This is a genomic window from Verrucomicrobiota bacterium (genome assembly GCA_038744685.1).
Taxonomy (GTDB): domain Bacteria; phylum Verrucomicrobiota; class Verrucomicrobiia; order Opitutales; family Puniceicoccaceae; genus Puniceicoccus.
In genome coordinates this window covers 1-57671 of sequence record JBCDMB010000022.1, presented here as the reverse complement: position 1 = coordinate 57671, position 57671 = coordinate 1, and the positions used below count along the sequence as shown (strand labels likewise).

The following is a 57671-nucleotide window of genomic DNA, read 5'->3' as shown; positions in this document are numbered from 1 at the left end:
CCTCGCAATTTATAGCCTTCATACAGCAATTCCTCTCACTCATACAACTACGGTAATCGACTCGTGGAAAAACGACAGAGGTTTGTCGAAGAGGAACTGGAACATCAGAAGGAAGCCGGTGAGGAAGATGGATTCGACCTCAAGGTAAAAAAGTTGATTCAAGAACAGCGTGCGCCCAAAGAACCCTCTGATTGAAATGGTAGAAACCCCACAATCCTAATCACTGAACATCTGGATAACTTCTTCCATCGACATCAGTTTGTCATCAATGATCAACTCAATGTAGCTGATTCCCTGCATATCCTCAAATGGTAGAAATCTCACTTGAATATCCCCATCATTAGCCCTTCGGAGACCTCCAACCTTCTTTGTGATCGATTGAACACGATCCTTTCGGATGATTCTCTCAAAGGTCTCCTTTCTCTCGTTCTCGGATAGAATTCTTAAAAACCGCCCTCCTTCTACGGGCTGGATATCCGAACGTTGATCCAAAACAAAACGATAGATTGTCCCTTCCGGAAACTCACGAAAGTCCTCTTCAGCAGCGGCAGTCGAAAAAGAGGGAAATCCAACAAGAAACGCAAAAACGAGCACCCTCGATCTGTTTGCGATTGTCTTTTTAGAAGTTCGCATCACCCCAGAGCAGGAAAGCCAAATCCAAACGATAGAGCAAGAAACATCTACAATCGTAAGAACGACAAACCGTTTCGAAAGGAATTGCCCCTCAATCAACTACGTTTCTGCGTGACATCCTGAAGCACGTATCCTAACTAGTGATCATGTTATCAGTAGTTCAGTCGGGAGCGTTATCGGGTATCGATGGCCTTCCGGTGCAGATCGAGGTGAACACTGGTGAGGCGGGGGATCCACGCCTTGTTTTGGTCGGGCTTCCGGACGCTGCTGTAAAAGAGTCGCAGGATAGAGTGACTTCCGCCCTAAGCAACAGCGGGTTTGACGCGCCTCGAACAAGGACAACGATCAATCTGGCTCCGGGACACTTGAGGAAAGAAGGTCCGAGCTTTGACCTTCCCATCGCGCTGGGAATCCTCGCATCTACCAGCCAGATGAATGGAGACAGCCTCTCAGAGTATTTGATTGCGGGCGAGTTGAGCCTATCCGGTGAGACTCGTCCGATCCGGGGCGGTCTTTCCCTTGCTCTTCTGGCCCGACAGGAAGGAAAAGCAGGCATCCTTCTTCCGCGAAAGACAGCTGAGGAGGCTGCCTTGGTCGAGGGGATCCGCGTCTTCCCGATCGATTCCCTCGAACAGGCAGTTCACTTTCTCGAAGGCTCAGCGACCATTTCGCCAGCAATTGCAGCAGAGAGCCCGTTCCTCAGACGCCGTCCAGTCGAAGAGGACCTTGATTTTTCAGAAATCAAGGGGCAGCACGGCTTGCGAAGGGCGGTCGAGATCGCGGTGGCTGGATCTCATAATCTGCTCATTATTGGGCCACCAGGTTCCGGTAAATCAATGGTGGCAAAACGGATTTCCTCCATCATGCCAGAGCCAACTCTTGAGGAGTATCTTGAGATCCTTCGCATCCATTCGGTAGCCGGTATTACCCGGAACGATTCACAAAAACGTTGGTTTGAGCGTCCTTTCCGTTCTCCCCATCACACAATCAGCGACGTTGGTCTTCTTGGTGGGGGCTCTATCCCAGGTCCAGGAGAAATCTCGCTCGCGCACAATGGAGTTCTGTTTCTCGACGAGCTTCCCGAATTTCGCCGCTCAACCCTTGAAGTGTTACGACAACCTTTGGAGGACGGTGAAGTGACCATTTCACGCAGCGCAGGAAAGATTACCCTCCCCGCTTCAATCATGCTGGTTGCTGCTATGAATCCCACACCCGATGGATATACAGGCCAGGAAGGACGGGAAACCCGAAGCACGCCGGCGCAGATTCAACGGTATCGGTCTAGAATCAGCGGTCCCCTCCTCGATCGGATTGATATTCACGTGGAAGCTCCGGCACTCACCCTCGCGGAGTTGCGCGAGGAGAAGACCGGTGAGACTTCCAAGGCCATCCGCGAGCGGGTGGTTGAAGCGCGTTCAGTGCAGCAGTCCCGCTTTCATGGCACCGCGGCAACCGCAAACGCAACCATGTCGCACCGCCAGATCCGGACCCACTGTCCATTGAGCTCCGAATTGGGTGGACTCCTTCAAAACGCCATGGAGGAGCTATCCCTCTCAGCGCGCGCTTACGATCGGATCCTAAAAGTGTCGCGCACCATCGCTGATTTGGACCAGTCTTCAGATATTCAGGCGAACCACCTTCTCGAGGCAATTCAGTATCGAAGTCTCGACCGCAACCTCTTCTATTAAACCACGCAATCATGAAAAAGTTTGTCCTGCTCTCAACCTTACTTCTGGCCGCTTCAGGCTGTCAGAAGAAAAACGAATTTGAGTTACCCGGACTCACCGATGCAAATGCAACAGCGATTGCCCTTAACGATAAGGGGGACGTGATTGATTTTGTTCACGTTACGCCGGATTCGGGAATTGACTGGATCGAATTTCACGCTCCGACAGACGGAAGCGTTGTTCAGGTCTTAGCCGTAGGAAAATCGCTCCATCCGGATTTCCCTTCGGAGATGATTGTTTCATCGAAGATCGCAGAAGGATTTATGGGTAAAGTGACTGTTGAGGTCGAAGACGGCATGATCACTTCGATTGCAGGGAATTCGGTTTCATTCGGCAATCCACTTTCCATGGAAGACGCAGAAAGAATCAGAGCACAGATCAATGAGGAGAGAGAATACCTCCCCACAACGGTAATCGTCCAAGAGAACAAGTTTCTTTCTAATCTTGTTGAGGACACGGACGGAAATCTTGTGCCCGGAGATATGAGTGATGAACAAAAGGTCTTTGTGTCCCAGCTACTATCTGCTCTGGAGAAATCGGATGACGAGGAACTTTCATCCTTCGTGCACAAAGATGAAGACGATTCTTCGGGAATCGATACCATCCTGAGCTTCCTCAAGTACGTATCAAACGAAGATATTAAGAGGTATCGTTTCATGCGTTTTGATGCCGAACATCCTGACAACCAAAGTGAACTTCAGGACATGGACGGTAACTATTATCGCTACAGCCTACCCATTGATTGGGTGATGACCCTATACTTCAGTGATAGCGATTCTCCTATGCAACACAGTGCTGATTTGTTCATTGGCTCAGATAGTGGACAGTTAAAAGTACCGACGAAGTATGCAGAGTAAGATCCCAACCTCTCTGGAGTCCAAGATCACTTCGCGCACCCTACCCCATTATTGAGACACGTCTAGGCTATGGAATCAGTCGCTATTGCCTTTACAGTCATCGCTTTGGCGGCACTTGCGATCGCTCTATTCTTTATTGGTCGAAAAGTAGGACGGGAGTCCTCCTCCTTGTCCGATGAACAGCAGCAGTCGCTCGACTCGGCGGTCCGCATTCAGGTTCAACTGGAAGAGTGTCAGAAGCGGACCGATCAGCTGGCCTCCGATCTCGAAAACGAGCGCAGCCGCACCGTTGAGCTCAGTAAGCAAAACTCCTCGCTGACTGCCGATCTAGAAAACGAACGGCAAAAAATCGAGCAAATGACCGCTCAACGGGATAAAGAAGTCGAGCGCCTTACGAAGGAATTCGAAAACCTGGCAAACCGAGTACTCCACGAGAGTTCAAAGAAGGTGACGGCGATTCAGGAAGAGAAACTCGGAAGCATTCTGAAACCGGTCGGACAGAAGCTCGAAGACTTTCACAAATCGGTGATCTCCCTGAAGGAGCAAGGGATCACTCATCAAACAGAGTTTCGCGAACAGCTTAAGAACCTGAAGGAGACGAGCTCCAGTATGAACGAGGAGGCGCGCAATCTCACCCGTGCACTCGAAGGACAAAAGTCGCAGGGGATGTGGGGTGAATTTATTCTGGAAAAGGTTCTCGAAAGCTCTGGGTTGCAAAAGGGAGAGGAATACCGGGTTCAGGAAAGCCACACTGGAGACGATTCTACCCGCAAGCAACCAGACGTGATTGTCTACCTACCTGAAGACAAACACCTAATTATCGATGCCAAGGTCTCGCTTACGGCCTATCTTCGGCTGACGGAGAGCCAAAGAGCCGAGGAACGAAAGGCTGCCCTGAAGGAACATCTATTGTCCATCCGCTCACACATCGATAACCTTGCTGGCAAAGAATACGACTCTATTGAAGGTCTAAGCTCCCCCGAAATCGTCCTCCTTTTCGTTCCGATTGAACCCGCCTTTGTCGAAGCTCTCCGCAACGACGCTGCTCTCTTCGACTACGCCTTCAACAAAAAGATCGTGTTGGTAACGCCGACGACTCTACTCGCCACTCTCAAAACGGTCGCTTCGCTGTGGCGGCAGGAAAAACAAAACCGAAATGCTCTGGAAATTGCCCGGCTTGGCGGTGAACTCTACGATAAATTTGTAGGTTTTACGACAGATCTCGACGAGGTCGGAAAACGCCTTCGCCAAGCCAGTGATGCACATGAAAGCGCCAGTGCGAAGTTAAGCACGGGCCGAGGTAATGCCGTACGCACGATAGAGAGGATGAAGGATTTGGGCCTGAAGACCAAAAAGGAGTTGGACCCCGACCGAGTGGAACAAGCCCTTGAAGGGAAGTGATTTTTCCCTGGTCCCAAAAAAAAGCACCCCTTCCATTTCGGAAGGGGTGCGAGTGCACAAAACAAACTAAACTGAAACCATGAAAAACTCGGATAAAGTCGGTTTCAAAGAGTGAGACCCCTCTGCCCGCGTATTGTTCAATTTATCGAGGAAAAAGAGCCATTCAGATCCGAAACATTCCCGAATCCCTTTTATTTACAAATTATTTACAAATAATCTGCCCCGAGTTATGCTGACCCGAAAATATCGTCTCCCACAGTGTCCCTAACCACTCCTTTGTAGAATTCGCGAAGTCTGCGGAAGATCTGTCTGGGACGTCGTAGTTCCAAGACTTCGGACGCCAAATCGCGGGCATCGTTGATCGAAATATGGCGAATCATAAACTTCACCTCCGGAATTAGACTGGGAGACATACTCAGCTCGTCTGCCCCCATTCCTACAAGCAACGGAACATACAAGGGATCACTCGCCATCTCTCCACAAACGGCAACAGGCGTATCTTGCTCATGGGCTAGTTGGATTATAGTCTGGATCGTGCGCAACACCGCCGGATGACTCGGGTCATAGAGATGAGCAATGCTGTCATTTCCCCGATCAACCGCCAAGAGATACTGGATCAGATCGTTGGTCCCAATACTGAGGAAAGAACAGTGCTCCGCGATCACGTCAGCCGTATAAGCGGCACTTGGAATCTCAATCATGCTACCGACCTCTATGTCCTTTAGGTAATTGATCCCTTTGTCCCGCAACTCTTCCTTGGCCTCTTCGAGAATCTGATTTGCCTCCAATAATTCTCGGACTCCGCTAATCATTGGATACATCAGCCTCGCCTTACCGTAAGTGGCTGCCCGCAGAACTGCTTTCAGTTGCTCTTTGAAGACCTCCGGGTTTTTCAAACAGTAGCGGATTGCGCGGAACCCCATGAAAGGATTCTCCTCCTTTCCAAACAAGTTGCCCGGTAGCGCCTTATCCCCTCCCAAATCGAGGCTTCGAATCACAACCGGCAATGGAGCGAGTTGCTCCACCACCCTCCGGTATTGGTCAAATTGGAGATCCTCAGAGGCAAGCGCCTGTCTTTCCCGAAGAACGATCCCTTCCGTGCGGAAAAGACCGACACCTTCGGCCCGACTATCGACGACGGCGGAAACCTCTCCTGCCTCTTCGATGTTGGCAAATATTCTTACCTTACTACCGTCAACCGTCTCGGAGGGCAAGGCGACCTTCGACTCGTACATCTTCCGAATCGAATCCCTTTTCTTCGAAATCTGTCCGTACCGATAAAGGGTCTCCTCCGAAGGGTTAAGAATAAGAATTCCTTCATAACCATCTATGATGACCGTATCGGAAATCTCAATCACCTCGCTGGCGTCTTCGACTCCGACCACCGCTGGCACTTTCATCGAGCGGGCCATGATCACCGCATGACTCGTTCTTCCTCCGCTCTCCGAAACGAACCCAAGGATCTTTTCCCGACTTACTTGAGCCACATCGGTAACGTTGATCGAGTTCGAGATCAAAACGTGAGGTTCAGAAAGAGCATCAGCCCCCATCGAACCGAGGCTCGTCTCCCCGAGAAGATTCGACAATACCCGCTTGGAGACATCACGAATATCCGCAACTCTCTCCCTCAGATACTCATCTTCCATCGAATCGAAAAATTCGATGTAGCGATCCGCCACCAATGCGAAACAATGCTCGATATTGTTTCCGGTCTCTTCAAACGCTGTGATAGTCTCATCAATGAGAGCCTTGTCCTCCAAAACTAAAAGGTGAGCGTCGAATATCTGCGCTTCGGACTCCCCGATCTTTTCCTGAATCTCATGACGCACCCGAAGGATCTGGGATCGGGTTGCCAGCAAAGCCTCTTCAAAACGTTCTTGTTCCCGCTCCCTCCTCGACTCGGGAACCTGATAGACCGGGACATCCACTTCCTGGTGCCGGTAAACAAAAGCTGGGCCAACCACTACTCCGGGCGCGGCCGGAATACCGTTCATTACGATTTCTTTGGTTTCGTCGGACACAGGAATTGAAGTGAGGCCCCTTCTTATCGCTGGCTATCTTCGGAAGTGAGAAATTCGGTTTCAATCATAAATCCTTTTCTTCCAAACAACCGCTTCTCAAGGCCAGAAAGAGCATCAAACTCCCTTTTCTCGCGATAGAGAGCAAAGCAACCGCTCCCGCTTCCAGTAATCCCGTAGGAAGAAATTCCCAATTCTTCGAACTCATCGAAAAGAGTATTGTAGAAAAAGTACTTTGCTCGAAGCGGCCGAGAAAAACTATTAGTGAGGGGACCCGCAAGACTACCTTCCTCGAGATTCTTGATCAATGAGGAAAGATCACTTTCGGCCCTTTCTGCGGGAACATATTCTGCCTCATTCGCCAAGGACTGAAAAAGCAAAGCCGTCGAGGCATGAAATCCCGGGTCAAATAATGCGATTTTCCAGTCGGCTAGGAGGGGCCGTAAGTCAGAGCGTTCTTCTATCCGTTCTCCCCTTCCCCGCATAATCACTGGATCTCCAGAAAGAAACAGCGGACAGTCAGAGCCAATCCCAGAGGCCAGCAGGTGCATCCGGCCTTTGTCCAGCGGTCTATCCACTAGCTGGTTCATCGCCTTTATCGCAGCGACCGCATTACTACTGCCTCCTCCAAATCCACCACCCAAGGGAATCCTCTTTTCAAGGCGAAAACGAAAGTGGGCCGAAATCCCAGTCTCTACCCTGAATTCCCGTGCCGCTTGCAGAACGAGATTCGATTCATCCAAAGGGGTGTTGGGGTCCGAGCATTGAAGCTCGTCTGATTCGGAAGAGATGATCTCAACAGAGAGGTCATCCCCATGGGCCAAAGGGGCGGCGAGCGAAACCAGGTCATGAAATCCATCGTCCCGCTTTCCGGTTACCGCGAGAAAGAGATTGATTTTTGCCGGAGAAAAGACCGCTACCATGCCGCCAGAGTGGGACAGAACGGTCGTCTCTACAAACTACAAAAGGTTGGCGAACCTGCCGCCAATTCCACGGTATAACACGTGAGTTATGAGGTGAGTTCAGGTGGTATGTTGCCCTTTTTGATACCAGCATGCCGAACCTCTCTACCACTGTGGAGATAGATCACTTCCTCAGCGATGTTGGTTGCATGATCTGCAATTCTCTCGAGAGACTTTGAGATAAAGACCAACTCGAGAAGGGTCTCAGTCTTGTGGTTACCTTCTGAAAGCATATCCGTGAACGCTTGAAAGTTGCTTCGGTTCATCGAATCCACCTGCTTGTCACGCCGAATGATCGAAACGCACTTTTCAATATCTTCATCGATGAAAGCTTCAATCGACTCCCTTAGCATCTCTACAGCTAGGGATGCCGCCTGCGGAACTGCGACAAGGTTATCCGGTACTGAATTACCATTTGCAGCGGAATTCAAAATCCGGCCGATCCGTTTTGCCATACTGGAAGCTTCGTCCCCTATCCGCTCGAGATCGTGTGAACATTTGATCGCGACCGCGATCAAGCGGACATCGGCTGAGACCGGTTGAAAAAGAGTCATGTAACGAACGGCTTCTTGGTCGATTTTCAGCTCGAGCTCGTCAATCTCTCCATCAAGGTCGATGACCTCACTGGCAATAGAGGCATCTTTGCGTTCCAGTGCTTCCATCGCTCTACGGGTGCTGTGCATCGCCTTTTCGGCCATAAAAACGAGATCTTGGCGAATGGTTTCCAGTTCGGTGTGAAAATTGCGTTCCATATCAGATTAGTTGTTAAAGTGTCCGGTCGGTCCTTCCTTACCCAAAGCGCCCGGAAACGTAAGCCTCCGTCTGTTCTTCAGTGGGGTTCATAAATATTTTCTCAGTGGAATCATACTCTACCAGCTTCCCGAGGTAAAAGAAAGCGGTCCGGTCCGAAACCCGGGTCGCCTGTTGCATGTTGTGAGTAACGATAACGATCGTATATTCCTTTTTCAGCTCACTGATCAGTTCCTCCACTTTCGCAGTGGCGATCGGGTCGAGTGCGGAGCAGGGTTCATCCATCAGGAGAATATCGGGTTCAACCGCGAGGGATCGGGCAATGCAAAGACGTTGCTGCTGGCCACCGGACATTCCCAAGGCACTGTCATTTAACCGATCTTTCACCTCATCCCAAAGAGCGGCTCCTCGCAGACACTTTTCCACGACTTCATCCAGGGTGGACCTCTTGTTGATCCCCTGAATACGAAGTCCATAGGCAATATTCTCGTAAATGGACTTCGGGAAAGGATTGGACTTTTGAAACACCATCCCCACTCGTTTTCGGAGTTCAATCACATCAATATCGTCATGGTTGATGTTCACCTCCCGAATCTTGATTTTACCGGACGTGATTCGCGCAACTGCGACGAGATCGTTCATCCGGTTGATACAGCGGAGAAGTGTGCTCTTCCCGCAACCCGACGGCCCGATGAAGGCGGTCACTTCACGCTCCTTCATATCAAGGTCGATGTTGAAGAGAGCCTGTTTCTCTCCATAGGCAAAACTAAAGTCTTCAACCTCAATGATGGTCGGTGCTTCGGTCGAAATATTGGTGTCGTTCTCGCTCATTATATTCGTCGATGGAAAATCTAGGGGCCTACCACTGATACTTCTTACGGGCTCTCACCCGAAGAACAATGGACGCGAATGCGATCAGGCCGACAATAATCATAAAGATGAATGCAGTGCCGTACTGCATCTTTTCCGTGTATTCATTCTGGGGTATTTTCAGGCTTACTACGTAGATGTGGTAAGGAAGAGCCATGACTGGCTCCATAAACATATTCCAAAACCCTTTGTCCCAAGGCATTCCGGGAGCCGAGGCAAACGCGGCCGTAAACATGATTGGCGCCGTTTCACCTGCTACCCGCGTGATACCGAGGATCGATGACGTCAGAATCCCCGGCATGGCGTAGGGAATGACGTTGGTTCGGATCGACGTCCATTTCGTGGCACCCAAGGCCAAGGAACCCTCTCGAAAGCCTTTCGGGATCGCTCGAAGCGATTCTTCACTCGCCGCGATGATCACCGGTAGTACCATGAATGCGAGGGTGAAGGCTCCCGCAAGAAGCGAGACGTTCCATCCTTCAAAACTGAATGATACTGACCCTAAAGCTGTCGTAACTGGCTTCGGAATGGGCGTGCCCTCTCCAAACGGTCGCAAAGAAACGACTTCCTTTCCTGGCAAGGGAATCCCGAAGAGTTTCCACCGTTCGACGATGACCTGAAAGTCTTTTGCATCCGGGAAGCTGGAAACCTCTGCCTCAGACGTGAGATCCTCCGCTTCTGCCATCGAAACCACTTCTACCGTCTGAACGTTCTTGATCGGAGTCTTGAATGAGAAAAGCGTAGCTTCCTGAGGATCATCTGTGAAAACCGGAGCCGTAAGAACGAAAGCACCAAAACCAAAGATCCCGAAGACAATCGAGGGAACACCCGCAAGATTCAGAATCGAAAGCCGAATCGTGCTGAGAGTCCGGCCGGGCTTCGAATATTCGCTCAAGAAGACTGCTGCCAGAGTTCCGAGAATCAATGCGATGATGACGGCACCAATTGTCAGCAAGAAGGTTCCGACGATATTCGGGAGAATTCCCCCTCCCGAGTAGGCAAACACCTTCGAACCCAAGCTCTCGGTCAAAGGAATTCCCTTATCTCTTCTCCATTGATCAAAGACGGTCGAAGACTTTTCATACTCCTGGTAGGAGGTAATCTTTAAGTTGACTCCTTCGTCGCTGAGAAACTTGAAAAACCCGTCCGGATCCAAAGGAGGTTGCTCAACGAAGTTGAAAAGGAAGGTGAACTTTCCGTCATGATAGTCGATCTGCGAAATGGCACGATTCTCTGCGCGAACCATCTGGTTGAGTTGCTCACCGGAAACCTCCTGGGTTCCTTCTGCATCCTCTACCGTATACCAATCAAAGACGTAAAGGGTCTCCGGGAAGCCAGTGAAGAACTGAGTATTTATGAAAGGGAAGGAAGCCCGGAAGATCGTTTTTGAACCGTTCCAAGCGATATCGGCAAAAATATAAGTTGCGAAAAGAATGATCCCGTAGGTAATCGCCCGAAAGAACCAAAAGGACACCGCCTGAACTCTCTTTGCCCGGGTAGGCCTGCGACCAAAGGGAGACTTCTCGACCTTTTCTTTTTCTGTCATTGAATCTTCCATTGGATATCCTCAATCAGCTGAAAGCTTGAAGCGTTTCACGATTTTCTGCGCCAAAAAGTTGATGACTAGTGCAACGAAGAAGAGAACAATACCGACCATAAACAACGCTCGATAGTGTAGACTGCCGTTAACCACCTCCGGAAGTTCCTGAGCAATGATCCCCGTCATCGTATGGACCGGTTCAAAGATAATCGCTGGCCCTAAGCCAAGATCGGGAATCTTGATCCGATTTCCCGCGACCAGGAGCACGACCATGGTCTCTCCAATCACGCGGCCAAATCCGAGAAGACACGCTGAGATGATGCCAGAAAGGGCAGTCGGAACAATAACCCTGAGCGTAGTCTGCATCGAAGTCGCACCCATCGCAAAGGACGCTTCTTTAAAGGCGCGGGGAACGTTATTGATCGCGTCTTCTGTCAAAGTGAAAATCGTTGGCACTGCCATTAAGGCGAGAAGAACTCCCGCGACGAACGCATTGAGTCGTTGCTCCAGGCCCAACAGGTTCTGCAGGACCTCTCCAAAAACTACGATCCCGAAGAATCCAAGGACTACCGAGGGAAGCGCTTCAATGAACTCGATGTAGGGTTTGATAAGGTTCTGCTCCCTCCGTGTCGCAATCTGATTCACGTAGATCGCTGCGCCCACGCTGAAGGGAACCGAAATACCGATTGCGATGACCGCAATCAAAAATGACCCGGTAAAAAGAGGAATGATCCCGTAAAACTCCTGCCAAGCAGTGCCAGTCAGCCATTTTTTACCGAAAAGAAAAGCGGTGACGGACTTGTAGAGTGGAACATTCTCAAACTGCTTCCAGTTCTCCAGTTTTTCAATGTACCCTGGGAAAGTATCCAGATACTGAGGGAGAAGCTCTCGAAAGCGATCAACGTCTTTCTGGAATTTCTCAATCGTCGCATCCGGAACCTTACTTTGCAGGGCAACCAGTTCGCTTTCCAAAGCAGAAGTGACTTCAATGTACTCGTCGAAGAAAGCCTTCAGGGGGGCTACCCGATCCCGCCAATACTCTTCAGTAAAATCAATGATGGAAATGTTTGCAGCCAACTCTGGTTGACCGTTTCGAATCAAATTGTCTCTTCGCTCGATATTCGACTGATTCGCGTAGAAATTGTCTTTCGTTTCCTTGGCAACTGAGCGCATTCGGGAAAGCAACCTCTCCAAGGGCCGGCCCGCCGCGGTAAACTCTTGGCCAAACTCAAACTCGTCGGCGAGCTCCTCCTTCACCTCGGCAAACTCCATCCCCTGTTTGTAGAAGATCGCAATCTGGTCGTTGCGGATCTTGTCGTAGAACTGCTTGAGCGCGATGTAGTCGCCCGTCTGCTCTCCCACGATGTCGACATATTGCAGTCCGGCCCGCTGGTATACCGTTAGATCCTCTCGGTACTGCCCGAAGAATCCTGCCCCTTCCTTGAAAAGGAAGATGGTAATCAGAGCGAGGATCAGGAGAGCAACAAAGGCGTTACTCCCGAAGAAGTATCGAATGAAATCGCCCTTATCGAGGCCTAGAACTCGAAAGCGATCGGATTTACGAAGAGAATCGCTCGAAAAGTCGCTTTTCGTTTCGGATTTTTTCTCAGCCATTGAGATTGTGCCGTTGGAAGGGTTTGAAGAGTCTTACTCTAGAAAAGGATTCCTGATAAAGCTAGAAAACCTAAAGGTTGTTCCGATTTCGGAAAAAAAGAGGATCGCAGGGGTAGGCCTACGATCCTCCAAAAAAGCAAAACTGCCTTGATCCCTTACTTGACGGGAATGAAGTCGTTCTTCCGAACGATCTGTTGACCAGCAAGGCTGAGAGAGAAGTTCATGAACTGCGCCACATCCGTTTCGGTCGGAAAGCCGTTGGTGAGAACGAATAGTGGGCGAGCCATTGGATATTTGGGATTGTCAGGAGCAAGTCCGTCGACTGGGACAACCTTGACGCCAGGAGTGTTGATGTAGGCGAGTCCCACATAGCCAATCCCATTCGGATTGTTGGCGACTTCAGAAGCGATTTGCTCGTTACCGGCCATTTTCTGGGCGTTTGGAGCATACTCGCGACCGTCCATTCCCATTTCCTTAAACACAGCGTAGGTGCCGGAAGCGGTGTTGCGAGTGTACGTCGAGATCTGACCGGGCTTTCCAGTCATCGATGCCCAGTCAGTGGTATCCCCAGTGAAAATCTCTTCCACCTGATCCAAAGTGATGTCCGTGATCGGGTTCGACTCATTCACGATGATAGCGATTCCATCAAGACCAACCGTGGTCTTCATGATGTTTACACCATTCGCTTCTGCCTTCGCCATTTCGGAGTCCTTAACGTCACGGCTCGACATTCCGATGTCGGCAGTACCATCGATGATCGCCGCAACACCGGTCGAAGACCCTTCAGCTGCAATAGCGAAGTCGATCGTCGGGTGCTGGACCTTGAAGGCTTCTGCGATCTGAGGAATCATCTTGGCACCGAGAGTGTCGGAACCCTTGATGATGATCGTGTCAGCGACTGCGGACGAAACCGCGAATCCTGCTGCCAAACCAACAGAAGAGAGGAGTTTTAATTTCTGATTCATGCGTTCAGTTTTTTCTGATTGTGGATTTTAAGTATCAGTGATGCTGGAAACAGCCAGCCCCTCATTGATTGATGACGCCCGCATGCGGAACAAGGCCAAAGCCCGCTCCATCTGTTACATTGCCGTAACAAGAAATTGCACCCCTTCCGTTCCGCGAGTTTCTACCGAACCAGCGGAAGAATTATATCGAAACACGTGCCTTCCGCCCCCGTCCAAATGAGCTCAATATTACCTCGGTGGGAACGTATGATCCTTTTAGCGATCGAAAGGCCCAAGCCGGAGCCATCTTTCCGCCCAGTAAGAAAGGATTCGAAGATCCTGTCTCCGATTTCGGGAGCAATTCCATCACCCGTATCCGCAATGGATATTCGCACTTTCCGGTCCTCTTCCGGGTCCAGGCGGACACGGATTTCGCCACCATTCGGCATCGCTTCGATGGCATTGATAATCAGGTTCAACAGAGCCTGCTGTATCTGGCCTTTGTTCACGTCCACTTCGGCATCCCTCAGATCCGGGTGACGGGTGAAACGAAGTCGAACATCCGACTGAAAGAGTTTCATTCTGACCAACTGCAAAGTCTCCCGAACGATCTCCTCCACCTTAAACCGTCCGCGCATGCCATCTCCCGACTTTCCGAAATCGAGAACGCGGCTGACGATCGTCTCTAGCTGAGAGATTTTTTCCCCGATAATACGAACGTCCTCCTTTCGGGGATCTTCTACTGAAAAGTCGAAATCAACCGACTTGAAGAGTAGCTGCATCACAGTTAGCGGGTTGCGGATCTCGTGGGCAATCTCAGCAGATAAAAGCCCTAGTGTGGTCAATTTGTCATTACGGTTTAATTTCTCCTCCGTTTCAAATATCCGGCGGTAGAGGCGTGAGTTTTCAATCGCCACCGCACCAAGACTGGCAATTCCCGAAACCACTTTCTTTTCATCGTTATTGAAGCGATGAACCTTGTCGGTGTACGCACAAAGAACTCCAACTCCCCGATCTTCATAGACCAAGGGAGTTGCCAGCATCGAAACCAGTCCAAACTTTTGAACCATCGGCACAAAGTGGTGCTCCTCTGTCCGCGCTAAATCGAGAACCTCCACCTGCCTCCGGTGCCTGATTGCAGTACCAACAGTGCTCTCATCAAGAGACAAACGCTCCCTGTAAGGATCATCCCATCCGTCACCACGTATTGAATACATCTCGAGGAACTTTCCTGCTTCATCCAGAAGGAAGATCGCAGCGAATCGGGCGTTGATTAAATCCCGGGTAGCTTTCGCTATCGCGTCGAGGATTGTGCCCAGGTCCGTCTTGGAGATGATCGAACGCCCGACCTGCAGCAAAGCATCCATCTGGCGGACAGTGGTCCGGAGCTGCCGAACCACCCAGAGTTGCTGAATTGCTCGAGTGGCCTCTCTCGTCAGCAAACGGAGAAGGAGAACATCCTTATCAGAGAAGGTATTGGGCTTGTCGCTATCAAGGTTCACGACTCCAATCACCTGGCCTTTATCCTCCATCGGAACGGCAACCTCGCTCCGGATATCCGTCCGAATTGCAACGTAGCGAGGATCTTTGTGGGTGTCAGTGACGAGAAGCGGTTCACCATGCAAAGCAACCCAACCGGTCACTCCGATCCCTAATTTGAGCGGGAAATCAATAATCTCCTGCGGCAGGCCACTGGCAGCCTCGATCCGGAGCTCGCGGCTGTCCGGGTGAATCAGAGCCACCGAGGCACTACTTGCACCGAAAACCCTGACCATCTCCTCCAAAATCACCGAGAGGGCACTTTGGGGATCATCGGTTTCCCCAACCAAACTACTGATCCGGTAGAGAGATTCGACCGTCCTGCCATCAACCTCCGAAACACTCATGAAACTACCCCATTCGTTTCTACCAGATCATCAGTCGTAAACAGCCACTCTACGAACTTAGCGACCGTAGAAAACACAGGCCACTTACTTTCTTTATGGCGGTTTGGCTCGGCGATCAAAACGCCATGGACATCTGCAGCAAGACCTGCCTCTACGTCAGATGCACGATCTCCAATCATCCAAACACGCGAGGGCTCAAGATTGTGTTTAGCGATCATTTCCAAGATGAATCGTGGTGACGGCTTCCGGTAGACCGGAGGATCTTCAGGTGTCTCAGGCGCGATACAAATTTCGTCAAAACCGCCGGTAAGCCCGAGTCTCACCTCGGTCGCACGATTACACGCCTCCGCATCTTCCATGCTGAAATACCCCCGTCCAATTCCGCTCTGGTTGGTAAATAAAAAAAGTAAAAGTCCCGCCTTTCTGCAACGCAAGAGAGCTTCTCCAGCACCCGGCAGCGGCTCCACTTTAGAAGGATCAGACAGGTAATTCTGATCGCGGATCAAAGTCCCATCCCGGTCTAAAAACAAAGCCCCCTGAGACACCGGACTCACAAAGACGACTCTGCCCCCTGAACAAAATCGCGATCAGGGTGCCGCGACAGAAAATCCAGTATCTCCTCGCTGTTGACTGTTGCTGTTCCCACCTTCGCCACGACTACACCCGCAGCGAGATTCGCCAACCGTGCCGCCGTCACGAGATCAGCCCCAGCAGATAGTGCGAGGAGCAGGGAAGCTATGACTGTATCTCCAGCCCCTGAGACATCGAACACCTGCCGGGCATAAGTGGGAATGATCTGGTCAACCCTACCTTCCGTGCTCAAGAGGATACCCTCGGCTCCAAGAGTAATGACCAGACTGCCTGGCTGATAATTTTCCCAAATTTGAGCGCAAACCTCCTCATACGGGAAGGCGCCCCGGTGCTGAGAGGAAAAACCAGCCAATTCAAGTGCTTCCGTCCGGTTCGGGGTGATCACGTCAATTCCTGAAAACCGAAGCCTCCTCCGTGGCTTTGGGTCAAGAGCGACAGGAACTCCTTGTTGCTCTGCCTTTCTCAAAACGGCCTCGACGATGCCATCGCGCACTGCTCCTTTGCCGTAATCAGACAACAAGACCGCTGCGCAATCGGATACCGCAGACTGAATAGTGTCCAGAGCTTCCTTGCCATCCAAACGATAACTTTCCGCATCTGCTTCCCGATCAATTCGGCAAAGCTGTTGATTCCTCACCATCACTCGGGTCTTCCGAATCGTGGGAAGATTTTCGGAGACAAAACCGTTGCACCTCTCGACTTTGGCAGCGGTTAAGATTTCGGACAATTTTACGCCTGCCTCATCCTTTCCGGTCCAACCGGCAAGGACTGCACTGCCACCCAGAGAGGCAATGTTCAGAGCAACGTTTGCGGCTCCTCCAGCAGCGAACGAATCCTTTGTTACATCGACCACGGGAACGGGTGCCTCCGGAGAAATTCGGGACGCATCGCCCCAGATGTAATGATCCAACATAACATCTCCGATAACGAGAACTCTCCTGCCCGTCAGTTTTTCCAACAACTCCTTCATTACGGTGATCTAAAGACCCTACGCGATCTCCCACTCTCTGGGATGAGCCGATAGCATTTCCATTCCGTTTTCCTGAACCACGACCACATCCTCAATTCGACAGCCTCCCAAGCCTGGATAATAAAGGCCCGGCTCGATCGTTGTGACCATTCCCGACTCAAGACTGAAAGGTTGTCGCGATACCCGTGGCTCTTCGTGAATCTCCAGACCGAGTCCATGTCCAGTTCCATGAAAAAATCCGAAGTAGCCTTTCTCGTTTTTACCTGTCTCGAAACCAGCTTTCTCAAATGAGTCGTTGACTGAACGGTGGATTTCAAGTCCGTCCACCCCAGAAGAAACCGTTGCCAAAGCCATCTCCTGAGCCACGCGCACCGCGTCGACCAGCTTCCGCTGTTGAGGCGAAGCTTTACCCTTTAAAAAGGTGCGAGTCATGTCACCAAAGTATCCGGTTTGCTCACTTCTGGGAAAAATATCGACGATAATCAGAGAATCCGCTGGAAGTGCCCCAGACCCGCGCTCGTGAGGATCGCACGCCTGATCTCCACCGGCAACAATGGTGCCTTCCGCCAAACATCCATGCTTGAGACAGTAAACAGCGATCATTTGACGGACATCCTCCGATCGCAAGAGGTCCCCTTCATACCAAAGACTACCGTCCTTGATTGCGGCCTCAGCCAAAACCCTGTGCACCTCATCGAACGCACCAGAGATCACGTTATTTACACTCCGGATGAATTCCTGTTCTGAAACACTCTTCCGCAACCGATCTTTGAAGACTGGTCGGCTGCTGAATTCTAGGCCGAAACTTCCTTCCTCTTTCAGGTCACAGGCGATCTTGCCCGGAAAGTCGTCCGGAACTCGGATACTGCTTACTCCATGCTCAGAAGCCAAAAAGAGAATCTGCCGAGCAATATCATTTCCCGCACCAGACTCCTTCATCAACTCCTCTAGAGGCAACACCACATCAAACTTGCCCTCTTTCTGTCCCCGCCCGAATTCAAGGGAGGAAAGGGCGGCAAAACGCTTCCCTTCTATCTCAAAAGCAAGAAAAGGATCCGGCGCACGAAATCCACCCCAGTAAAAAAGATCAGCGTCTCTTTCAGGACTGGCATAAAAGGCCAACATCTCTCGGGACGATTCATTCATTAGTAATGAAGGAGGTTGAAGACCTTACCAAGCTACGGCAATGCCGGATCACCCCTCCAAAAACCACGAGAATTCTTTTAATCTTCAACAGCAGTCTTCCTATCATTTCAGCACATGATCGAAAGAAACATGCGGTCTTCCCAACTGGTGAAACCGATTGTTCAATGATTCCACACGGGTATTTCAATAGTAATGTGGGACAAGGTCAGAATGGATGCAATTAGAGCCACGGGGTAATATGGAAACCACACCACTCTGACGGAGCGGACTAAAAGTCCGCGCTCCATTGTGGTGGTCTTGAGGAGCGCGGACTTGTAGTCCGCATCCGTGCCATTAGCCCGATACCCCGCACTTGTAATTACACCCGGTCAGGAGATCACTTCGGTATCCCAACAAAGCAATTCCTCCCTCTAAACCAGACTCTCTTCGCGATTGCCGAGTCATCTCTTATCTCTATTCTTTCAGGCTTCAAATTGTGAAATCAGAGACCAAAACCCCAGCCGCAGGAGTCCTCAGGATGACCGCTCTACCGCTTTTCCTAGTTTATTTGCTAGGTGCGGGGACCGGTTGTGATGTCGTTCCCGAGAGAGCTGGATCAGAAGACAAGTTCCTCATACCGATTGCGAGTCAGGCTGCACACCTCGAGCTCGCTTTGACTATCCCCGAAAAACAGGAGGGACTAAAAAACCGGGACAGTTTAGGCGAAGATGATGGGATGGCCTTTCTCTACCAAAGCCCCCAAAAAGCGAGTTTCTGGATGAAGGATACGTTCATTCCCCTGGACATTGGCTTCTTCACAGGAGATGGCATTCTTCGCGAAGTTCATCAAATGCACCCTCACGTTGAAGTGCCAGTCCGCTCCTTTCGTGACGACATCGTGATCGCCGTCGAAATGAACAAAGGTTGGTTTCAGGAGAAAGCGATCGGGCCTGGGGCAAGTATCGACCTTCAAGCCCTGAAAACGGGTATTCGGGAAAGAGGTGAAGACCCGGAATCGTTCGCGATCAAAGCCGACCAATGAAAGACCTAACATCAATACAGGACGAAAACGATAACACTGCTGACATCGCGTGGTATTGCCTCCGTTGCCAAACCAAAAAAGAGCATCTTGCCGGAGCCCATATTCGAAGTCGGGTGGGCATCGAGGTTTTTGCACCTCGCATCACTTTCACTAAAAATACTCGCAAGGGTAAAGCGCGCTTCACCGAGGCTCTTTTTCCCGGATATCTTTTCGCCGCTTGCACGATCGATCTGCACCTTCGGCACCTTCTCTCCATCCCCGGGGTGATTGGCATTGTCCGTTACGGAAACCATGTTCCTCCTGTTCCCGGAGAATTCATCGATGAGCTGCGGTCCCGTATACCGAACGAAACTTTCGATAGCCCGGATCCGATCATTGAGGTGGGAGCGGCGGTTACCATAACAGAGGGACCTTTCAAGGATTTGCAGGCAGTGGTTTCGGAAGTACTTCCAGCGCGGGATCGTATTCGCATCCTTCTGGAGTTTCTCGGGAGACAGACCGAGGTGGAAGTCTCGCCCGATACCGTTTTTCCCGATGAAGCTACCCCGAAACGGGGATTCTAGTCCCGCCAACCAGCCTTTTCTTCCCAGGAAGAGCCCTGCTCACGCCAAGGATACCAACCGTTTGTCAACGGCCATTTTTCTTTGCACTCAACCGCAACTCGTTCACTCTTAACCCTTATGGAATTACAAAACACAGGCCTCGGAACCCGTGCTCTTCACGCCGGCCAAAATCCTGATCCCACAAACGGCGCCCGCGCTGTACCCCTCCATCAAACGACAAGTTTCGTTTTCCGCGATACGGAACACGCGGCCAATCTTTTTGGACTCAAGGAGCTAGGGCATATTTACACCCGTCTGAATAATCCGACAAACGATGTCCTCGAACAGAGACTTGCCGCACTAGAAGGAGGAACCGGGGCACTCGCTCATTCAAGCGGTCAGGCCGCAATCACCGACACGATTCTCACCATTATGGGTGCAGGAGATCACATGGTCTCTGTTTCCCAGCTTTACGGCGGCACCTACAACCTCTTTCACTACACCCTTCCCAAGCTCGGTATCGAAGTTTCGTTCGTCGATGTCGACGATCCGGAGGCTTTTCGCAAAGCACTTAAGCCGAACACTAAACTGTTCTACGGGGAAGGTTTAGGTAACCCGCGACTCAACATTTTCCCTTTCGAAGAAGTCGCCGCGATAGCTAAAGAAGCTGGGGTGCCTCTTGTAATCGACAACACAGCGCTCAGTCCAATCCTCAACCGCCCACTCGAATGGGGCGCTAATGTCGTCGTCCATAGCACGACCAAGTTTATCGGTGGACACGGAACTTCGATTGGAGGAATCGTCGTCGATGGAGGGAACTTTGACTGGGGTTCTGGAAAATTCCCCGGATTCACCGAGCCCGATCCAAGCTACCATGGTCTGGTTTACTGGGACACCTTCCAAAATTTTCCGCCTCTCGGCGGAGCCAACGTAGCCTTCATCCTAAAAATGCGTCTCCAGCTCCTCCGTGACATCGGAGCCTGCCCCTCCCCCTTCAATTCTTGGATGAAACTACAAGGGCTTGAAACCCTTCATCTTCGCATGGAGCGTCACTGCGAGAATGCAATGAAGGTTGCTGAGTTTCTGGAAGGGCATGATCAAGTTGAGTGGGTGAATTACCCCGGTCTGTCATCGAGCCGCTACCATGAACTCGCGAAAAAATACATGGCCCCCGGCATGTACGGAGCACTTGTAGGATTTGGCGTGAAAGGAGGAATCGAAGGTGGAAAGAAGTTCATCGAGAACCTCAACCTGTTCAGCCATCTTGCCAACATCGGCGATGCAAAGTCTCTTGCAATCCACCCGGCTACTACGACCCACAGCCAGCTCACCTCGGAGGAACAGATCGATTCCGGAGTGACCGAAGACTACGTTCGTCTTTCTGTAGGGATCGAGAACTGTGAGGACATTTTGGCAGACATCCAGCAAGCCTTGGAGAGCTAAGGTGCAAGAGCCATCCGTCTCGTCACAAGCTGGCTTCGGTTCGCTCGCTCTGTGGGTTGGCATCTGGGCAATCGTCATCAGCTTGGTATGCCTTTATCTTGGTATCGATGCGCGAAACGTAGCGAAGGATTCCGAACGCCGTCTTGAGCGCACGGTGGAGCTGCTGGATGAAAGCGAGGAGAAAGTCGTCCAACTCGAGATGCAGGTGCGGGAGAGTCTTGAGTTGAGCACTCAACAACTTCAGGAAATGAGCTTTTCGGTCGAGCAGAACGCCAATCGGATTGAGACCAACACGACCCAGATCACGTCGACCCGCCGGGTCGCGTCCGAGCTGATCAACGGTCTTACCTCCCAAAAGGAAGCCATTACGGATCTTGCGATGCGAATTCCCGCCATACCTCAGGATGTGCAGATCGTTCGCGAACCGGCGCCCGAACCAGAAACAATCGACGATGGGCCGGCTTCGCCTGAACCTTCGACCGCAACAGCCGTTTCTGTCCAAGAATCAGCGCCACCCACTTATACAGTTAAATCTGGAGATACCCTGGTCGATATTGCCCGCAGGTTGAATTTTAGTGTTCCTGATCTTCTGGATGCCAATCCAACCATTGATCCCAACGTAATCCGGGTTGGACAGAAGTTGAATCTTCCGGAATAACCGGGGATTTATGCACGCAGACTGCGATCAGTACGATTCCGCTAAAATTGAGGAATTTTGGCAGCGGTATTGGGAAAAAAACGCTACCTTCCGCGCTGAGGATCCTACCAATAAACCGAAATTCTACGGTTTGGACATGTTCCCCTACCCCTCGGGTGCCGGACTGCATATCGGTCATCCCGAAGGTTACACCGCGACCGACATTGTCTGCCGCTTCAAGAAGGCTTGCGGATTCAACGTCCTTCATCCCATGGGCTGGGATGCGTTCGGCCTTCCCGCCGAGCAGTACGCCATCAAGACTGGCACCCACCCTGCTCAAACGACCGCGTCCAACGTCAAAAACTTCCGAAAGCAGATCAAACAAATCGGATTCGCCATCGACTGGAGTCGCGAAATCAACACAACCGACCCGGATTACTACAGGTGGACCCAATGGATCTTCCTTCAACTGTTTCGACTCGGACTGGTTTACGTTGATGAGCGCCCCGTCTGGTGGTGCCCGGAGCTTCGGTCGGTTCTGGCGAACGAAGAAGTGGTGCAAGGGAGATCAGAAGTAGGCAACCATCCTGTTGAACGCCGCAACCTGAGTCAGGTCGTCCTGAGAATAACCGCCTATGCGGATCGTCTACTGGACGGGTTGAAAGACCTTGATTGGCCGGACTCTACCAAACGGCAGCAGAGGGCATGGATTGGAAAGAGTGAAGGTGCGGAAGTTGAGTTCACCATCGATGTTGGCCTTCGTCCGAAGGTAACGGTATTCACAACCCGGCCGGACACTCTTTTTGGAGCCACTTACCTTGTACTTGCTCCCGAGCATCCTCTCGTCGATTCAATTACCAGCCAATCAAGAAGAGAAGAGGTAGAGGCTTACCGCGAGAGCGCACGTTCCAAAAGCGACCTTGATCGAACGGATTTGGCGAAGGAGAAAACGGGAATCTTCACCGGTGCGCACGCGATCAATCCGGTCAATGGCGGGCGGATTCCGGTCTGGGTAGCCGACTATGTACTCGCAAGTTACGGAACCGGTGCCATCATGGCCGTGCCCGCACACGACGAAAGGGATTTTGAATTTGCCAGCGAGTTCCAACTACCTGTCCAACGGGTGATTGAACCTAAAAACTCAGGGGGTAATGGTCATTCTCCTGAATTGCCGTTCACAGAGAAAGGACACCTTGTCCACTCGGGTGACTTTTCGGGACTTCCTTCGGACGAAGCGGCGGGAAAGATCACCCATTACCTCGAGTCTCAGGATTCTGGAAAAGCATCCGTAAATTATCGCTTGCGCGATTGGATTTTCTCGCGCCAACGCTACTGGGGGGAGCCGATTCCTTTGGTTTGGGTGGCCGAAGAAAGCTGGAAAAAAGCAGCTGACGATCCGGAATCGCCGGTAGGGCGTTGCTTACCGATTGAACCAGTAACCTGTCTTGTTGATGGTGCCGTCCGCTTCGCCCTTCCCGTTCCTCCCGAAAGGCTTCCACTTACGCTTCCAGAAGTAGAGAGCTTTCAACCATCAGGAACCGGTGAGAGCCCTCTCGCAGCCATACCCGATTGGCTCCATGTGTGGTTCAACGTAAAGACAGGTGAAACCCGTCCACTTTCGGAAGGAGATTGTCCGGGTGATGACTGGGTCTCTTCTCGCCGAGAGACCAATACGATGCCGCAGTGGGCGGGATCATGCTGGTATCAACTCCGCTACATGGATCCGGATAATTCCAATGCACTTGTTGATCCGGAAAAGGAGCGCTATTGGCAAAGTCCTGACTTGTATATAGGCGGCGCTGAACATGCGGTCCTTCATCTTCTTTATGCGCGGTTCTGGCACAAAGTCCTCTTCGACGTAGGCGCAGTTTCGACCGACGAGCCTTACCGCAAACTCTTTCATCAGGGAATCCTTCTGGGGGAAGACGGCGAAAAAATGTCGAAGAGTCGCGGAAACGTGATCAACCCCGAAGTCGTTATCGACGAATATGGCGCCGACTCCCTTCGTCTATTCGAGATGTTTCTCGGACCACTCGAAGACATGAAGCCTTGGAACCCTTCCGGGATCGAAGGGGTATCTCGGTTCCTCAAGAAGGTTTGGAGGTCGTTTATCGGGATGGATGGAAAAAAATCCGAACGGATTCAATCCGACGTTGATGAAACTGCCGAGAACCGCCGGATTCTCCACGAAACGATTCACAAGGTAACCGAGGATATTCGCGGCCTACGTCTGAACACCGCAATTTCACAGATGATGATCTGTATCAACCAGCTGGCCAAATCCGAGACGATCCATCTCGAGACCGCAAAGCAGTTTATTCAGCTCTTGGCTCCCTTCGCACCTCATTTGTCCGAAGAGATCTGGTCTCGCCTGGGCGGCATTCCGAGTATATCCATGCATCCGTGGCCCGAAGCTGACCTCTCCCTTCTGACCAAAGACACGGTTACCTATGTCATTCAGGTGAACGGAAAAGTGAGGGCAGAGATGGTGTTCGATAAAGAAGCCGGCAAGGACATGGTGCTAGCCGAAGCGAGAACAGCCGAAAGAGTTTCTGCGTTTCTAGAGGGGAAAGAAATCCGCAAGGAAATCTTCGTCCCAGGCAAGATCGTAAACTTCGTCGCGAACTAGAATTCTCCCGCGGGTGTTCGTCCGCGATAAATCCTCAGAACGAGAGGTGAAGAGCCCTACGCCTTCTTTTCTGATTCGGGAGTGGTGGAAACAGCTGTATCAATCGGAGGTTTCGCCTTTTTTTCGGAAGGCTCCTCGTCCATCGCTGTCCTAATCTCCTCTTCCACTTCTGTAGTCGCCTTCTTAAATTCGCGCAGGGATTTACCCATAGAGCGAGAGAGCTCGGGCAACCTTTTCGCGCCGAACAAAAGAAGAACGATGAGAAGGATCAGGAAGATTTCCATCGCCCCGAGGTTTTGAACGAATCCTAACATGTCTCAAACATGCACCAACGCTGCCGAATTGTAAAACAAAACCGTCAACCTGCGTAAAACGTAAATCGAGGGAAAATTACCCCGCCAGGTCTCTTGCTTACTGAATCGAACCAGTCCACCATTTTTCTATGATTGCTCAAAAAGACCATCCGTTTCTTTCCGAAACCCGGCCCGTGAATTGGTCCTCACTGACCGCAGAAGCACTCTTGCCGGATATCGAGGCAGCACTGGTGGCAGCCGAGGACGGTCTGAGCAAGATAGAAGGCGTTCCTTTGGAAGCAGCCACCTATGAAACCGTCATTGTTGCCATGGAGAAAGCAACGGAACCGCTTTCGGACGCGTGGAACCTTGCTGGCCACTTGAGCAGCGTTCGAATGGATGATGAGTTTCGCGAGGCCTACAACAAGGCATTGCCGAAGGTGAGTGACTTTTATGCAGGGATCTGTCTCCGAGAGGAACTCTGGGTCCGCGTGTGCAAGATAGCTGATGAAGGACCGCAGCCATCCGACCGAGCTCAGCAGCGTCATCTGGCAGAGACAAAAAGAGACTTTGAAGAAGCGGGAGCTCGACTGAGCCCTGTCGAGAAAGAACGTCTACGGACAATCGAATCCGATCTCGCTGCAACCACTCAGAAATTCACTGAGAATGTTCTCGATTCGACTGAAGCCTGGGAAAAAACCGTCGATGATCCGTCTCTTTTGGATGGGCTGCCACCAACTGTCCTTCACGCAGCCCGCGAAGACGCAAAATCCCGAGGCTTGGGAACTGAAGACAAGCCAGTCTGGCGCTTCTCCCTACAGGCACCCTCTTACATTCCGGTTCTTCAATACGCCCACTCCGAAGAACTCAGGAAAGAGATTTGGAAGGCAGCAAGCGAGATCGGTGACACCGAAAAATACAACAATCGACCACTTATTCTGGAAATTCTGAGCCTAAGAAAAGAGAAAACAGATCTTCTAGGTTTTGATACTTTTGCGGATTACACTACAGGAAGAAGAATGGTTAAAGAGGGGCGGGCTGCGCTCTTATTCGTTGAGGATATTCATAGCCGAGTTTCCAAAAAGTTTCGTGCCGAAGTAAACGAGCTCGAAGATTTCCGAGCGGCGGAAACCAACACCGCCCACCGAAAACTCGAGCCTTGGGAGGTTTCCTACTGGTCTGAAAGGTTGAGGAAAAAGCTATACGATTTCGAGGAAGAGGAGCTCCGCAAGTGGTTCCCCATTGAATCCGTGCAACGCGGTCTTTTTGAGTTAGCCGAAAGAGTATTCGGAGTGGAGATCCGACCAAAAGAAACCGATGAAGGTGCGGTTTGGGACCCCCTTGTGGAATACTACGATTTACATGATTCCAAAGGCGGACTTCTCGGAACCTTCTACGCTGACTGGTATCCCCGAAAGGGAAAACGGGACGGTGCATGGATGAATCCACTTTTCACCGGCCAACCTGTTGAACCCAGTGATTCGGAGCCGCACTACGGCGTTATTTGCGGAAACCTCACGCCACCCTCAGGAGATCAGCCGGCACTTCTCACTCACCGCGAGGTGGAGACTATCTTTCACGAATTCGGGCACCTCCTTCACCATCTGTGCAGCACGGTTTCGGTGAAAAGACTCTCTGGGACCAATGTTGCTTGGGACTTCGTCGAGTTGCCCTCGCAAATCATGGAAAACTGGTGCTGGGAACGCGAGAGCCTCGACTTGTTTGCACGGCACTACGAGACAACCGAACCCATTCCTGAAGATCTCTTTCAGAAAATGGTTCGGGCGAGAAACTTTCAAAGTGCAGTGATGACGATGCGCCAGCTGTTGTTTGCAAAGAGCGACTTGGAACTTCACTTCGGACGATCATTTTCTTCGGAAGAGGAGGTTTTCACGTTTCTGGATGAGAAGGTCAGCCAATACCGGTTCCCATTGAACACAGAGCCTCCCACCATGATGCCGCGGTTCACCCATCTCTTCGGCTCTTCTACCGGATACGCAGCAGGCTACTACAGCTACAAGTACTCAGAGATGTTGGACGCTGACGCCTTTAGCCGTTTTCTTGACGAAGGAATCCTAAACGCGAATACTGGTGGCGATTTTCGCAACAAGGTTCTTGCAAAAGGAAACAGCGAACCGCCGGAAGATTTATTTCGCGATTTTCTAGGCAGAGATCCCGACCCCGATGCCCTCCTTCGCCGGGCTGGGCTAGCCGGAACTGGATCCTAACAAAAACTTTAGGGGCTTCCCTTTTTCCTCGTGGGCACCCTTTGCTGCGGGATCACTCAATCGAACTAAACACACGCAATTCGAGCAAAATTGGGACCCAAAAGAGTCAGTTTGACTCAGTATGCGCAGCGAAAATCAGGGTCACGAATCCCTCAATCTTTAGAACCAGACGCCTAACCCTCTCATCTGCAAAGCCATACATACTCTTAGAGAATTCAGTTCGATAGATTTGAGTACGGAACTATAAATGCTCACTCTTACCTAAACACAATTTACACCATGGCACTCTACCTGATTTTGATCATCCCCACCATTATTCTCGGTCTTTGGGCGCAGCATCGTGTGGGTTCTACCTACAAAAAATTTGCCCAAGTCCGCTCTCGCAGCGGCATCACGGGTGCTGAGGCGGCAAAATACGTCATGCAGCAGGCTGGGATACGGGACGTTTCTATTCACCCTGTTCAAGGCCACCTGACTGACCACTACGATCCAAACCATAAAAGGCTGTGCTTGAGCGAAGAGAACTTCCGCGGCACTAGTCTTGCTGCTCTTGGAGTGGCAGCTCACGAAGCGGGTCACGCCATCCAGCACAAGAACAAATACTCCATGTTGCAGGCTCGCATGGCACTCATTCCGGCGACCAGTTTCGCCTCACAAATTTTACCGTTCGCCATTATCGGCGGATTCTTGTTTCACTTCACCGGTCTGATTTTGCTGGGCGTCGTTGCCTACGCGATCCTCACCGTGTTTCAACTGATCACACTTCCGGTCGAGTTTGATGCGAGCAAACGGGCCGTCGTCCAGCTTGACTCCCTCGGGATCATCGACGGCGATGAACTTCCCGGCGTGAAAAAGACTTTGAACGCCGCCGCTTGGACTTACGTTGCAGCCTTCATCAGCTCTCTTGCTTGGTTGCTCTACTTCATTCTCGCATCTCGGCGGTAGACGATTGACTGGGGGAAACCGGGACTGAGATCTGTCCCCATGCGAGTCGATGTCCTAAGTTTGCGGCCCTCTGCCTCAAGCTTGGCGCTGTTGGGACTCGTTCTGGCTGTCTTTAGTTTATCCGGAGTCAACGCACTCACGATTACAAAGGCGGAAAACCTCTCTATAAAAGAATCGGACTCTGGCTTTCTGGTTTCAATCCGTGATCCTGTTTTTCCCGAGAACTTTTCATCCTACCATCTTGTTCCCCGTTCGGAAATACCAACCGTCATCGAGCGGAGTTCCCAAAACGAAACCACCATACCGTTTCCAGCCGAACGAATCGTATCGCTATCCACAACCTACCTGGGACCCCTCAACGAATTGGACTCACTCGACCGGGTAGTAGCTGTCGACGACGCGTCCTACGCCTTTACTGAGAATTTGCGGAAAGCGGTAGGGGCTGGCGAGATCGTCGAGGTTGGAGGAACCGGTGTCACTGGGCTAGAGTCTATCATCGCGGCCAATCCTGACTTGGTTCTCCTCACCCGCATCAATCCAGAGGACAATCACCTCGAAAAGCAGCTCAAAAGCGCGGGTATCCCAGTCATCATTACCTCCGCATGGACCGAGCCTAACCCCCTTGGACGCGCAGAATGGATTAAACTCTTTGGAATTCTTACGGATCGAATTTCGCAGGCAGACCAGATCTATGCAGAGGTAAGCGAAGAATACGACGCCTTGCAGAAGCGAGTCCGCTCAGAAAATCGGGAGCGCCCAAAGGTGCTTTTATCCGCACCCTTTGGAGGAGTTTGGCATATCCCGGGAAACAAAGGTTTCACCGCGAAACTACTGGATGATGCAGGCGCAGACTACTTGGGGACAAAGGTCGACCGCACAGGCAGCATTCCAATCGGCCTGGAATCGGCACTTCAGCTCGGATTCTCCGCCGATTTTTGGTTGGATCCCGGACAATTCGAAAGCCTCGCCTCTCTTTCTCAGGCAGATCCCCGATTCCGATTGCTGCCACCCCTCGAAAGCGGAGAGGTTTACAATCGGACTAAGCGCGTGGCGGAGAACGGTGGAAACGACTTTTGGGAGTCAGGCATCATCTATCCAAACAAGGTGCTGGCCGATCTCATCCACATCTTCCATCCTGAGATCCTTCCCGATCATGAGTTTTTCTATTACGAAAAGCTAGAGTGAATGTACCCGTGATGGAGCGGCTGCTCTTGACCGGCTAAGCTCTAGCGAAGTCGGTTTAGCTGCCGCCAAGACCAGAAAAATGATCCGCGGGAGATACCAAACAACTTGCCGCCTAGCCGTTTTTTTGGTCACTTCCTACCTCGGCGACTGAAGTCGCCGCTCCGTCTTTCTAATTACCTACACCTGCCCGATTGCTTGCAGAAGTGCCTGGAACCAATCGACCTTGAAGTCGAATGGTTTACCTCCCTTGATTCGGTCGAACTCGATGGCCCGCAGGACATGGCCCTGTTCCTCATCGTGTCCGATTACGCCTCCTTCCCTCCGCAAGGCGCATTCTACCGCGAGATCCGCACAGCCTTTGATCAAACGAAGATCCTCCGCATTGGCCGCTGCGGCACGGGCGAAATAGCCACTTTTTTGCACAAGCACCTTTTCAGCACCGAGCTCTTCCGCAAACTTGTTTCCGAAATACTTTCCCGGATTGACCGCGTCCAGTTTTACATGACCAAAGGCATCCCGCGGAACTTCCTCACCATCTTTCTCCATTTGAGCGACAATGCTTTCCACTCCGGCACCCTCGCTGATAAACAGGTTGACACAGTCCTGCTCATCCATGACCCGGTGCAAACGGGCAGCCTCAGTCGAGAGGTCTAACTCCATTTCTGGAATAAAGACTCCATGCACTTCATAGCGCTCCCGCGACAAACCTAGACCAGGGACCCACTCCTTGCCGTCAAGAATCTTGCGATACTCTTTCGCGGTTGCCGCAGTCAACCAGCCGCAGTTCCGACCCATCACCTCATGAATGATCAGCATCCGCGGGTTGGCATTGTGCTCCGCGACGACGTTCTCAAAAAAACGGGCGCCGTGCTCTGCGGCTGTCCAGGCTCCCAGACTCTGCGCAATCGGGATGACGTCATTGTCGATTGTCTTGGGAAGACCGATTACCGTAAGATCGTAGTCATTGTTTTTGAGATATGCCGCCAGGTCCGCAGCCGCAGTATTGGTATCATCTCCTCCTATCGTATGGAGAACATCCACACCGTCCGCGACCAGCTGTTCAGCCGCTTTTTTCTGCGGATCCTCTCCCTCGGCTACAAGTCCCCGCTTGACGCAGTCTTTTACGTTGGTGAGCTTCACCCGACTATTACCAATCGGGCTTCCGCCAAACTGATGAAGGATTCCCGCATTGTTCCGCATTCCAGAATCCACAGTGATCGAATCGCCTAGGAGCAGGCCCTTGTATCCACTGCGATAGCAGATCAACTCAATCGAAGGATCGATTTCCGAATAACGCTCGATCAGTCCTCCGACAGCGGAAGAGAGACAAGGAGCAAGGCCACCAGCGGTTAAAAAAGCTACTTTCTTTGGCTTCATAGATGACGGGATACCTCTTACCGATTGGACTGTCGAGACTCATACCTGTTCGGGAACCACGAAGATTCAATAGGCTAGAATTGTCGCTTGCACGTAACCGGGAGCCAGGAATTCGGTGGTAAAATCCTCTGCCTCCCGATCAAAGAATCGATCCAAAAAAAACGCCACCCAAACAATGTTGGGTGACGCAGAAAAAACGAGGCGTATAACTAGCCCTTAGAAGTTCTGTTTAATCAAAACGCCCTATGCGACACTAGCCTTTGGCAGTTGTGCAGGAACATCTACCGAGTGGACATCCTTTCGCTTCACTCGGCGGAGACGGGAGCGCCGACGCAACATCCGGTCGAGCTTGTCGACCATACGATCAATCGAGTTGTACATATTGTCCGACTGCTCAGTGGTGATTAGCGGATTCCCCTCGATCTCGATATGGCCTTTTGCAATCTGCTCATTCTGACTCGTCACGTTTTTGTTGTACTCCAGTTCAACCCGCAATCGAATGATCCGTTCCTCATGCTCAAATAGCTTTTCTGCCTTCCGGTAGACCGCCTCTTTCATGGACTCGGTAAGTTCGAGATTGCGACCAGTGACGATGACATCATGTTGCTTCATGCCTTTTCCTTTATTTTTAGTTTTAGTGTTTCAAAGGGTGCCTTCCAAAGACACCTGTTAAAGTCTGCCGTATGAAAAATAGCCTTGCTGCTGCGATTAATTCTTTCGATCGAGTGATCATTTCTGGTGGTTCGTCTGGCATAGGCGCCGCTTTAATCCGGCAACTCCTGATTTTGGGGCCCGACTTAGCCTTTTGCAACCTTTCTCGGTCCTCTCCTGAAATTGAAGGGGTCGGCGACCGTTTGACTGCAATATCCTGCGATTTGGCCGATTCTTCGTCGACTGAATCAGCGGTTGAAGGCTGCAGAGAGTGGATTCGTGAAACCGACCACGGAAAACGTATCTTATTGATAAACAACAGCGGATTCGGATGTTACGGTGTTTTTCCAGCACCCAATACGGACCGGAATCTGGAGATGCTTGACGTCAATGTTCGAGGACCGGTCTGGCTCACTGGTGCCCTTGCAAATGATTTGTTAAAAACAAAAGGAGCAGTCATGAACATTGCGTCCACAGCCTCTTTTCAACCAACCCCATTTCTCTCTGCTTACGGAGCGACCAAGGCCTTTCTCCTCCATTGGAGTTTGGCACTTTCTGACGAGTGGCGGGCTGATGGCGTCCAGGTATTGTGCGTGTGTCCGGGACCCACAGAGACAGCCTTTTTCCGGGCAGCCGGTTTTGAGGAAGCACCTTTGAAAAAAGGTTCTGGTCAAACCGCTGAGGAAGTAGCTGATATTTCCCTCAGAGCTCTTGCTAAGGGAAAATCATTAGTCACCTGCGGCTTCGGCAATAAGACGATGGCCGCACTATCCAGCAAACTCCCAAAGACTTGGATCACCCGTGGCACAGGAATTCTGATGAGGAAACTGCGCCTCGAACGCCACCAAAAGCCGGTTGAGTAGATGGGCATTCCTATCCGCCTGCTTGCTGGACCTACAGCGGCTGGTAAATCAGCTATTGCGCTGGATTGGGCTCGTCAAACCGGTGGATGGATTCTCTCGTGCGACGCGCTTCTCTTTTATCGGGGAGCAGATATTGGAACTGCCAAACCAACTGCCGAAGAGCGACGCGAAATCTCCCATTTCGGAATCGATCTCTGTGAACCGGATCAGGTTTTCAACCTTTCGCTCTACATCGATTATGCCAAGTCTATCCTGGCCAGAGCCGTGGAACAAGATCGTCCGATTCTGGTCACCGGAGGAAGTGGGTTTTATCTCACCGCTTACTCGGATCCCGCTCCCGATAACGTAGACATCCCAGAATCGATTCGTCGGGAAGTGGAAACTATTGCTTCCAATGGAGGTATCGAAGGCTTGCGGAACCGATTGCTAGCCGTAGACCCAAAACCAACCATTGACCTGAATAATCCAAGACGGATAGCTCCCGCGCTTGAGCGTTGTCTAGCGACCGATCTAACGACCGCCGAGCTGAAGAAACGGCATCAGGATTCGCCCTGCGCTTTCGAGGAATTTGATCGGAGGTGGTACCTGGTCGATCCTGGTGAGGTAGAGTTGCAATCGCGGATAGAGGCCCGAACCCGACAGATGCTGGAAGCCGGTTTGATCGATGAAGTTCGGGAGTTGGTAAATCGCGGTCTGAGAAAGAATCCCACTCTCTCAAATGCAATCGGATATCGAGAGACTCTCTCCTTTCTGGAAGCTCCGACAAACCCTGCCGACCTCGGTAAAAGCATCACCGAGAATACGATTCGGCTATCGAAGAGACAACGACGCTGGATCCGCAACCGCCTTCCGGAGACGAAAGTAATCGAATCCGGAGATGAGATTCTCTGAGATCTTCGACCTTCGAAGATCGAAATTCGGCCACCAAACCTATTCTCTAGAGAACTCCACCTAGCAATGCTCCTCCACTCTCCTGACCAACGATTCATCCAGCCTGAGGCTCCGGAGATTCGGGAAGACGAGTTCAACTCGATTATCCTTTTCGAGAATGAGCGAGTGCTGGTAGTAGATAAGCCCGGCTGGCTCGTCTGCCATCCTTCCAAGACGGGGCCCGGTTCCAGTTTGGTTGGCGCAGCGAAACGATATCTGGATATTGAAAGACTCCACCTTGTCAGTCGGCTAGACCGCGAAACGAGTGGAATCGTCGTTTTTGCGAAAGACCGTGGAGCCGCCCGGTTTATCCAGATGGCAATCGAAGCGCGAAAAGTTCGAAAGTCTTACTTCGCAATCGTGGAAGGTAAAATGACTGAACCTCAATCGGTCGATGCTCGAATCGTTCCGGACAAGACCAGCGAAGTTCGTGTGAAAATGACCACGCACCCAGCCGAGAGGGACCCGTCGATCCGCACCCATTTCCAACCTCTCAAGACAGACGGACAGTTTACGCTCTGCAGAGTCCATACAGACGGTGGGCGTAAACACCAAATCCGCGTTCACGCATCTCACCTCGGCATTCCTCTCCTCGGAGACAAACTCTACGGACCCGACGAAACCTTCTATCTTGAGTTTTGTTCAGAGGGTTGGACCGATCGCCTCGCCTCAGGATTAGCCTTCCATCGCCAAGCACTTCATTGCGACTCTTGGGAACTCAGCAATGATCTCGGGTTGCCTAGCCTTGAGGCCCCTTTGCCTTCGGATCTTTCCTCCTTTTGGGAAGCCCGAGAAATGACTTGATCCTCTTAGTGGGCTTTTGCCACCCCTCGCCGAGCATCAACCATAACCGTAGTCATTCCGCAGGTCTCAGCGGCCTCTTGACCAGCCACCCCGTCTTCAAAGACCAGACAACCCTGGGGACGAACTCTCAGGCGCTCCGCCGCCAGAAGGAAACAGTCAGGCGCCGGCTTTCCCCTCGCAACGTCTTCAGCGGCGACGATGACGTCGATCAAATCGGCAATCCCGGTTACTTCCAAAGATCGAACCACAGCCTCTCGCACACTTCCTGAAGCCACCGCCACAGGGAGTCCACGTTCATGAGCATCCCGCAAATGCCCCACTACATCAGGGAAGGCCTTCAACGAGGTGATCCGGTCATGAAAAAAGCGTTCCTTGATAACACCCACGGATTCTGGGATCAGGGTTTCATCGTAAATCTCGTTCAGCTCCTCAATCACCTGGTGGAGAGACTTTCCCGCAGTTCTGTAGAAATAGTCTTCGGGAAGGTCCCACTCGGTTCCTGAAGAACGAAGACTATGATTCCATGCCTCGTGATGAAGCGGCATTGAATCGACCAAAGTACCGTCGCAGTCGAAGATGTAGGCCTCGAAATTTCCCTTGGGCAAGGTAATGCTCATCTTTCGACAACGAAGCTTTCCTTAAGAGAGGTCAAAGAGAAAGCTGATGTATCCTGATAAAAAACCTACTTGGGATACGTCTAGAAGAGGAGGATTTGTCTACGAAAGGACCGTGCTAGACATCCGGCTCGAAGGACGGGTAGAAAGCCGTTTTACCGAACGGAACCCCAGTGAGGAAGCTCTCGACGTTACTTAAAGTATCTGATGCCACTGATCCGACAACCCCGCAAGCCAGTCCTTCTACGACCAATCTAAAACCTCCTCCGCACGAGAACCAGTCTTCTTTACTGGCGCTGCTTCCTAAAGAAGTGGCTACGGGTATTTCAAAGTCATTCTGCAATCGGTTCCGAAATCACCCTTTGCTAGGCTAGAAGAAACCCACTCGATTGAGGGAATTGATCGCAACTCCTTGAGGAACAGAACGAAGCTACTGGCTTGCATCGAATACAACCGAACAGCATAAAAAGACACAGAAACGGAGTCCCCTTTCCGCCCGCCTGGCGGCATTTCAGTTCGACAGAAAAACACCTCTTCTAGGAGCCCATCTCAATTTCCCTACCACCAAAGAATGTAGAAAAATGAACAAACCATTCACCATAGACATTGACTCGTGGGGCTACGGCTCTCCCATCCCTACCCGATTCGCTTTTGGTCGGCCGGGCCAAGAGTCTCCGTTCGCCCCAAGTGACAACGTAAGTCCTGCGATCACTTGGTCGGATGCACCTGAAAACACTCAATCGTTCGCAATCATCTGTTACGATCCGGACGTGCCTTCGTCAGGAGAAGACGTGAACCAGGAAGGCAAAGTCGTGCCTGCAGATCTGCCCCGCGTGGACTTTTTTCACTGGGTTCTGGTCGATATACCCGCCGATGTCTCAGGTTTGGACGAGGGTGCCGCCAGTGTGGGTGTCACTCCAAGAGGTAAGAAGGTAGGTTCGACTCAATATGGCGTGACGGGACAGAACGATTACACCGCATGGTTTGCAGGAGACCCCGACATGGAGGGCGTCTACGGAGGTTACGATGGCCCGTGCCCTCCTTGGAATGACACTATTGTGCATCACTACCACTTTGAGGTCTTCGCCCTCGATATCGACACACTGGGCCTACAGGGCGAGTTCACTGGTCAAACTGCACGGGAAGCCATGGAGGGACATATTCTCGCAAGTGCTTCTCATATGGGAACCTACTCGATGAATCCCGAAGTAAAGGGTTAGAGCAAATTCCTCACAAAACAGTGCCTGTGATTCGGAACCCCGGACACTCTCAGTCTTGGGATACCTCTGTTTTTTCGCGACGACTGCTATCAGAAGCCCAAACGTTTCTTTTCGGGAAAACTAACATCTTCCAGCTCCGCTCCTGATCGCGAGTATATCTCTGCGACAGACTGCTTACCGATTGAGAACACAACAACCGCGCTTCTCCAGTCGAGTCTTTCCAGATCTTCATCGAGAGCAAAGACAACCGGATACCAATCACGCTCCTCAGAGATTTTGGGCACTTGAACATATTCCTGACCTCCAATTGCCGCCATCGAAGGCTTATTTCGCTGACCTACTAACTGATTCTCTCTATCAAAAAGGTACAACCGGACCTCCGGGGTTTTCGAGGGAAGACCACCCCTCACTCGAACTTCACTTTCGATACAGTCGCCACCTCGCCTCCAGTCCCCATTAAACAGAAGGCTGAGCGGCCAGTCGGATCGGCGGACTCTTCTTATCTCCAGTTCCAGCTCGGTAGTAGGGGCTATGGTTTCTGTATCGTCTTTCACTAGGAGACTCGGGTCCCAATCCGGAAACAACCTCTCTTTCTCGCTGAACGCAAAATCCTCAAAAGAGCGGCGCGGATCCATCTCCGCTGATATACCATCAGGCCCCGAGAAAACTACCAAAACCGTGTCCCAGTCTCTTCCTTCCAGAAACTTTGAAATTGGAAAATAGACATTGTACCGTTCTCCCGGCTCAAATGACTTAGGTGGATCCTCGTATACCTCGTTACTGACTTCAATTCGAGATGCTTCCTTAAAATGGCGAATCAACTGATCGTCTCGATCGAAGAAGTATGCCGCGATCGATCCCTTTACGCTTATTCGTTCACCTTCATATTCGACAATCACCTCGATTGCATTGATTCCATGTTCCCATCCTTCCTCCGTCCTGATGTACCCATCAACCTTCGTCTTCCGCACGGATTTGATAACATAAAAAGGCGAATTTGAAGGCATCTTCCAATCGATTTCCTTACTTCTGCCAATGGCTTCTTGTTTTTCAATGTAGGCAACATCTGCTGGCGAAAAACGACTTCGGTCCAAGGTAAAGCGAAAGCCGTCCTGCCGCTCAATCGTGACCTGACCGTCATCACGAATCTCGATCAACCGAGCCTGCATCTCTCGACCGTCAACGCTTGTCCACTGACGAAGAGACCACTCTTCCCCGTTGAGAAAAGCCGTCAGGAACAGAGCCGCAAATGCCAAAGCCGGACTTCTGATACAAGACTTTACGAAACTACAAACCATTTCGTGTCTCCCTTTGAGTCGGTCTCGGAGCTTCGAGGAGCCGGTAGAGAATATTGTCCGTAAAGACCGGATCGCGTGTCATCCCTAGGTGATCCGAGAAAATGAAGGTCACTGCGTTCCATTGAATTGGAGATCGAAGCCGTGGAACCCACTTCTGCCCAACTCTCTCATCCATGAGAGCACTCGTTCGCAAAACGGTCCGGTCACCGGGTCTCAATTGAGTCTGACGAATCTCGTAGGTCGCCGGATCGACAAGAACAAGCGATGGCGTGGGTTCAGAGTCAGCGGCGAACAATTCAATCACCGTTCCGGGCGGAGGACTGGCCGGTCGATCAATCGCCTCATGGAACTGCTGGGCGTTCTGAAGACACTTCTCAAGGTGATCACGGGCGATTTCTTTGAGTTGGTCCACTGGAACGTTGGGGAGGATTCTCGCTAACTCTGCTTCTTTACCATCTGCCGCCAGTCCCCATCCGAATCGAAACCAGACCGATGGATCCGTTGGTTCCAGCCATTCAGTCGGCACCCCATCGACCTGAAGAACCTGCTGTCTTCCCCTTGGCATCAACTCATAGAGAGAAGGAAAAGTACCAATGATTACCGGGTCATATTGCGCAAGGATACTGAGGTCCAATCCATCTACTAGGCGATGAATCGAGTCAGTTGAGCCACCGTTCGGTGTGCCAACCAGAATTGCTTTTTCCACGTGTTTGGCTCCCTCCCAGGTAATCTCAGGAAGGCTTCCATTCGAGGGAAGCTGCTCTGCACCGTATCGCAGGTAATACCGCGTGATTAAACCACCCATTGAATGGGCAACAATGTCGAAACGGACAGGTTCATCTGTCTCGCCAAAACGTTCCCTCCGTTGCTGCCTGACGTATTCTGCCTTATCTTGGATGAAAGCGTCGAGAAGCGCAGCATTTTCGACGTTTGACCTGCGCCAATCGTAATGAAACTGAAAACAAGTGTAGTGACGGTCTCCGTAGTCAATCTCCCCTGCACGCCCTAGATCTTCATCAGCATACCCGCCCACTCCGAGAGTTCGCATAATGTTGGCGTAGGCAGAGAGTTCGATGGGAAGACCAAAAAGATCAAATCTGAGTCGGTCCAGTGCCCCAGTCGAAACAACGTCATCCTGTAGGTCTGACAAGGGTACTCCTTTAGCCATTGGAAGAGCAGCAAGGGCAGCTCCATAAGGCGTCTCCGGATCAACAAATTCTCCTGAAAATGCACCCCAGACTGGAACTCCCGTGCCCTCTTGTTCCAGGATCGAGCCCATGATTCCCGGAACCACGATTACCGGGTTTCGATCCACGCCTTCATAGCGAGCCGGCAAGCGGTAGATTTCAGGGATATCTGGTGCCTTTACAGCAGTCTTGCACCCTCCAAGGAGGACTAGAGCGAGAAGTAGGAAACCCAGCTTCGGTAAAGAACGCATTATACCAAATTTAAGAATGATTGATAGTTATGGCGGGATGGGAGATGAGTCTGAGTGAGGCGGCCCGATTGGAGGCGGGTCTGCGACCCGTGCCAATCGGGTCCCGCGTCCGCGGGACTGCTCAGGCTCATCCCACGCCCGTCCTGAAAGGATGCGCCCGGAATCGAAGTTCGCGGCGTTGAAGGGATCGACGCGTATCTCGATAGGCATCCGATCCCCGCGCCTTGCGCTGCTTCGATTCCGAGCTGCACCATATCTGTCAATCATTCTTAAATTTGGTATTAAAGCCCAATCGAGTTACCCACTTGGAAGATCGATGTAACCACTGCAAGTGCCACCATGGTAACGAAAAGAAAGGCTCCTCCAATCGCGCCGCCAGAGACGATCACGGTGAGATTCCGCAGCCGGTCACCCAGAGATTCTCGGTAGTCGGCCCGCAGTCCATCGAAACCATGTGAAAGCTCTCCGGTCTCTTCGCCCACCTTCAACAAGTCTGATGCAGTGGGATCCAACAGACCATGCTGCTGGAGCGAGACAGCCACGGATGCCCCCTCATTCACAAGACTGCGGACTTCCTCGAAGCGTTTTCGAAGCTCAAGATTACGGATCGCTTGACGGGTTAGGGAAAATGCTTGGGACGCGTGGATACCGCTTCCGAGAAGTAACGCCAATATACTACAAAGCCGGTATACTTCCGCATCCTTCACAATCGCACCAACAACAGGCACTTTCAGAAGGAACCGATCAAAGCGATACCTACCTTCCGGTGTACGATGCATGATCGCAGAAACGATGAGAGCAACCAGGGCAATGCCAGCTAAAATCGGCGCTGCAAGGAGAAGCAAATTCGAAGCACCGATCAGAAACGCGGCAAAAGGAGATAATCCTGAGCCCAACCCCTCCACAGTAGATTGAACCCGAGGCATGAGAAAAAACAGGAGGAAAGCCGCTACGGCAAGAGCCATACCGAAGAGAAAAGTCGGATAAAGAAGACTACCGATCAATTTTCTCCGGACTGCCCTGCTCTCGTCCCGCTGCTCTAAGAGCTCTTCCAAAATCGGTGGCAAATTTCCGGTCTGCTCTCCGATCTCGATTACCGTGTTCATCGTTTCGCGGTTTCGCCCAGGGGCTGCATCCTTCAATGCCTGCCCAAGAGTCGATCCATCGCTAAGGCGCGCCCACACTCTTGAAGCAAGATCGCGAAGCACCGGCGAGCTGGCTCGATCCCTGAGATTGCGCACGGCGTCCCCGATGGCCATTCCCCCCTTCACAAGGCCAAGAAGCATCTTGAGAAGTGCGTCCACATCCGAATCCCTGATGCTGCGTGAAGAGCTACGCCTTTTGGGTGAACTCTTCGACTTCTTTAACGCCTTCTCACTAATTCCTGTAGGGCGAAGACCAATCCCTCTCAAACGACGGGTAGCTTGCACCCGATCTGCCGCGTCGATCTCTCCGCCTGTTGCCTTTCCGCGGGAGTCACGCGCGGTGTATTGGAAAGTGGGCATGACGCCTTATACTGACTCTTCCTCCGAAGTCCTCACATGCCGTAGTGCTTCTTCGGGCGAAGAGATGCCAGATATCATCAAGTCCCATGCACTCTCCTGTAGGGTCTTCATCCCGTCCGCCATAGCCGCCTCTCGGATCCGTTTGGAAGAAGCCCGTTCGAGAACGAGATCGTGGGCCGCCGCCTGGACCTCCAACATCTCAAAAACCCCCACTCTCCCTCGATATCCAAGACCACGACACCATTCGCAACCTACCGGATAGGAAAGGGACACTGTACTCGGGTCAAATCCCTCTATCGATAGATCCAACATCCGCCTCATCGAAAGCACCTGATCTGGGGGAACCAGACGCTTTTCCGCACAATGAGTACAAAGACGTCTGACCAGTCTTTGGGCAATTACCAGCTCGACACTCGAAGCGATGAGGAACGGCTCAATTTCCATGTCGATCAGCCTCGTTAGTGCCCCGGGCGCATCATTAGTGTGAAGAGTCGAAAGCACCAAGTGACCCGTGAGAGAGGCACGAATCGCAATTTCAGCTGTATCGCGATCGCGAATCTCACCTACCATGATGATGTCGGGATCCTGCCGCAAGATGTGACGAAGTGAACGGGCAAAGGTAAGGCCAAGGTCTTCGCGGATCTGGGTTTGATTGACACCGGGAACCTCATACTCAATCGGATCCTCAACCGTCATGATCCTTTTGTTGGGAGAATGCACCATGCGGATAAAGGCATTAAGAGAGGTCGACTTTCCCGAACCAGTAGGTCCAGTTACAAGAATGATTCCATTGGGTCGACGCACCACCTCACCCACGATCTTCTTTTCAAAGTCCCGCAGTCCCAGATCATCTACACTCATGGCCTGGCTCTTTTGATTGAGAAGACGGAGACTCACACTTTCACCGTAGAGTGTTGGAAAAGTCGAAATACGAATATCGATCTCATCCTTGCCCCACTGGAAGCCAATACGACCGTCCTGAGGGCGACGACGCTCCGAAATGTTCAGATGAGCCATAATCTTAATCCGCGAAATGATAGCGGCCTGAAAACTCTGCAAGTTCTCCGGAACCGCCACTTTCGTCAGTTCACCGTCGATCCGATAGCGAATCGCCAACTTCTCTCGGTGCGGCTCGAAGTGAATGTCAGTTGCTCGGCTCTCCAACGCCTGCCGGATGACTTCGTTGACGAAACGGATTACGGCTGCGTCTTCGTCCTCTTCCTCACTCAATTCCTCTTCTGCGACGATTGATTCCTGCCCTTCCAAACTCGCAGAACCAACTCCGTAACGCTCGGTTATCCGGTCCGAAATTTTCTCCATTGTCCCAAGCCGGACGATTGGCCACTGGCCCGACAGGGTCCGAATCCAGCGCTGCTCAACCGGACTCAGAGGCCAAATTGTAACGGCTTCCATTAAGGATCTTTCACCGCTGCGGTCTGCTTTCGCTGGCAGAAACTGCAGGGAATGAAGTAAACGGGTGGGCGCCCGCTCCATCTGGTCTTCGTCGACCAAAAAATCTTCCACGAATGGAATTTTCGCTACTGCAGCCACTCGCCGGGAGGTCTCGTTTTCTGAAATGCCAAGTTTTCTAGCCAGGTAGCGAATCTTTCCCTGACGGTCCGTTGCAAACCACTCTTCATCCGGTTCTACCCCCAAACCGTTCAGCAAGCGGTCTTCAGAAACCTGCTGTTGAGGAGAAGGAAAATCGATGGAAACACTCATTCTGTCGGGACAATCACTCGCCGCCGAACGGGGATCCGGGCCGCATTCTGGTTTCCAGTCGGGGGACTGGGAAGGACTTGGTTATTTGCGACGGGCGTCTGCGGCGGTCGCTGATTGGCAGCCGGGTTTGGTGGCGGCATCGCACTGATCGAGGGTGGCTTGAGTGGAATCGTCTCTCTCCTACCGGCAACCTCGACGACCGCCTCTCTCGCGGCAAGATGAAAGCGAACAAACTTCACATCGTCCACTCGATCCCCTGGCGTCAGCCAGGTACCTCTCGGTTCACCCAAACGCCTGAGTGAAACACTAACGACTCCGTTGTTGGTAGAGACGCCCACAAGTTCAAACCGGCTCGCCGCGGCTGCCACTGGAGGCGAGACAGGCTTTGGAGGCTGAACCGGCGTCGTCCTGTAACCGGGCGGCAAAAAAGGAGACCGATTGATTAAACTCTCAATGGGAGCCGTCTGCCCCTGCACCAACGAACCGACCGACACCCCGAGAATTGTCAGGATCAATCCTACGGACCATCTAATCTGCCGTTCGCACGCCATCTGCAACAGCATCGTCATCAAAGGGTTCTACCACGCTTATGTCCGGGTTGATCCTCGGAACATTCATTGAATCAAATTCACCCGTATCGAGATAGCTCCTTACTGAATCGCGTTCATCGAGATTGTCCAGGAGTCGGTTCGCGTCTTCATTCGCGGCCGAGGGAGCAAGCATAACATTTGGCTTGATAAAAATCAGAAGCTCCCGGGTTCTTACCTCGTTGTCGCGACGAGTGAAAAGCCATTCCCCGACCACTGGCAGATTACCCAGAATCGCGAGCTTGTTTTTTGTGAGATTGCGCTGACGCTCCTGCAATCCTCCGAGGACGATAATCTCTTGGTCCTGGACGCTAATAAAGGACTCTGCCTCACGAGTTCCGATAATTGGCTGCCCATTTAAGTCGGGGTTGTCAGAGTCCGTGATGATCGAAACGATATTTTCCACCACCTGAAGGATCTCCATCTGGATGACTCCTGTCTCTGCGATCAGAGGCTTCACCGTTAGCTGAATACCGATGTCCCGAAACTCGACCGTGCTTCGGGTGGCGTTGGCATCATTGTTAATCACCGAACCGGTAACGATCGGTCGGGTCTCCCCTACTTCTACCCGGGCTTCCCGGTTGTGAGTGGTCATTATCGTCGGTGCCGAGAGAACCGTCACATCCCCGTTGCCGCGAGCCACGTTAAATACGGTTTGCAACGAGAAATCCCGCAGCGAAAAAGCGCTGAAGACTGCTGCCCCAACCCGCAGTGGAAGCTCTGCTCCATTGACCTCGGCAAGACGCAACTGGCTCTCTCCTTCCGTATTGTATTGCAGACCGAATACATCGATACCTCTGACTTGATCCTGGTCAAGGGTGACCTCAACAATCACCACTTCGATCCGTACTTGTGCGAGAAGGATGTCGATCTGATCAATTAGTATTCCAATTTGTTCGATATCGTTTGCCGTGCCATAGGCAATGACCGAGTTGCTCCGCTCATCGAAAACCAGACTCGCGAACGGGCTAAACTGCATGAGCGCGGCGGTCCTCGCTGCGGCAGCGGCTGCTGCTGCTGTAGGTTCTGGTGTCGGCGTTTGCACTTCAACTAAAGTCTCTACCTGGCCCTGGACTTCACCGATCTCACCCTCACGCTGAACTGAAACTTGCTCGTTTTCCTGACCCCTCTGGTTATCGATCAACTGGGTGATGACGTTCGCGACCTCCTCGGCGACCGCGTGACGGATGTAAAAGACTTTGCTGGAGGTCAACGGTTGTGCATCAACATCGAATTCTTCGACTAGGCCCTCGATGAACTCCATACTATCCGGGTGGGCGACGACTACCAATTGGTTTGACCGCTCCACTGAAGAGATAACGGTGCTTCCTGAGAAATACCGCGCCAGAGGTCCGGTTTGAAAAGCTTCCAGGTTCCTTTGCAGGTCCTCTGCCGGAATATGACGTATCTGAAAGAAACGGATCTCCTCGTTCGCTGCCTGTTTGCGGTCAATTTGCTGCAAGACCTCTTCTACCCGTTGCAAATTGGTCAACGCATCCGCGACAAGAATCCAATTCGCTTTTTGAATCGTGACGAGGCCTGCTCCTCCAAGGAGAGGCTGGATAGATGCCGTTGCCTCGTCAGCAGTAAGAAAATCCAACTTGAAGATTTTTGCAAAAACGGCCTCGGTCGGTGCCATGCCGAGAGTCGACCCGACGATCAAATTCGGAGACTCCGAAAGAACTGCTGCGCTGGCAACGGCCTTGACAAACCGATCCGACAACTCGACGAGAGAGATCCCGTTTAGACTCAGTAAACTCTCCAGAGCTACAATTCTCTCTTCGCTGGTGAGCGTCTGAGTGGGTAGGAAGGTGATCCGGGCGTTCGGAAGGGACTGCGGACGTAAGACAGACTTACCCGTCAACCTCTCCAACTCAGTGAAGACTGTGTCCAGATCCGCATCTACGAAAAGAAACGCGTCATCCTGAGCACGGATCGTCGCCGTCCCGATTCCAAAAAGAATCGCGATACATAAGGTAACTGATCGAATCAAAGTATTCATTGACTGGCAAAAAGCCCCGCGGGAGACCGCGCAGGAGATCCCGAATCGAATTCGAAACCAGCGAGACGGAGGACAATGTCCAGACGCTCTGGCGCCCTCTCATTGACGGAAAGCAGCATTTCTTCTATCGATACGGGGATCCCATCATTTTCGATACGACGGATAAAGTCAATGAGCGGAACAAGCTGGATATCGTCGAATCCTAGGTCCAATTGATGCACGGAAACCATCTCGCCCCGCAACGTCTCAACCGGATCCATATCCGGAGAAAGACCAACACCCCTGGCAATTTCGTCTACAATTTCGACAAATGTAGACGCAGACAGAGACCTTTCAGCATCCATCTCTTCCAGTCTTACCGCTATCTCACTCTCGATGGCAGACTTGCGACCAAGAACGGTATCCTGAAACTCCAGCTCAGCAGAGACTCTACCATTCCGCTCAAAAGCATCTCGCAAACCTCCAAGAACCGAAGACCCCCAAAAAAGACCGATCCCTAGAATCAGAGCTACCGCGATTGTTCTTTCCCGCAGACTGAGACGAAAAAACCGTTCCCGCACCTGAATCACAATCCAATCTCCCGGTTCGGAACCCTGACTTCCAGTTCAAACTCAACGCGTCCATCCCGAGATCTAGGACGGGGAAGCTCGACCAGAAGAAAACGAGGATCCGCCGTAAGGCGGTCCATGTACTCATTGAGAACCCCTACCTGAGTGACTCGACCCTCCACCGTAAACTGATCCGGTTCCTCAAATTCAACACTGAGAAACTGAACCCCGTTGGGTCGAAGAAGATTGAGTTGACCGAGCCGCTCGAAGACTGAAACCCGCGATTCTCCAAGATCTCCAAGACGGGAGACTAGGTTCGCTCTTTCCTCGACTGCTCGAACATCCGGTCCCTGCGCGGACTCCTTCCTTTCTTTTCCGGCTACCCAGAAGTTCAAAGCGAAGAGAACCCCCTGAGAGAGAAATACCAACAAAAGAATTGCAGCTGCAACTTTTGCACCCAGCCAAAGTCGCTCTCCTGCCTTCTTTTGGCTAATGAACTCTTGAATCAATTCCGATGCCCGCAGATCCGCCTTCCAGAGCGATTGACCTTGGAGGCTCCACTCAAACTGGTCTTCGTCTCCAATCTCTGTGACAGAGCGGAACTTGCCTCGGGAGTCCGCAGATACCTCACGGATTCCAAGTCTCTTAAAACCGTCTTTTCCCGGCCACCTTCTTCCCAAAAAGCGAAATGCCCCCTCGACGTCATCCCAAAACGAAGAATCGGCCGTTCTGTTGGAAAATCCAATAATCTCGGTCGGAAGTGAACCGGCTTGGTCGAAAATCAAAACGAAAGAACCGTTGGCAGTTTCGCAAATTTCACAGGCACCGGCATCCCGAGAAAAACTCAACAAAGGAAAGAACTCAGGCAGGAGAAACTGATCACTTCCCGCTTCGGGAAGTGAATTTTCCTCGCATCCCCAAACTGCGACAGCTCCATCGGACGAAACGATTCTTCCTGTAGCGATCTGTTCAGGTGGAAACGGAGATTCCTCTTCAAAAGCGAGAAGTGCCGCCTCTTCCGCTTCTTCATCCGAAATGCCTTCAACGGCTTCAAAATACTGATACACGACGAGGTGAGCAGGCACGAAGACGACCCTGCCAGAAAGCTCCTGCTTTTCACCACTACTCACGGCCGACACCTTACTCTTCTTCAGCCCCTTCTTCAAGGCTCAAGGCCAGCCCTCCCCGGACATCAAAGATAGTCCATTCACCCCAAACACCAGCTGCTCCTTCACCGTTACTTTCATCATTCTCTCTCGGCAAATCCAACTCTGGTTCAGAGGGAATTTCGATATCGGGATCCTCACTTCCGCGATCATTGTCACTTTCTGTCTCTCTTGAAATCCAAACCTCCTTCCACACAGAACGCTCTCCTACTTCTGCTGAAGCCCGGATGCGGAGAACCTGACTCTCGGCAGAGAATAAGTCACCCAGGGAGGCCTCCTCAGGAATTTCCGTGAGAATCCTGTCGTCCTCAGAACCCAGCTCGTTGTCCCTTCCATCCCGACGATCCAGCCATAAGGGATTGCTGATCAGGTTAGCTTCACTCAGCCACTCGACCAAGTCTCTGTCCACCGTGTTGATATTTGCAGGAAGATCGTGGTCGAGACTGAACAGACTCGAGAAGCGTGAGGCCCAATCCCGTAGATTTCCTTCTTCATCGAAGGCTACCTCTTTCCATTCAGGAATCTCCCAGACTTCATCCCACGAACGGGGCGGTCGATTCGCAATCCAGAGATCGTCGTCACGGCCGACCGCGCTGTTCTCTCTTCCTTGAAACCTTTGATCACTATCCTCGTCGATCCAATCGAGAAGAAGGTCACCAAGTTCGGATGCTTCACCTTTCGAAAAACCTGCTTCGTCCAACAGTTCCTTAAGATCGTCTTCTGCCAAAAGAGAAAGTCCCGGCTTTGAGGACTCGTCGAAAATCTCAACTGTCACTCCTTCGAGGGTAGATGGCCATCCACTCATCACCTCCGCTGGGACTCCCCATCCCTCTGAAGGGCTATGCAAAGATCCAGCCACTTCTTCGAAAGCACTCAGAGCAGCGACGCCCGTCTCGATAGCACTTGAAAGCTTTATGTTCACCCCGGAAATGGACTCCGCTCCACGCGTCTCCGCGAGGAGTGCGCGCTCGAGTGTATAGCTTGCCAAGAGCGAAACCACCACTCCCATAGCCGCCAGCACTCCGAGCACTACCAGAAGAACTCCACCCTTGCAGAATCGCTTAGCTTCTCTCACCACAGCGCAAGATCTCCCTCTGGACTTCCCAACCGTATCCACCTTACCGTTTCATCTGGATAAGTGAGGACCAGATATTCTGGCAGAGATGGCTCCACTCCCCCTCGGCTCTCTAACTCCTCTTCTGCCTCCCAACGCTCCCGCGCTTCGTCCCAAACCCAGTATTCAACCTCCACCCCTTCTCCGTAGAGTAGGACTCCATCCTCCGTTCTCGGTCGATCCTCGTTTTCACCTACCACGGGCACCAATCGAATTTCGTCGCGCTCGACCACTAAGGCAAAACGCTCGGTCTTCCACTCCTGCTGGACGTCCCGAGTGAGTGGACTATTTTCGATCGTGAATGTAATCCAGTAGTCCGCCAGTTCGCCCGGCAAAGTCTCAACGGAAAGATCGTCTTCTCCAAATGATTGCAGGTACCCCTGAAGAAATGAGAACAATCGAAATTCCGAATCCGCCTCCAAATCCCCCTCCCTCGCCTTTTCCCATGCTGCAACAATTCCGAGAAGTAGATTGATAGCCGCTGCAAAAATGGCTGCCGAGAGCGCAAGGGCGATGAGGACCTCAACTAAAGTAAACGCCGATTGTGTTCCGGTCTTGGATTTCCTCACCGCTCTACCTCCTCAAGTCGGTCCTCGATATCGCGCCGGGCGTCCTCCATGAGAGGTCCTCGATCAATCGCATTCGACCAAGAGGGACGAAAAAGGAGAACTTCCCGTGTTCCTTCACGATCGCCGACCTCGATTTCTATCGAAACGCGAAAGAGATCCGGAATTCCAGTATCCTCTACATCTGCATTCCAACGCACCGTTTCTCCATCGGGCAAATTGATCCGATCTCCCTCCTCTGCCGCGTCCACGCTCTGGGTCTTCAGCAAGGCATCCATGGCAATTGAGAAACCAATAGGTGGCTGCTCCACAAAGCGGGCCCGGGTAAGTAGATCGAGGGAGGACCGGACTGCCCCTCCAACAGCAACAGCGGCAACGGTCAAAAGGGCCAAAGCAAGGAGAACTTCTGGGAGAGTGAAAGCGGACTCCACCCTTCCGAAGCGGTTACTCCAACTGCCCTTCCGCTGCCAAAATCTTCTCTTCCACGGCGTCAAATCGCTTACTGGTTTCTTCGCGAAACGAATCTAGATCGGCAAGTGATTCCGGCCGGAAATCACTGATGGACTTGGAGATACCTGCCATTTCTTTACCGAGACCCTCTGCTTCGACTCTCGCCTCATGTTCAAGGTCATCGTACCTCATCATGGATTCACTCTTTACTCTCCCTACCCGATTCGCCAACAGGGCTCGGCGAGTGTGTAGCTCGCCTATCACGAAGACTTTCCGCTGGAAGAGCTCCTGCTGAGACTCCTTTTCCCGCAGATTTTCCTCCAGCTCTTTGACGTCTTCTTCAAGCGACTCGTCCATTACGGGATCCTGATTTTGCCGACCCCCGATCGGGAGGGTCTGTAAGACTCGCCTCCTCGCACGACCTCAAGATACTCTCCTTGCGTGTAAGAAACCAAAACTTCTCCTTCGTTCTCAACCAGTCGACTTTGACCCGGGTCCAGGGAAAACCGCTCCAACGTTTCGCCAGATGCAACATCGTCAACCATAATCCAAGTTGGTCCACCTACAGCTCGAATGGTTAGGTCAGCAGATTCAGGGAACAATTCGGCATCTGAGGCGCCAACGATTTCGGCAGAACTTCCGGAATCTGAAAGTTCAGGGTTGAGAGGGGTCTCTTCTCCACCAGATATGAGCTTGATCAACGCAATCAATAAAACGACAGCAACTGTAACCGAGCCGACAACCACAGCGACTTTGAGGTAGAAGGTCCGATCCATTGGCTCTCCCGTTTCCTCCAAATCATCGTATTCCGGATCGTCCCCTCTAGAGTGTAACCCAGGCACGCGAATTTGAGGGAGTCGCCACCGCTTTTCAGTCCCTTCAGCCTCATCCGGCGTGGCCGAGTACTCTTCGTCTGGTGCGTCCGAAATTGGTGCCGCAGCCCGCTTGCGTTTTGAACCAAGCTCCATCTGGCCTAGCGAAGGTTTTGCATCTCCCCGACCCTGAGCCGCTTGAGTGCGATGAAGACGAGCTTGAACCTCATCTGCAACAGCCGAGGGGTCCTCGCCAAGGTAGCGTGCGTAAATTTTGATAAAACCCCGCTGGTAGATGGGAGGGAGCGGCAGGTCAAAATCGTCGCTCTCGTATCGGGTCAGGTATTCCATCCTAATCTTGGTGGCCTCAGCGGCCTCCCTCAGAGAGACACCTTTTCGTTTCCGCGCTTCTTCCAGTTTATTGCCAAGTGTCTCCATACCTGCTCGTTTTCAATGATTTACGATGAGAATGAGAACTCAGTAAAGACTTCGCAAAACAAAAGTGAGCAGTCTCCCAAAACCATGGAATTCATCGGCACTTCAGCAACCAAGAGCTTCCAAACCGTTGATTCAATTCGCACCGAAAGCCACTCCTCCAAGTCCGCCGAAATTCCTGCTAATCTTGAATTGGAAACAATGGCGCAGGGGAATCAAGAGAGGATTTCTCTAATCATTCTTAGCCGAACACTGCATTAAATCTCTCTCGCTGAGCATTCGTGCCAAGAAGAAGAAGCTTTCCCTTCGATTGGAGGACGACTGTCGGGGGCGGGTTCGTCGTAGTCTGGCCTCCATATTCAAATGCAATTACGACCAAGCCTGTTTCCGAGCCAATACCGCTTTCGGCAAGAGTTTTATTGGCGAGGCTCGCGGGAACATCCACTGAGAAAAAGTCAGCGCCTTCTCCGACCATTACGGGCTCCCTTTTCAACAAGTAGGCAGTGATAAACTCGCATCCCAGCGAAGCGTAGCTCAGAACGAAGTCAGCACCGGCCCGATAAATCGCATCGATGTTTCGCTCGCGGGTGATACGGCTCACGATTCCCAATTCCGGTTTCAGGCGGCGAAAGTACACGGCGAGATGAATGTTTTGTGCATCGTCATGGGTGGTAAGTGCGACAGCATTTGCGGTCCCCACACCAGCGGCTTCCAACACTTTCCGGTCGGCAGCATTCCCGATAATAACCTTGTCGCAAAACGGTGCCAACTCTTTCTCCAAAGCCGGATTTTGGTCCACAATGCGAACGATCACTCCCCTTTTCCGGAGAGCGGTAGCCGTCGATCGACCCACCTTTCCCCCGCCAATCACAAGCACCTCATGCTGTCCCGCATCACCAGACCCAAGTAGCTTATTTAGGCGATCCACCTGTTCCTGCCTTCCTACGGCTACGGGGACACAGGTCTCCCCTAGCGGCTTGTTCGGATCGACGGAACAAAGTCGACCCGAGTCCCATAGACCTACCACGTTCATACCGGTCGATTCCCTTATGCCCGCCTTTAGTAGCGATTTACCCTCCAAAGGAGTACCGTGGACGAGAAACTCAACGATCACGAGATCCTTGAACCGACCCACCTCCTGTGCCGTCCCTGTTCCTGAACCAATACGGGTCGCCAAGTGTTCGCCGAGCCTCGTTTTCAGTGCCAGCGGGTAGGTTGCTCCGCTCATCGAAAAAATGTCGATCGAATCGTCCTCCTCTGCCAAAGCGATGATCGGTATCGTCGAGCTAATCGACCGAACTGTCAGTAGGATGTTTGTGTTTACTGCGTCGGCTGCGTTGGCCAGAAGAAGCCGCGCTTTGTTCACATTGACGTTCTCAAATGTCTGCGTGTCATCAATCTGTCCTGCTACAACGGTCAGACCTTCTTCCCGGAGTTGAGCTGCCTTTTGATGGTCGCCTTCAAGAATGCAATAGGGGATGTCATTGAGTTTCAGTTTACGGACCAGTCCATTTGTAATGAAATCTCGCTGACAAATGATCACGTGATTTTCTAGTTCGGGAGCTACCTTCGTCGGAACTTTGGCGCGGATCTGAGCCTCGAGCCATGGTGCGTAGAAAAAACGAATGAAAGCAAACGGGAGCATGATCAGGAGTAGAACTACTCCTGAGGACATCACGAGAACGCTAAATAAACGGCCGATATCGCTATCGAAAGTAATGTCACCGAAACCAAGGGTGCTCATCACAGTGAGCGTCCAATAAAAACCGGTGAGCCACGAATGATCCTGCCCCTCCCAAAGCATGACGACGTGGAATAGAACTGAATATAGAACTATAATCCCGAGGAGGAAAAACAGATACGTCTTCAGTGCTCCAAGATTCCTGCGGGCCTGGGGGTCCCTTATGAAATAAGAAAACTGTGAACCAAGGAATTTCATCACCTACTCCGTTTTCAGATAGAAGAATCCACAAACCTATACACTCGGAAACGCTGTTCCCGATAAAGAGCTTTTACGGTCGTTTTCCGGAATGTCCGCTACAGGGAGTTACCGGATAAGTCTAGACGACCTATTGCGAGGCCAGAAGGGAATTCAACTCTTCTAACGTTTGGTAGGGAGACTTGTAGTCTTCGCCCGGGGCCTTTCCGAGGATCTGGTTCCCGTCACCATCAAGAACCACGAGATAAGGGATTCCGCGGGCAGAAAACTCTCCCAAGCCGGAAGCCTGCCGTTCATCGAAGCTCACGGCAGGAAAGTTCATTTTGCCCCACTCCATGTATTCTTCCATGGCATCTGATCCTCGGTCGCTACTCATAAAGATCATCTGGAAGTTTGGGTATTCTTCCGAAGCCTGATCATAGAACTCGGATAGTTGCGGAGTAAATTGCCGACAAGGTGGGCACCAGTGAGCTGAGTAGTATACGGCAATTACATCCTTGCCGTCCAAAGCATCAGAGGCTGGAACGAGGGCGTCACCATCAAGGCGAACCAAATCGCCAGAAATTTTGTCTTGGAGACTTCCTCCAAAAGCAAAGGAGCTGGCGACAGCAAAAAGTAAGCAAAGAAAGAGTTTCATGGCTGTAAGTTCCTGATTAAAGTAAGATTAGGTAAGAACCATCTACTCTTTAGTGCCATTTTGCGAGCCTTTTCATCGGAGAAAATGTGGGTCATCATCCGATCGAATATCCATAAGTTATTGATTTTCAATTATTAATATTCGATTTTGACCGACGGATCCAGAATGGGAAAAAATCCGAAATCTCCTGAAAGCGCGAAAATCGTTGCTGTCACGAGACAGGAATTGACTCGTTCGCACCGAGACGGTCAGCTCGCGGTAGATGCCTCCTCTTCATGCACAACCGATTTCTTTAGACTTCAATGGCCTTAGTGAGGAGGCCATTGCCTCCCTTCTCCGCGACCACCATCTCTCTCTTACGGTTGAAGAGGCACGCACAATCCAAAATCGAATCCTTAAGCGTCCACCGACTCTCGCAGAGTGTGTTCTCTGGTCAATTCAAGGCTCCGAACACTGCTCCTACAAAAGCAGCCGGACTCACCTAAAGCAGTTTCTCACGGAAGGACCCAGCGTAATCCTGGGTCCAACTGAAGACGCTGGTATTGTCGAAATTGCCCGGGACGCTAAGGGTCGCCGTTTTGGATTGGCGGTAAGCCACGAGAGCCACAATCATCCATCTCAAGTAGTCCCTTATGAGGGAGCTGCTACTGGTGTCGGAGGAAACGTTCGCGATGTATGCTGTATGGGTGCAAAGGTAATAGCAGTCGGAGATTCGTTGCGCTTCGGCGACGTTGACCTTCCGAAGAGCAAGTGGATTCAGGAGGGAGTTGTCGCAGGGATAGCTGGATACGGAAATCCCCTTGGTATCCCCAACGTCTGCGGCGACATATTCTTTGATCCGGGCTACAACGACAACTGCCTCGTTACGGTGCTGACCTTGGGCGCTATCGCAGAAGATGAAATTCTCCACTCCTATGCTCCGGAGAATGCGGAAGGCTATCATCTTATCCTTGTGGGAAAGCCTACTGACAACAGCGGATTTGGCGGCGCAAGTTTTGCCTCTGGCGAGCTGGATGAAAGGGAGAAAGAGAAAAACAAAGGTGCAGTTCAAGAGCCAAACGCTTTTCTGGAACGCCACCTTCTTAAGGCAACTTATGCCCTACATAGGATCTTAATAGATAACCAGGCGATCAACCGGGTAGGTTTCAAGGATCTTGGCGCAGGGGGTATTGCCTGTGCAAGCGTAGAGCTGGCTGAGGCCGCTGGTTACGGAGCCGAGGTGGAAGTGGACAAAGTCCCGGTTGGTATGGAAGGACTCCCGCCGCACGTGATCCTCTGCTCGGAAACCCAGGAACGCTTCATGTGGGTCGTCCCTGAAGACCTTAAACAAATAGTCCTGGAACACTATAATCAGACTTTTGCGTTGCCGGAGGTCTCTTCTGGGGCCAGAGCGGCAGTGGTAGGGCGAATCCGGGGCGACGGACTCTACCGCGTAACATGGAACGGTGAGATTCTCGTCGAGGCTTCAGCCTCTGAAGTCACGAAGGGAATCCTTTATGATCGGGATTACTCTCTTCCAGAAAGATATACAGCATCCGAGAGCATTCCTTCTTTTTCTGCATCTGATTTTTCAACCGACCTCCTGTCACTCATGGGGCACCATAACGTGGCCTCAAGGAAACCTGTTTTTGAATCCTACGACAAACAGGTTCAAGGCGCTACCGAGTTAGAGGCGGGTCGTGGTGATGCCGGAGTATTTCGTCCTTTCGAAGATCCGGTCTGGCCAGAAGAAATTCGCAAGGCAGGCGCAGTTGTGAGCCTCGACCAAAATCCCCGCTACAATCGTATCGATGCCAGAGCAGGAGCGCAGTGGTCAGTCTTTGAGGCCTTTCGAAATGTATGCGCTGTCGGAGGAAGGCCCGTCGCCTTTACAGACTGCCTGTGCTACGGAAATCCAGAAAAACCGGACCAGATGGGAGACTTTGTTGCTGGAGTCGAAGGAGTAGCTTCGGCCGCTAAGTCCGTCACTCTTTTTGACTATCCCGAGTCCGGCATTCCGATCATCGCCGGCAACGTCTCTCTTTACAACGAGTCTCAGGGACGTGCTATCCCACCCAGCCCCATGATTTCTTGCGTCGGCAGAATGCCTGATGCCTCAAAAGTGGTTGGATTCGGGTTTTCCAGAGCCGGTTCCCTCGTGTTCCACGTGGGCGCGTTTGCTCGTTCACTATCTGGATCGCTCTGGTTGGAAAGTAAGGGAGGAACCCACGGGACAATTCCAGACCCAGATCCAGAGGTGATTCAGCGAGACGCTTACATGGTCGTTGAGATGATCGAGGAAGGGGTGATTCTCTCTTGCCACGACGTGTCCGATGGAGGCCTTGCAGTTGCACTTGCGGAAGCAGCAGTTGAAGGCGGGGTCAGTTTTGATGGGATCTCCTTCGAGAAAGGTACCGATCCGTCAGTTTTGTTCGGTGAATTCGGAGGATTCATCGTTGAGGTAGAAGACAAAAACAAGGAGTTTTTTCTGACGAAAGCGAAAGCTCATAACGTTCCTGTCGAAGCCGTTGGCAAAACCGCAAACAGCGACGACTTTATCCTCGGATCCAATATTAAGATCCCGCTCAATGAACTAAAGACTGTCTGGGAATGCGGATTACGCGAAAAGCTCGACTCCCAAATGAACCATCTCCATGAGCAAAGCTGATTATAAATCATCGGGTGTCGACATAGACGCAGGAAATGAAGCGGTTGATCGGATCGCGCCACTCGCCAAGAGCACCTTCGGCCCGGATGTTCTGACAGGTGTGGGGTCGTTTGGTTCGATGGTGGAACTAGGCGCTGCTCTCAAACGCTACCAAAACCCAGTGCTTATCCAGAGTATCGACGGCGTTGGAACAAAAGTATCAGTGGCCAGGATGGCAGGAAAGTATTTCAATCTTGGCATAGACGTAGTAAGCGCGACTACGAACGACATTCTCGTTCACGGAGCGCAGCCCGTTAGTTTCCTCGATTACATCGCTAACGAGAAGCTCGATCCTGCTGTTGTGGAGGAGATTGTTGCCGGCATGGCTCAAAATTGCCGCGAAAATGGAATCTCTCTTGTAGGTGGTGAAACGGCGGAGATGCCGTCAACCTATCTGCCGGGCGAGCATGATATCGTTGGCTGCGTAAGTGGCCTAGTTGACAAGGAAAAGATCATAAACGGATCTTCGATCACCCCAGGAGACGTGGTAATCGCCCTTTCCTCCTCCGGTTTGCATACCAACGGTTTTTCTCTTGCCCGAAAAGTGTTTTTCGAGATTGCGGGACTTACTACCGAAGATCGTCTGGAGGACCTCACCGCGTCTGTAGGGGACACGCTTCTTGAGCCTCATTTGAATTACCGAAAACCAATAGACCGATGGATTGAATCAGAAGTTTCGATCAAAGGTCTAGCACACATAACGGGGGGAGGCTTCCTGGAAAATATCCCCAGAATACTACCGGAGGGAACTTCCGTCGAAATCAAGAAAGGCTCTTGGCCGGAAATTGCTGTTTTTTCTGTCATCCGGGAATTGGGCGAAATCGATGAGAGGGAAATGTACAGAACGTTCAACATGGGAATTGGACTCGTCGGCATTTTGCCTGAAGAAGAAGTTACCCGCGCCCTACAAATTGCCGAACAAGCCGGAAGCAACGCATTTCGAATTGGGGCCGTAATCCCTGGGGATCGAAAGGTTTCTCTTATCTAGGAAAGAATGAAAAAGGTCGCAATCATCCAGTTTCCCGGAAGCAATTGCGAGGCGGAGTCAGCAGCGGCTATCCGGAGAAACGGGATGCACCCAAAGGAGTTCCTATGGAACCGCTCGTCAGCGGAATTGTCATCTTATGATGGATACTTTCTCGTAGGAGGGTTTTCCTACGAAGATAGATCGAGGGCAGGAGTTCTCGCGTCGCTGGATCCAATCCTCGAAATCATTAAACGGGAAGCGGAGACCGGAAAGCCAGTCCTTGGTATCTGCAACGGTGCACAAATACTGGTTGAGAGTGGCCTTGTTCCAGGGGTTTCTGGAAACAAAGTGGCCATGTCATTAGCTCCGAATCGTCGTCAGGTTGGTGAGCACCTCCTTGGCTCGGGGTTTTTCAATGACTGGTGTTTTGTGAAGAGTGCTGTCGATCCGGATAGAACGGCCTTCACGCGCCACATTGAGAAGGGCGATCAACTCAACATACCATTTGCACATGCTGAAGGGCGTTTTTTAGCCCATCCAAGTCTCCTTGAGGAGATAATGGAACGCGGACAGGGAGTGTTTCAGTATTCTGCGGAATCTGGAAACATTGAGAATCACTTCCCAACGAACCCGAATGGATCCGCTGAGAACCTTGCTGCTGTTTCGAATCCCGCGGGCAATGTGATGGCGATGATGCCTCATCCTGAAAGAACACCGAACGGAAATGCAATATTCTCGTCCATGAGAGAATACATGGAGCGCGGGCAGACCCACGATTCTCGTCCGCTGGAATTTCATGTGGAGAATGAGCAGGTCGAAGAGCGTTCAGTTTCAGCGGGTTCCGTGACCTTACCCGTTTCACTAATTATCACGGATACAACAGCAAAGTCGGTGGAACAAAGCCTGCGTAGAATCGGTTTCGATGTCTCGGTCGAGCGAAGGATTTTATGGGAGCTGGAACACTCCGATTTTCCCGAGAATTGGGAAACTGAACTTAAAGAGACTGGTGAGCTCTTTAACTCTAACAAGGAGTTTGTCGACCGATCAGACCCAGGCGATCCCTCGAAAGTTGCGGTTGTCTGCGTCTCCCCTACCGATGACTTGCGTGGGAAACGGGTTTTGGAGACGCTTCAACGCCGGTTTCACCTCGAGTATCCCAGTCAACTAAACTCATCCGTCTTGTGGATTCTCAGATTCCAATCGGCTGAGCTTCGCAAAACCCAGCTTCCGAAAGTTCTATCCACCCATATTTTACACAATCCGGTGTCGGATACCATAGGCGAATTAGATCCAGAGGCCTTTCTGAAAAAGGTCTAACCAGAAAAACAGAAGATGCATACCTCTGGCTTTCCCCTCTCTGAAGCGGAGCTACTCGGAAAAATAATCGAAAAGACTGATTGCCGGACAGGCAAAGTAGAAGGAAAGGTCCGCGACATATACCGGAGCGATAACAGGATCGCGTTGGTGTGCACGGATCGCCTAAGTGCGTTTGATCGTTCCATAACGACGATTCCACTGAAGGGCAGAATCCTGAATCTGCTGAGTGCTTGGTGGTTTCGAGAAACTGAACCAATCATTGAGAATCATCTAATCAGCGTTCCTCATCCGAACGTTACGATCGCAGAGGCTTGTAAGCCGATTCCTCTTGAATTTGTAGTCCGAGGATACCTTACGGGATCAACTTCCACGTCACTTTGGACCCACTATTCTGAAGGGGCGCGTAATTACTGCGGAAATATCATTCCAGATGGTTTGAGAAAGAACGATGAGCTCCCTCAACCCATCCTGACGCCAACAACAAAAGCACAGTCTCACGACCAGCCGATTTCCGGAGAGGAAGCTGTGAACTCAGGAATAGTAAGCGAAGAAGTTTGGAGTCTTGCCTCCAAAAAAGCTCTTGAGCTCTTTGAATTTGGGCAGAGAAAAGTCCGGGAGTCTGGGTTCATTCTCGTGGATACGAAATATGAAATGGGCCTAATAGAAGACGGATCCCTCGTTCTCATTGACGAAATCCACACTCCTGATTCGAGTCGTTTTTGGAGATTGGACACTTTAGAAGAGCGGCTCTCTCTCGGCGAGGAACCTGATAGCGTCGATAAAGAGTTTATTCGGCTCTGGTTCGCCAACCGCTGCGACCCATACCACGATGAAAGGCTACCTGAAGCCCCTCCCGAACTTAGACTGGAGCTCACCAACCGATATCACTCGATTTACATGGCTCTGGTCGGCGAATCTGTTCCTCTTCCAAGTGACACAGAGACAGAGTTAGGAACCATCAATCAAGTGGTGAATCGCTCTCTTTGTTGAGGATCTTCCATCCTACCCGAATAAGTCTTTACGCAATCCTCCGAGAGTGGAGAGACCCCTCCAGTTTGCCCCTCTCATGGGCTTGGGTCCCGGGGGTCTTACGGAAGCGGGCGGCGGCTGGGCCACAGCCTGTTCTCTGACGAAGGCTTCTGAGCCGAGAATCCTGCCGTCGGTGAAGTAGCGCACCCGGCAGCGCAGGAG

The 57671-nt window shown here is 51.7% G+C and carries 52 protein-coding genes; 19 read left to right on the top strand and 33 right to left on the bottom strand.

Annotated elements, in window-relative coordinates; all coding sequences use genetic code 11:
* Positions 1-216: 216 nt before the first annotated feature.
* Positions 217-633: a hypothetical protein gene (locus AAGJ81_12145; protein ID MEM0966893.1), complete on the bottom strand. Its 417-nt coding sequence runs from the start codon at positions 631-633 to the stop codon at positions 217-219.
* A 146-nt stretch (positions 634-779) separates the two neighbouring features.
* Between AAGJ81_12145 and AAGJ81_12140 the strand changes: the two genes are divergently transcribed.
* From AAGJ81_12140 to AAGJ81_12130, 3 genes are all read left to right on the top strand, one after another.
* Positions 780-2321, top strand: a complete 1542-nt coding sequence (locus AAGJ81_12140) for a YifB family Mg chelatase-like AAA ATPase (GenBank protein ID MEM0966892.1) — start codon at positions 780-782, stop codon at positions 2319-2321.
* An 11-nt stretch (positions 2322-2332) separates the two neighbouring features.
* Positions 2333-3217 carry a hypothetical protein gene (locus AAGJ81_12135; protein ID MEM0966891.1) on the top strand — a complete coding sequence of 295 codons (885 nt, stop codon included), beginning with the start codon at positions 2333-2335 and terminating at the stop codon, positions 3215-3217.
* Between the two features lie 69 nt (positions 3218-3286).
* On the top strand, positions 3287-4618 hold the full coding sequence (locus tag AAGJ81_12130) for a DNA recombination protein RmuC (protein ID MEM0966890.1): 1332 nt from the start codon (positions 3287-3289) through the stop codon (positions 4616-4618).
* 227 nt (positions 4619-4845) lie between these two features.
* Here the strand turns inward: AAGJ81_12130 and ptsP are convergent, their stop codons facing one another.
* The 11 genes from ptsP to AAGJ81_12075 all read right to left on the bottom strand — a co-directional run bounded on the left by ptsP (position 4846) and on the right by AAGJ81_12075 (position 17909).
* Complete coding sequence (gene ptsP / locus AAGJ81_12125) at positions 4846-6612, bottom strand: phosphoenolpyruvate--protein phosphotransferase (GenBank protein MEM0966889.1); 1767 nt, start codon at positions 6610-6612, stop codon at positions 4846-4848.
* Positions 6613-6662: 50 nt separating this feature from the next.
* The gene (locus AAGJ81_12120; GenBank protein ID MEM0966888.1) at positions 6663-7559 is read right to left on the bottom strand and encodes a 4-(cytidine 5'-diphospho)-2-C-methyl-D-erythritol kinase; all 897 of its coding nucleotides are present in this window, start codon (positions 7557-7559) and stop codon (positions 6663-6665) included.
* Positions 7560-7645: 86 nt separating this feature from the next.
* On the bottom strand, positions 7646-8350 hold the full coding sequence (phoU, locus tag AAGJ81_12115; GenBank protein ID MEM0966887.1) for a phosphate signaling complex protein PhoU: 705 nt from the start codon (positions 8348-8350) through the stop codon (positions 7646-7648).
* 37 nt (positions 8351-8387) lie between these two features.
* Entirely contained in the window at positions 8388-9179 is a 792-nt protein-coding gene (gene pstB, locus AAGJ81_12110; protein MEM0966886.1) for a phosphate ABC transporter ATP-binding protein PstB, read from the bottom strand.
* 28 nt (positions 9180-9207) lie between these two features.
* Positions 9208-9903, bottom strand: a complete 696-nt coding sequence (locus tag AAGJ81_12105; GenBank protein MEM0966885.1) for an ABC transporter permease subunit — start codon at positions 9901-9903, stop codon at positions 9208-9210.
* An 882-nt stretch (positions 9904-10785) separates the two neighbouring features.
* The gene (pstC, locus tag AAGJ81_12100) at positions 10786-12372 is read right to left on the bottom strand and encodes a phosphate ABC transporter permease subunit PstC (protein MEM0966884.1); all 1587 of its coding nucleotides are present in this window, start codon (positions 12370-12372) and stop codon (positions 10786-10788) included.
* A 155-nt stretch (positions 12373-12527) separates the two neighbouring features.
* Positions 12528-13337: a phosphate ABC transporter substrate-binding protein gene (locus tag AAGJ81_12095; protein ID MEM0966883.1), complete on the bottom strand. Its 810-nt coding sequence runs from the start codon at positions 13335-13337 to the stop codon at positions 12528-12530.
* Positions 13338-13498: 161 nt separating this feature from the next.
* Complete coding sequence (locus tag AAGJ81_12090) at positions 13499-15202, bottom strand: GAF domain-containing protein (protein ID MEM0966882.1); 1704 nt, start codon at positions 15200-15202, stop codon at positions 13499-13501.
* Positions 15199-15756 carry an HAD-IIIA family hydrolase gene (locus AAGJ81_12085; protein MEM0966881.1) on the bottom strand — a complete coding sequence of 186 codons (558 nt, stop codon included), beginning with the start codon at positions 15754-15756 and terminating at the stop codon, positions 15199-15201. The genes AAGJ81_12090 and AAGJ81_12085 overlap by 4 nt, the downstream gene beginning before the upstream one ends.
* Positions 15753-16763, bottom strand: coding sequence for a PfkB family carbohydrate kinase (locus tag AAGJ81_12080; GenBank protein ID MEM0966880.1), 1011 nt, complete (start codon positions 16761-16763; stop codon positions 15753-15755). Before AAGJ81_12080 ends, AAGJ81_12085 begins: the two co-directional genes overlap by 4 nt.
* An 18-nt stretch (positions 16764-16781) precedes the next feature.
* Positions 16782-17909 (bottom strand): M24 family metallopeptidase, encoded by a 1128-nt coding sequence (locus AAGJ81_12075; protein MEM0966879.1) that lies wholly within the window; start codon positions 17907-17909, stop codon positions 16782-16784.
* A 475-nt stretch (positions 17910-18384) separates the two neighbouring features.
* Here AAGJ81_12075 and AAGJ81_12070 point away from each other — a divergent pair, with 475 nt between their 5' ends.
* The 5 genes from AAGJ81_12070 (at position 18385) to leuS (ending at position 24181) form a co-directional block, all read left to right on the top strand.
* A complete protein-coding gene (locus AAGJ81_12070) occupies positions 18385-18930 on the top strand; it encodes a DUF192 domain-containing protein (GenBank protein MEM0966878.1) in 546 nt (181 codons plus the stop codon).
* Positions 18927-19493, top strand: a complete 567-nt coding sequence (locus AAGJ81_12065) for a transcription termination/antitermination NusG family protein (protein ID MEM0966877.1) — start codon at positions 18927-18929, stop codon at positions 19491-19493. Before AAGJ81_12070 ends, AAGJ81_12065 begins: the two co-directional genes overlap by 4 nt.
* Before the next feature lie 117 nt (positions 19494-19610).
* Positions 19611-20915 (top strand): O-acetylhomoserine aminocarboxypropyltransferase/cysteine synthase, encoded by a 1305-nt coding sequence (locus tag AAGJ81_12060; GenBank protein ID MEM0966876.1) that lies wholly within the window; start codon positions 19611-19613, stop codon positions 20913-20915.
* A gap of 1 nt (position 20916) precedes the next feature.
* The gene (locus tag AAGJ81_12055; protein MEM0966875.1) at positions 20917-21573 is read left to right on the top strand and encodes a LysM peptidoglycan-binding domain-containing protein; all 657 of its coding nucleotides are present in this window, start codon (positions 20917-20919) and stop codon (positions 21571-21573) included.
* Positions 21574-21583: 10 nt separating this feature from the next.
* Complete coding sequence (gene leuS, locus AAGJ81_12050) at positions 21584-24181, top strand: leucine--tRNA ligase (GenBank protein ID MEM0966874.1); 2598 nt, start codon at positions 21584-21586, stop codon at positions 24179-24181.
* Between the two features lie 56 nt (positions 24182-24237).
* Here leuS and tatA read toward each other — a convergent pair whose 3' ends face one another.
* Positions 24238-24495 (bottom strand): twin-arginine translocase TatA/TatE family subunit, encoded by a 258-nt coding sequence (tatA, locus tag AAGJ81_12045; protein ID MEM0966873.1) that lies wholly within the window; start codon positions 24493-24495, stop codon positions 24238-24240.
* A gap of 128 nt (positions 24496-24623) precedes the next feature.
* On the opposite strand from tatA, the gene AAGJ81_12040 reads away from it, so the two are divergent.
* The 3 genes from AAGJ81_12040 (at position 24624) to AAGJ81_12030 (ending at position 28832) form a co-directional block, all read left to right on the top strand.
* Positions 24624-26702: a M3 family metallopeptidase gene (locus AAGJ81_12040; protein MEM0966872.1), complete on the top strand. Its 2079-nt coding sequence runs from the start codon at positions 24624-24626 to the stop codon at positions 26700-26702.
* A 279-nt stretch (positions 26703-26981) separates the two neighbouring features.
* Positions 26982-27647 (top strand): zinc metallopeptidase, encoded by a 666-nt coding sequence (locus AAGJ81_12035; GenBank protein ID MEM0966871.1) that lies wholly within the window; start codon positions 26982-26984, stop codon positions 27645-27647.
* 39 nt (positions 27648-27686) lie between these two features.
* Positions 27687-28832 (top strand): ABC transporter substrate-binding protein, encoded by a 1146-nt coding sequence (locus tag AAGJ81_12030; protein ID MEM0966870.1) that lies wholly within the window; start codon positions 27687-27689, stop codon positions 28830-28832.
* A gap of 177 nt (positions 28833-29009) precedes the next feature.
* On the opposite strand, the gene AAGJ81_12025 is transcribed toward AAGJ81_12030, so the two are convergent.
* Positions 29010-30209, bottom strand: coding sequence for a pyrophosphate--fructose-6-phosphate 1-phosphotransferase (locus tag AAGJ81_12025; GenBank protein ID MEM0966869.1), 1200 nt, complete (start codon positions 30207-30209; stop codon positions 29010-29012).
* A 243-nt stretch (positions 30210-30452) separates the two neighbouring features.
* Positions 30453-30821: a ribosome-associated translation inhibitor RaiA gene (gene raiA, locus AAGJ81_12020; protein ID MEM0966868.1), complete on the bottom strand. Its 369-nt coding sequence runs from the start codon at positions 30819-30821 to the stop codon at positions 30453-30455.
* A gap of 71 nt (positions 30822-30892) precedes the next feature.
* Between raiA and AAGJ81_12015 the strand changes: the two genes are divergently transcribed.
* From AAGJ81_12015 to AAGJ81_12005, 3 genes are all read left to right on the top strand, one after another.
* Positions 30893-31723 carry an SDR family NAD(P)-dependent oxidoreductase gene (locus AAGJ81_12015; protein ID MEM0966867.1) on the top strand — a complete coding sequence of 277 codons (831 nt, stop codon included), beginning with the start codon at positions 30893-30895 and terminating at the stop codon, positions 31721-31723.
* Positions 31724-32614, top strand: coding sequence for a tRNA (adenosine(37)-N6)-dimethylallyltransferase MiaA (gene miaA, locus AAGJ81_12010; GenBank protein MEM0966866.1), 891 nt, complete (start codon positions 31724-31726; stop codon positions 32612-32614). It abuts the gene before it with no gap.
* Positions 32615-32680: 66 nt separating this feature from the next.
* Entirely contained in the window at positions 32681-33457 is a 777-nt protein-coding gene (locus AAGJ81_12005) for an RluA family pseudouridine synthase (protein ID MEM0966865.1), read from the top strand.
* Between the two features lie 5 nt (positions 33458-33462).
* Here AAGJ81_12005 and AAGJ81_12000 read toward each other — a convergent pair whose 3' ends face one another.
* Positions 33463-34074: an HAD family phosphatase gene (locus tag AAGJ81_12000; GenBank protein ID MEM0966864.1), complete on the bottom strand. Its 612-nt coding sequence runs from the start codon at positions 34072-34074 to the stop codon at positions 33463-33465.
* A 578-nt stretch (positions 34075-34652) separates the two neighbouring features.
* Here AAGJ81_12000 and AAGJ81_11995 point away from each other — a divergent pair.
* Positions 34653-35291: a YbhB/YbcL family Raf kinase inhibitor-like protein gene (locus tag AAGJ81_11995; protein MEM0966863.1), complete on the top strand. Its 639-nt coding sequence runs from the start codon at positions 34653-34655 to the stop codon at positions 35289-35291.
* A gap of 89 nt (positions 35292-35380) precedes the next feature.
* On the opposite strand, the gene AAGJ81_11990 is transcribed toward AAGJ81_11995, so the two are convergent.
* The 16 genes from AAGJ81_11990 to AAGJ81_11915 all read right to left on the bottom strand — a co-directional run bounded on the left by AAGJ81_11990 (position 35381) and on the right by AAGJ81_11915 (position 51510).
* Positions 35381-36589 (bottom strand): hypothetical protein, encoded by a 1209-nt coding sequence (locus AAGJ81_11990; protein ID MEM0966862.1) that lies wholly within the window; start codon positions 36587-36589, stop codon positions 35381-35383.
* Positions 36579-38027: a hypothetical protein gene (locus AAGJ81_11985; protein ID MEM0966861.1), complete on the bottom strand. Its 1449-nt coding sequence runs from the start codon at positions 38025-38027 to the stop codon at positions 36579-36581. Before AAGJ81_11985 ends, AAGJ81_11990 begins: the two co-directional genes overlap by 11 nt.
* A 27-nt stretch (positions 38028-38054) precedes the next feature.
* Entirely contained in the window at positions 38055-38294 is a 240-nt protein-coding gene (locus tag AAGJ81_11980) for a hypothetical protein (GenBank protein MEM0966860.1), read from the bottom strand.
* 14 nt (positions 38295-38308) lie between these two features.
* Positions 38309-39532 carry a type II secretion system F family protein gene (locus AAGJ81_11975; GenBank protein MEM0966859.1) on the bottom strand — a complete coding sequence of 408 codons (1224 nt, stop codon included), beginning with the start codon at positions 39530-39532 and terminating at the stop codon, positions 38309-38311.
* 6 nt (positions 39533-39538) lie between these two features.
* Positions 39539-41254 carry a GspE/PulE family protein gene (locus tag AAGJ81_11970; protein MEM0966858.1) on the bottom strand — a complete coding sequence of 572 codons (1716 nt, stop codon included), beginning with the start codon at positions 41252-41254 and terminating at the stop codon, positions 39539-39541.
* On the bottom strand, positions 41251-41769 hold the full coding sequence (locus AAGJ81_11965; protein ID MEM0966857.1) for a hypothetical protein: 519 nt from the start codon (positions 41767-41769) through the stop codon (positions 41251-41253). The genes AAGJ81_11970 and AAGJ81_11965 overlap by 4 nt, the downstream gene beginning before the upstream one ends.
* A gap of 13 nt (positions 41770-41782) precedes the next feature.
* The gene (locus tag AAGJ81_11960; GenBank protein ID MEM0966856.1) at positions 41783-43843 is read right to left on the bottom strand and encodes a secretin N-terminal domain-containing protein; all 2061 of its coding nucleotides are present in this window, start codon (positions 43841-43843) and stop codon (positions 41783-41785) included.
* Positions 43840-44412, bottom strand: coding sequence for a hypothetical protein (locus AAGJ81_11955; protein MEM0966855.1), 573 nt, complete (start codon positions 44410-44412; stop codon positions 43840-43842). The genes AAGJ81_11960 and AAGJ81_11955 overlap by 4 nt, the downstream gene beginning before the upstream one ends.
* Positions 44409-45557: a hypothetical protein gene (locus tag AAGJ81_11950; GenBank protein MEM0966854.1), complete on the bottom strand. Its 1149-nt coding sequence runs from the start codon at positions 45555-45557 to the stop codon at positions 44409-44411. Before AAGJ81_11950 ends, AAGJ81_11955 begins: the two co-directional genes overlap by 4 nt.
* The gene (locus AAGJ81_11945; GenBank protein MEM0966853.1) at positions 45532-46632 is read right to left on the bottom strand and encodes a hypothetical protein; all 1101 of its coding nucleotides are present in this window, start codon (positions 46630-46632) and stop codon (positions 45532-45534) included. Before AAGJ81_11945 ends, AAGJ81_11950 begins: the two co-directional genes overlap by 26 nt.
* Entirely contained in the window at positions 46629-47240 is a 612-nt protein-coding gene (locus tag AAGJ81_11940; protein MEM0966852.1) for a prepilin-type N-terminal cleavage/methylation domain-containing protein, read from the bottom strand. The genes AAGJ81_11945 and AAGJ81_11940 overlap by 4 nt, the downstream gene beginning before the upstream one ends.
* Positions 47237-47668 carry a prepilin-type N-terminal cleavage/methylation domain-containing protein gene (locus tag AAGJ81_11935; protein MEM0966851.1) on the bottom strand — a complete coding sequence of 144 codons (432 nt, stop codon included), beginning with the start codon at positions 47666-47668 and terminating at the stop codon, positions 47237-47239. The genes AAGJ81_11940 and AAGJ81_11935 overlap by 4 nt, the downstream gene beginning before the upstream one ends.
* A gap of 13 nt (positions 47669-47681) precedes the next feature.
* Complete coding sequence (locus AAGJ81_11930; protein MEM0966850.1) at positions 47682-48044, bottom strand: hypothetical protein; 363 nt, start codon at positions 48042-48044, stop codon at positions 47682-47684.
* Positions 48044-48937: a helix-turn-helix transcriptional regulator gene (locus tag AAGJ81_11925; GenBank protein ID MEM0966849.1), complete on the bottom strand. Its 894-nt coding sequence runs from the start codon at positions 48935-48937 to the stop codon at positions 48044-48046. The genes AAGJ81_11930 and AAGJ81_11925 overlap by 1 nt, the downstream gene beginning before the upstream one ends.
* A 238-nt stretch (positions 48938-49175) precedes the next feature.
* Complete coding sequence (locus AAGJ81_11920) at positions 49176-50873, bottom strand: NAD-binding protein (GenBank protein ID MEM0966848.1); 1698 nt, start codon at positions 50871-50873, stop codon at positions 49176-49178.
* 130 nt (positions 50874-51003) lie between these two features.
* Positions 51004-51510, bottom strand: coding sequence for a thioredoxin-like domain-containing protein (locus tag AAGJ81_11915; protein MEM0966847.1), 507 nt, complete (start codon positions 51508-51510; stop codon positions 51004-51006).
* Positions 51511-51772: 262 nt separating this feature from the next.
* Between AAGJ81_11915 and purL the strand changes: the two genes are divergently transcribed.
* Genes purL through AAGJ81_11895 form a run of 4 tightly spaced genes read left to right on the top strand, consistent with a single transcriptional unit; the run spans position 51773 to position 57470 of the window.
* Positions 51773-54157: a phosphoribosylformylglycinamidine synthase subunit PurL gene (gene purL, locus AAGJ81_11910; protein ID MEM0966846.1), complete on the top strand. Its 2385-nt coding sequence runs from the start codon at positions 51773-51775 to the stop codon at positions 54155-54157.
* A complete protein-coding gene (gene purM, locus AAGJ81_11905; GenBank protein ID MEM0966845.1) occupies positions 54144-55184 on the top strand; it encodes a phosphoribosylformylglycinamidine cyclo-ligase in 1041 nt (346 codons plus the stop codon). The genes purL and purM overlap by 14 nt, the downstream gene beginning before the upstream one ends.
* 6 nt (positions 55185-55190) lie before the next feature.
* On the top strand, positions 55191-56480 hold the full coding sequence (gene purQ / locus AAGJ81_11900; protein MEM0966844.1) for a phosphoribosylformylglycinamidine synthase I: 1290 nt from the start codon (positions 55191-55193) through the stop codon (positions 56478-56480).
* 15 nt (positions 56481-56495) lie between these two features.
* Positions 56496-57470 carry a phosphoribosylaminoimidazolesuccinocarboxamide synthase gene (locus AAGJ81_11895; GenBank protein ID MEM0966843.1) on the top strand — a complete coding sequence of 325 codons (975 nt, stop codon included), beginning with the start codon at positions 56496-56498 and terminating at the stop codon, positions 57468-57470.
* Positions 57471-57482: 12 nt separating this feature from the next.
* Here AAGJ81_11895 and AAGJ81_11890 read toward each other — a convergent pair.
* Positions 57483-57671 (bottom strand): transposase (locus tag AAGJ81_11890; GenBank protein MEM0966842.1); only part of this gene is annotated, 189 nt, incomplete at its 5' end.

Excerpts from the sequence above, each read along its gene's own strand:
- AAGJ81_11925 (MEM0966849.1), bottom strand. The coding sequence starts at position 48,937 with ATGGAGACACTTGGCAATAAACTGGAAGAAGCGCGGAAACGAAAAGGT.
- AAGJ81_11895 (MEM0966843.1), top strand. The coding sequence starts at position 56,496 with ATGCATACCTCTGGCTTTCCCCTCTCTGAAGCGGAGCTACTCGGAAAA.
- AAGJ81_12105 (MEM0966885.1), bottom strand. The coding sequence starts at position 9,903 with ATGGCAGAAGCGGAGGATCTCACGTCTGAGGCAGAGGTTTCCAGCTTC.
- AAGJ81_11915 (MEM0966847.1), bottom strand. The coding sequence starts at position 51,510 with ATGAAACTCTTTCTTTGCTTACTTTTTGCTGTCGCCAGCTCCTTTGCT.
- pstC (MEM0966884.1), bottom strand. The coding sequence starts at position 12,372 with ATGGCTGAGAAAAAATCCGAAACGAAAAGCGACTTTTCGAGCGATTCT.
- purM (MEM0966845.1), top strand. The coding sequence starts at position 54,144 with ATGAGCAAAGCTGATTATAAATCATCGGGTGTCGACATAGACGCAGGA.
- AAGJ81_12000 (MEM0966864.1), bottom strand. The coding sequence starts at position 34,074 with ATGAGCATTACCTTGCCCAAGGGAAATTTCGAGGCCTACATCTTCGAC.
- AAGJ81_11990 (MEM0966862.1), bottom strand. The coding sequence starts at position 36,589 with ATGGTTTGTAGTTTCGTAAAGTCTTGTATCAGAAGTCCGGCTTTGGCA.
- AAGJ81_12075 (MEM0966879.1), bottom strand. The coding sequence starts at position 17,909 with ATGAATGAATCGTCCCGAGAGATGTTGGCCTTTTATGCCAGTCCTGAA.
- AAGJ81_12065 (MEM0966877.1), top strand. The coding sequence starts at position 18,927 with ATGAAAGACCTAACATCAATACAGGACGAAAACGATAACACTGCTGAC.
- miaA (MEM0966866.1), top strand. The coding sequence starts at position 31,724 with ATGGGCATTCCTATCCGCCTGCTTGCTGGACCTACAGCGGCTGGTAAA.
- phoU (MEM0966887.1), bottom strand. The coding sequence starts at position 8,350 with ATGGAACGCAATTTTCACACCGAACTGGAAACCATTCGCCAAGATCTC.
- AAGJ81_12035 (MEM0966871.1), top strand. The coding sequence starts at position 26,982 with ATGGCACTCTACCTGATTTTGATCATCCCCACCATTATTCTCGGTCTT.
- tatA (MEM0966873.1), bottom strand. The coding sequence starts at position 24,495 with ATGTTAGGATTCGTTCAAAACCTCGGGGCGATGGAAATCTTCCTGATC.
- AAGJ81_12135 (MEM0966891.1), top strand. The coding sequence starts at position 2,333 with ATGAAAAAGTTTGTCCTGCTCTCAACCTTACTTCTGGCCGCTTCAGGC.
- AAGJ81_12025 (MEM0966869.1), bottom strand. The coding sequence starts at position 30,209 with ATGAAGCCAAAGAAAGTAGCTTTTTTAACCGCTGGTGGCCTTGCTCCT.
- AAGJ81_11970 (MEM0966858.1), bottom strand. The coding sequence starts at position 41,254 with ATGAGTGTTTCCATCGATTTTCCTTCTCCTCAACAGCAGGTTTCTGAA.
- AAGJ81_12095 (MEM0966883.1), bottom strand. The coding sequence starts at position 13,337 with ATGAATCAGAAATTAAAACTCCTCTCTTCTGTTGGTTTGGCAGCAGGA.
- pstB (MEM0966886.1), bottom strand. The coding sequence starts at position 9,179 with ATGAGCGAGAACGACACCAATATTTCGACCGAAGCACCGACCATCATT.
- AAGJ81_11930 (MEM0966850.1), bottom strand. The coding sequence starts at position 48,044 with ATGGACGAGTCGCTTGAAGAAGACGTCAAAGAGCTGGAGGAAAATCTG.
- AAGJ81_12040 (MEM0966872.1), top strand. The coding sequence starts at position 24,624 with ATGATTGCTCAAAAAGACCATCCGTTTCTTTCCGAAACCCGGCCCGTG.
- AAGJ81_12090 (MEM0966882.1), bottom strand. The coding sequence starts at position 15,202 with ATGAGTGTTTCGGAGGTTGATGGCAGGACGGTCGAATCTCTCTACCGG.
- ptsP (MEM0966889.1), bottom strand. The coding sequence starts at position 6,612 with ATGAACGGTATTCCGGCCGCGCCCGGAGTAGTGGTTGGCCCAGCTTTT.
- purQ (MEM0966844.1), top strand. The coding sequence starts at position 55,191 with ATGAAAAAGGTCGCAATCATCCAGTTTCCCGGAAGCAATTGCGAGGCG.
- AAGJ81_12130 (MEM0966890.1), top strand. The coding sequence starts at position 3,287 with ATGGAATCAGTCGCTATTGCCTTTACAGTCATCGCTTTGGCGGCACTT.
- AAGJ81_11920 (MEM0966848.1), bottom strand. The coding sequence starts at position 50,873 with ATGAAATTCCTTGGTTCACAGTTTTCTTATTTCATAAGGGACCCCCAG.
- AAGJ81_11985 (MEM0966861.1), bottom strand. The coding sequence starts at position 38,027 with ATGCGTTCTTTACCGAAGCTGGGTTTCCTACTTCTCGCTCTAGTCCTC.
- leuS (MEM0966874.1), top strand. The coding sequence starts at position 21,584 with ATGCACGCAGACTGCGATCAGTACGATTCCGCTAAAATTGAGGAATTT.
- AAGJ81_12015 (MEM0966867.1), top strand. The coding sequence starts at position 30,893 with ATGAAAAATAGCCTTGCTGCTGCGATTAATTCTTTCGATCGAGTGATC.
- AAGJ81_11975 (MEM0966859.1), bottom strand. The coding sequence starts at position 39,532 with ATGCCCACTTTCCAATACACCGCGCGTGACTCCCGCGGAAAGGCAACA.
- AAGJ81_12140 (MEM0966892.1), top strand. The coding sequence starts at position 780 with ATGTTATCAGTAGTTCAGTCGGGAGCGTTATCGGGTATCGATGGCCTT.
- AAGJ81_12120 (MEM0966888.1), bottom strand. The coding sequence starts at position 7,559 with ATGGTAGCGGTCTTTTCTCCGGCAAAAATCAATCTCTTTCTCGCGGTA.
- AAGJ81_12060 (MEM0966876.1), top strand. The coding sequence starts at position 19,611 with ATGGAATTACAAAACACAGGCCTCGGAACCCGTGCTCTTCACGCCGGC.
- AAGJ81_12145 (MEM0966893.1), bottom strand. The coding sequence starts at position 633 with ATGCGAACTTCTAAAAAGACAATCGCAAACAGATCGAGGGTGCTCGTT.
- purL (MEM0966846.1), top strand. The coding sequence starts at position 51,773 with ATGCCTCCTCTTCATGCACAACCGATTTCTTTAGACTTCAATGGCCTT.
- raiA (MEM0966868.1), bottom strand. The coding sequence starts at position 30,821 with ATGAAGCAACATGATGTCATCGTCACTGGTCGCAATCTCGAACTTACC.
- AAGJ81_11980 (MEM0966860.1), bottom strand. The coding sequence starts at position 38,294 with ATGATTGACAGATATGGTGCAGCTCGGAATCGAAGCAGCGCAAGGCGC.
- AAGJ81_11995 (MEM0966863.1), top strand. The coding sequence starts at position 34,653 with ATGAACAAACCATTCACCATAGACATTGACTCGTGGGGCTACGGCTCT.
- AAGJ81_11960 (MEM0966856.1), bottom strand. The coding sequence starts at position 43,843 with ATGAATACTTTGATTCGATCAGTTACCTTATGTATCGCGATTCTTTTT.
- AAGJ81_12080 (MEM0966880.1), bottom strand. The coding sequence starts at position 16,763 with ATGAAGGAGTTGTTGGAAAAACTGACGGGCAGGAGAGTTCTCGTTATC.
- AAGJ81_12030 (MEM0966870.1), top strand. The coding sequence starts at position 27,687 with ATGCGAGTCGATGTCCTAAGTTTGCGGCCCTCTGCCTCAAGCTTGGCG.
- AAGJ81_12005 (MEM0966865.1), top strand. The coding sequence starts at position 32,681 with ATGCTCCTCCACTCTCCTGACCAACGATTCATCCAGCCTGAGGCTCCG.